Here is a 57,671-nt window from a genome sequence, read left to right as displayed (position 1 = left end):
CACGCTTTACCAATAGAAAGCTCCTCATCATAAAAGGAGCCCGATGACTATCAAAAGGAAACCTACATGAGCATCAATTTTAACCCTCTCGGCACCGACGGATTTGAGTTTGTGGAATATACCGCAGCAGACGACAACGGCATCAACGATCTCAAACGTCTATTTGACTCCTTGGGGTTTGCAGAAATTGCTAAGCATCGTTCCAAGGAAGCTTGGCTATACCGCCAAGGTGACGTTAACTTTATCGTCAATGCACAGCCTCACAGCCAAGCAGAGGCATTCGCTAGAGTGCATGGCCCTTCTGTGTGTGGAATGGCCTTTCGTGTAGAAGATGCAGGTAAAGCCATGGCTCACGCTTTGGAAAATGGTGGTCAACAATACGTGACCGAAATTGGTCCAATGGAACTCAGTATTCCCGCCATCTATGGAATCGGCGAAAGCTTACTATATTTTGTCGATCGTTATGGCAGCAGCAGTATTTACGATGTTGATTTCAAATTCTATCCCGATGCCGACAAGCGATTGGCAGAACAAGACGTGGGTTTATACGAACTTGACCACCTGACCCATAATGTTAAGCAAGGACACATGGATGTGTGGTCAGGATTTTACGAGCGTATTGGTAACTTCAGAGAAATTCGTTACTTCGACATTGAAGGCAAACTGACGGGTCTTGTCAGCCGAGCTATGACCGCGCCTTGCGGAAAAATCCGAATTCCAATTAACGAGTCCTCTGACGATAAATCACAAATTGAAGAGTTCATTCGTGAGTACAACGGTGAAGGGATTCAGCACATCGCTCTGACAACCGATGATATCTACCAAACAGTACAAACGCTTCGCGAGCGTGGGATGGACTTTATGCCAACACCCAATACCTATTACGAGAAGGTTAACGATCGTGTGGTAGGCCATGGCGAAGATGTTGATCGACTCCAAGACTTGAGAATCCTCATCGATGGCGCTCCAATGAAAGATGGCATCTTGTTGCAGATCTTTACGCAAACCGTTATTGGTCCAGTGTTCTTTGAAATCATTCAGCGCAAAGGCAATGAAGGGTTTGGCGAGGGTAACTTTAAAGCGCTGTTTGAGTCCATTGAAGAAGACCAAATTCGTCGCGGGGTACTTAATGATGCGTAAATGGCCAACGTTCCCTCACAGAGAGGGAACTTACTCCAAACAGGCGCACGCCGATTTTCCTGAAGAAGCCATCTACGAGCGAGAGGCGGGTCGCGAGGGGTTCTTTGGTCCCGCAACCCACTTCCATCACCAACATGCTCCTACTGGCTGGACAGAATGGGAAGGCGAGCTCAAACCGCGTGCTTTTAACCTCAACAATATAGAGGGTGCGCAGCAGACATCGCCATGGTCGATACCCACCGTACTGGAAAATAACGAATGTAAAATTCGAGTATGGCGGCTGCAAGAAGCCATGTCCCACCTCGTTCGCAATGCTGATGGGGATGAGCTGTTGTTCATTCATCAAGGCAGCGCTGACCTATATTGCGATTATGGTCATCTAGAGGTCTCTGACGGAGATTACGTCGTGATTCCCCGCTCCACTAATTGGCGCCTAGAACCGCATAGTCCAATGTTCTTATTGATGATCGAAAACACAGGGGCGGCTTATGCGTTACCTGACAAGGGTATCGTCGGTCAACACGCGGTGTTCGATCCTGCGGTTCTTGAGCCACCAGCCATTAACGACAAGTTCAAAGCTCAATACAGCGAAAATCAAACTCAAGTAAAGCTGAAACGTGGTGGAAAAGTGAATGTCATCACCTATCCCTTCAACCCTCTGGATGCAATAGGCTGGCACGGTGATTTGTCAGTGCTAAAACTCAACTGGCGTGATATTAGACCTTTGATGTCGCACCGTTATCACCTTCCTCCTTCAGCACACACCACCTTTGTTGGAAACGGCTTTGTGGTCTGTACTTTTGTCCCTAGACCGATTGAAAGCGACCCCGGAGCTCTGAAAGTACCGTTTTATCACAACAACGATGATTACGATGAAGTGCTGTTCTATCACGCGGGCGATTTCTTTAGCCGTGACAATATTGAAGCGGGGATGATGACGTTCCACCCAGCAGGCTTTACTCACGGACCACACCCGAAAGCCTTCCAAGCCGGAAGAGAAGCCAAGAAAACCTTTACTGATGAGGTGGCAGTGATGATCGATACCCGCAACGCGCTGCATCATAGCCCAGAAGCGGCAAACGTTGAGAATAACCAGTACGTCTATAGCTGGAAAACAGGAAAATAATATGAAGTTAGCCACATTAAAAGATGCCTCTCGCGACGGCCAACTCGTCGTCGTGAGCCGTGACTTATCACAATGTATTGCAGTGCCTGACATCGCACACACACTGCAATCCGCACTCGACAACTGGGAGCAAACTAAGCCTTTATTAGAAGAGGTGTACCTAGGACTCAATCAAGGGATCTTGCTCCAAGCTATGCCATTCGACCAAAACCAGTGCGAATCACCATTGCCAAGGGCCTATCAATGGGCGGATGGGTCAGCCTATGTCAATCATGTCGAACTGGTTCGTAAAGCCCGCGGAGCAGAAATACCAGACAGCTTTTGGACTGATCCGTTGATGTACCAAGGTGGCTCGGACGCATTTCTCGCTCCAAGGGATCCCATCGTCATGGCAAGCGAACAATGGGGCATAGACTTTGAAGGCGAAGTCGCAGTTGTGACCGGCGATGTACCAATGGGTTGCTCGACCGCACAAGCCTCTGACGCTATTCAGTTGCTGATGCTGGTCAATGATGTTTCGCTTCGCGGCCTTATCCCACAAGAACTCGCTAAAGGGTTTGGTTTCTTTCAATCGAAACCATCCTCGGCGTTCTCGCCCGTTGCAGTCACGCCTGATGAATTAGCAGACGGGTGGCAAGATAACAAAGTGCATTTGCCGCTTATTTCTGTCTACAACCGCGAACCTTTCGGTCACCCTAATGCTGGCATCGACATGACATTCGACTTTGCCCAATTGGTTGCCCATGCAGCTAAGACTCGTCCTTTGTCAGCGGGCACTATCGTTGGCTCTGGCACCGTCTCTAACAAGCAAGGGACAGAATATGGCACCTCTATCGAAGAAGGTGGCGTCGGCTATTCATGCATTGCAGAGCGGCGCATGATAGAGACCATAAGAGATGGTAAACCAAGCACATCATTTATGCATTTTGGTGACACGATTAAGTTGGAAATGCTCGATAAAAACGGCCACTCCATCTTCGGTTCCATTGAACAGGTGGTGGAAGCATACAAGGATTAACCATGACTCAATTTGTACTGTATGAGTATTGGCGCTCGTCTGCCTCTTATCGGGTACGGATTGCTTTAAACCTGAAGCAGTTACCTTACCTATCCATGCCTATTCATCTGCTTAAAGATGGCGGAGAGCAACATCACGCCATGTATGCAGAGCTCAATGCCAACGAGTTAGTACCGACGCTGGTCGATAATGATTTTGACGGTGAAAAACTGGTACTGAATCAGTCTCTCACCATTATAGATTACCTAGACGAACGTTTTCCTCGGCCGCGGTTAACGCCCGTTTCAGGCCGCGAACGTTATCTCGTTACTGCATTGGCTCAAGACATCGCTATCGATTTACATCCCATCAATAATCTACGCGTTATCCAAAAGCTCAGTCGAGACTTTGATTTGAGTGCGGCGGGTAAAACCGAATGGATGCAATATTGGATTGAACTTGGTTTTCATGCACTAGAGAAAAAGCTCATCGATGTGCATGGAGAGTATTGTGTCGGTGATAGCATCAGCTTAGTAGATGTTTGTCTGGTCCCTCAGCTCTACAACGCAGAGCGGTTTGGCGTAGACATGAGCCCGTTTCCAATCATTACATCAATTTGTTCGAAACTTTGTGAACATCCAGCTTTTGTTGCCGCAGAGCCAGAAAGGCAACCCGATGCCAGTTAATGAAAAAGACCAGCGTCAAATGCTGGTCTTTTTTTGCTATTCAATAAATTAGGCCAGATTAGATGGCGGCCAAGGTCGATGCTGCTCAGAGTCGACCCATTCCTGTACCCATTGTGGCGTTTCGTTGTCTGCAGGACTTACGCCTGCGGCATCCACTACATCAAGCGGCGCAACGATGCCTTGTTTTGATGTGACACCCGCTCGAATCAAAACCGATGAGCAAGGCTCGCCTTTCACCCACATAGACTGTTCGAGGTAAAACCACTTGTCATCTGTTGCGACGCATTGGGTTTTCATGGTGATTTTATCAAACATGTGGATGCGCTTTCGATAACGAACTGAGCTGCCTGCAACGACTAGTCCCCAACGTTTTTTCTTTAACGTCGACATCAAGCCACATTTTACAGATAACGCCGTACGTCCGAGATCATATAAGGTTAGTATGCGGCCATTGTTGAGCTCAAGAAACAGATCGATATCCCATGGGTGGCAGCGAAATTGGATTTCATCTTGTTGTGTGTAGGAAAGTGTTGGCTGCTTTTTTGATTGAATAATGGTTTTTGCCAACCGGAAAAAAGGGTACATAGGGTTACTCATATTACTGATTGACCTATAAACATAGACCTAATTTGGAGGTTTTACTCTAATATCTCTTGTTTTTGTGAACATAACATTAACTATGGCGATCAATACCTGTAACATTAGGATTTTACCAATCGTGGATTTAACATGTCGATATCGCCAATTGCTGTGCGCCTCACTCGCGGAACTGATTTGAAAAAAGCATTGCATAAGCTGGTTGCTGAACACCAGATCCAAGCAGGCTCCATTGCCTCATGCGTCGGTTGTCTGTCACAAATATCGATGCGTTTAGCAGGAGCAGAGCACACTCTTAAACGCTCTGAGCCGTTTGAAATTGTCTCTTTGATGGGAACTCTGACACCTGAGCATCAACATGTACATATCTCTGTCGCTGACAGCAAAGGCAATGTATTGGGAGGACACCTCTTAGAGGAGAGCATCGTTGATACTACAGCGGAACTCATTGTGCATCGTTATCCAGAGCTAGTGTTCGAACGCGAGCTAGACACAACAACGGGGTATACCGAACTTCACGTGATTTCAAAGGATTAACCGTAAAAGCTACATCCTACGTAATATCCATTGGTGGATTATACTAAGGCAAAGCTTTGCTAAGATTGAGTCAAATATAAGGAACATTCATGATAGCTAAAATCATCATCACGCTACTGGTTGTGCTCGTTGGGTACATGTTTTACAAAAACAGTAATGCGCCCTCTTACCTCGGTGTACACAATGGTAAATTCGCCCCCATGCCTTCTACACCTAATGCAGTTTCATCACAAACTGATGACCCAGAAAAGTCAGTGGAAGCACTGAGCTTCAATGACCTAGACTCAGCCAAACAGAAAGTAGTCTCTGTGCTCAGCACTATGGGTGGCAACAAAATCGTAGAAGACGACGGTGACTATCTGCACGTTGTTTTCACCACACCTACAATGAAGTACAACGACGACGTCGAACTGTATTTCGACACGAATAGTGGTCTTTTACATTACCGTTCTCAATCGCGAACAGGATACAGCGACAAGGGATTGAATCGAGAGCGTTACAATCAGTTTAGTACTCTCTACAACGAGTAGTCCTGCCGTTCGGTAACCTCTAGTAAAAGTTTGCTGCATCGCACAGCCGAGATTCTAAAATATGTTAGGATGCGATTACATTAAGATTTGGGGCATTAACAATTTGAACAATAAAGTAAAAGTCCTATTTGTCGCTCTCGCTTTAGGCGCAGGTTTTTTTATTCCTAACCTGCTAAAACACGAACCTTCTGCTGATGTTGCTCTCACCGATTACTGCATGCTTTCACAGCAAGTGTGCGAACAGCAGGGAGTCAAAATGAAGGTAGACTCACCACGCGTCACACCTCTAACACCTATTACGGTCGAAGTATTTTGGCCAGAGTCTGACGCACCTAATTTGAACATCTCATTGCAGGGAAAAGAGATGAACATGGGAGTGGTAAAGTTTCAGCTAGAAATGATCAAGCCTGATGTGTACCAAGGCGAAATCATCTTGCCCGTCTGTGCTGAAGATTCAATGACATGGTATGGCACGATCTCCAACGGTGATAGCGATATTAAGGCAGCGGTAAGGATGACGGCACGATGAAAAAACTCTGGATTGGCGCACTAGTTGGGGCATTTGCTTTAGGTTTTGGTGCTAAATTACTGGTGGACAAGCATAATGAGTCATTACTGCATCAAGCTGAATTGGATCAGTTGGCGCAAGTGTCTGAGTCCGTACTTTTTGGAGAAGGTGGCAAACCTGTCGCCATCTTTGATCAAGCTGATCCTAGAACTCGCATTGTGTACTTTGGCTTTACTCGTTGTCCCGATGTATGCCCTACCTCACTCGCCATGCTCGCTGGAGCGTTGAATCAAATCGACGATGAAACCAAACAAACACTCAGACCCATGTTTGTTTCCCTTGACCCGGAGCGGGATGCGGCAGAAGCCTCTGCTGAATATGCGCAGTATTTTCATCCTATGATTGAAGGATTATCAGCACCTTTAGAGGTCACTAAACCACTCGCTCACAAATATGGGGTCATCTTTCGCAAAACAGAGCTGGAAGATTCCAAACTAGGCTATACCCTCGATCATAGCTCATATTTCTATTTCCTAAGCCCAGACGGTACGCTTATTGAAAAAGTACCGCATACTTTAACTCCTGCTCCTATCGTTGAAGCCATCAAACGCATCAATGCTCAGGGATAAACTAACGACAACAATGGACTAAACCATGAAGCTCAACAAATTGATACTTCCTCTACTTGCTCTAGCACCGCTATCTATGGCTCACGCTGCTATTGACGTCAACGACGCATATGCACGTGCAACGCCACCAAACGCCACCACCAGCGCCGTGTTTGCTATCATCGAGAATACTGGCGATAAAGATCGCGTTATTGTAGAAGCGGCGTCACAAGCTTCATCTGTCGTGGAACTGCACGATGTTATTATGGACGGCGACGTCATGAAGATGCGTCAAGTGAAGAGTATTACTGTACCTGCAAACGGTCAGACCATCCTTAAGCCAGGCAGCTTACATATAATGCTGCTAGACGTTGAGAAACCAATGAAGGAAGGTGAGACCATTAATGTTGAGCTGACCTTTGCTAATGGTGAAGTTCAAGTATTAACCGTGCCTGTGAAAAAAGTCATGTCAGGCATGAAGAAACACGCCCATCACTAAGAACTAAAAGGCCAACGCCACGAAGGGGTTGGCTTTCTTTCTGATAAACTAATGCCCCTTCTTTGCACTCACTAAACTAGACACCACTACAGCCATATAGAACACACCCGTAATCGCCTGTAAATATACAGCGACCTCTGCAAGTGGACTATTAGGGCTATAGTCGCCGTAACCCAGTGTGGTTAATGTGACAAAGCTAAAGTAAGTCACTACCGAGAAGTTGCTTCCCCATTTATCTGAATGCTCAATCCCATTGATTGCTGTTGGGTTAAAATCAATCAGCAACAAATAGATCGCAGCCCAACCAAGCCCCATGACTAAGAACAAGGCAATGGAACCCACTAACTTATTGTTATCAATCTCGGAAGAAAGCAAAATTTGATGTGCAGTCGACTGAAATACACCATAGAAGAAAGCCAACATCAGCACTAACATCGCCACATTAGCGTGCCCACTGTCATAGAAGGTGTGGGTAACAATTGCAATAAGCATCATGATACTGACACTTACCAAGTAGATATACCAACCCTTTGAAAACTTCATGCTGATCAAGCAAATAACAAAACTGTTGAGCACGACAGGCTTCAACAGAAAGTCGAGGTCATCGCCAGGAAGTTCACGCGATAGAGCGCCTATGATCAGAATAAGAATGAGAGAAAGAGTAAAAAAAATGAAATTGTTCGATTCATTGATTGATCGCATAGCTACTCCAATATGATTGTCCAAATTTTCACTGCCATTATTTAGTGAAAGCTAGGTAAAGTTTTTTGTAAATAACTGAATATTGGTACTAATCTTAAGAGGATCCCTTACCAATTTAGAATAGTAACAAGCAAACGGAGTTGCCAATGCGTCTACCAATTATATTGGTGTTAACAGCGCTTATCGCTGGGTGTAGCAGTAGTCCCCACGACAGCACTATTCGTGTTAATGAATCTAACTATTTACAGGCACAAATCGGCCCAAGAGATGAGACAGTTAGTATTGTCAATGAACCATATCGAATTTGGGGCGACCAAGTACCTAAAAATCTTAAGACACTGAAGGAAGACTATTACGACAAGGGCAACCTCGACCTTTTGAAGAATGCACCGGGCGCACCAAAAGTGATTGGTGATCGTTTCAATGTTCTCGTACTTTCCGGTGGTGGTCCTAGAGGTGCCTATGGTGCTGGTGTAATTAATGGCTTGAAAGATAAAGGTGAGCTACCCGAGTTTTCTCTTATTACTGGGGTTAGTGCTGGCGCCTTGATTGCTCCATTTGTTTTCGTCGGCGGTGACAAATACGACGAGCTCAAAACGGTCATGTTAGGCCTAAATGATGACATGATGCTAGGGGGAACCAGTATCTTTAAGATCCTGTTTGGAGATGCATTCTCTGAAGGGGATAACTTCTACAAAATGGTTCAAAAAACCTTTGATGATGAATTCATAGAAGAAATCGCAAAAGCTCATCGATCAGGTAAACGTATGTTAATTGGTACCAACCACTTTGACTCTGGCAGGCAGATGATATGGAATGTAGGACGCATCGCCACCAGTGACCTGCCCAATAGAAATGATATTATCCATCAAGTTCTTGCTGCCAGCTCATCCATACCGGGTGTATTCCCTCCACAGTTCATTCCCGTTGAGTACAATGGTCAATCTTTAGAAGAAATGCATGTAGATGGTGGATTATCAAGCCAGCTATTTTTCGACCCTGTGGGCTTTGATTTCACCAAAGTAACCAAAGCGCTTGGATATGAAAAACCACCACACATTTACATCATCCGTAACGGACGACTAAGAACAGAATTCAAGTTCATCGAGGACGATACTGTCAGTTTGGCGGCTCGCAGTGTGGATAATTTAATACTCGCCCAAACCAGAGGTGATGTTTTCAGAGAAATGTACATCTCCAAAAAAATAGGTGCGAAGCTGTTCTTAACTTATGTCGATGAGAGCTATACTCAAAAGCCTCAGGACGGTAAATTTTTCGACCCCGATTTTCTCAAAGCCTTGTATGATTATGGTTACAAGAAAGCAACTAACGAAAAAGTTTGGGTCAATGAGATCCCATTGATTCGCCAATCTCCTTAGTCTCTTATCACTTAAACAAAAAAACCGCTCTTATTGAGCGGTTTTTTTGTTATTCCCCGGAATCTTCCGTGTGATTACGCTTATGGCTGTTATGGTGCGCCGTTTTATGATGGTGGTGCGTGGGTTTATGCACATTGTGGCCACCATGAAGATGACGATGCTCATTGCTTTCTTTGTCTTGGAAAGCTAAATGATCTTTGTTGTGTTTGTGCTCGACTTCGTTTCCGTACTCGCGCATCATTTTTTCATGTGTCGCTGATTTTGTATGTTGCATTGACATGGCTAACCTCTTCTAAAAATTATTTATATTCGACAACGCGAGCAACGTAATCTGTGATTTCAATGTCACCGATGCTGTTCTGATATAGGTCTACAGAAAAGAAATCAGGAGCATCTTTAGATACTTGACTCTCTACTTTTTTAATTAGGTTCTCAAAGTTTGCTTCGCTGTATACAGTGAATGTTTTTACTTTTTCTAAGTTGTTGGCTTTCGCTTGATCTGCCGTAATGTAGGTATCACGATACTTTGCAGAAAGTTCATCCACACTGTCAGTAATGGTAAAGCCATTCTGAGTATTACTTACAATATATACATCATCAGAAAGCTTAACTTCTTGGATGCCTTTCATTGCTGTCGCCATTTCTTGTTTGTTATGGTTCACATCAGACATGTGCTGAAGTGATTCTGCGTAGACGCCAGATGAAAAAACGACTAAAACAGGTAGTAGATATTTAAACATAATAAGTTCTCTTGTGGTCATGTTGTGCGATGAGATTAATTTCTCATGCTTTGTTCTCACTTAACAGTGAAGGTTCTTTAAACGTCAATTAAGCCTTGTTTAACTGAGTTTAAAAATAATGTCTCACCCCTAAGGTGAAGGCGATATCTGTAGAGTTATCCATATTAAACAAGTTCTCGGTACCCGATATTTCTAATATGGTATTATCCCAATAATAACGATAACCTAGGGTCGCTTCATTGACGTTTTCTGAAAAAGCCGTCTGGTTTAACGCACCTTGATATAAATGATATTCTGCAATAATTTCATGGTTAGAAAGGAATCGATAACCATAACCAATTGCACCTTCCCAAGTGAATTCTTTGAAATACAGATCATCATCGATATTTTTATCGGCATGATGAACTACTCCTAACGTCGAATAAATAGAGTGTCCACTTTTTGCGTATGACCAATTCAATTGTAAATTTTGTTCAAAGCCACCTGATGAGAATTCGTAATCACTTTTATTGTTGTAATATAGCGACCCACCGATTGCCAATGCCTGATGTTCAGATTCATAAAGTGAATACTGAAGATACAGCGACACGGCGCTTTCCAGCGTATCGCCTTCAAAGTTGTTGTTATGAACACCATAGGTATCACTATCGACGTTGAAGCTATCGTCTTCGACTTCGTCACGCCCATCAAGCTTCAGTCCAGCAGCATTATGGAATGACTTCACCAAACTATCTAAATGGTTATTATGGGCCCACGCAAACTGATAGCGTAGCTCAAGCTGTATCTTATCTGCGGGTGACCATTGCACCCCCGTCGTTATTCTATTTTGGTAGTAATCCATTTGGATATCATCACTGGTGATCCAAACGCTGCCGAAGTTGTACGTTGCAAACAGTTCGGTTTTATCATTAGTAAAACCGCTACGAAGTTGTGTTGCCAGCCCTAATGACTGTACTGGAGCTTGAGCATCTACTTTTAATGGCGATGATTTAATATCTTCTGCCATTGCATAATTGGTACCTAATAATGTCCATATCACTAGGCCTATGAGAATGTTTTTCATCATAACCTCTGATATATATAGTTCTCAGAAAATTAACTGAGAAATTAAAATGATAGTTAATTTATATTTTTTCTAATGGCCTTGAGCTTTCAGAGCATTATATCTATCGCACAGAACGAACCAACGGTAATTGTGTTTCGCAGCTGTTGTCGCCTTATAGTCCATCAAGTTTGAGAATATTTGATTACTTCCCAGGTCGAAGAATTTTTTATCAATTGAGGAAAGAAGAATTTCTCGCTCTTCAGGTTCAAGTTCTTCATGGTTAATGACACTCTGTAGCGCTTTTAGATATAACAGTCTATTAATACTCACTAAATCTGAAATGCTAATTAAGTAAGCATAGGATGCTAGGATCCAGTTACTTACATTCAAAGACTTTCTCTTTTCTATATCGGTCACTTTGAATTTATTAATAAATCGATTCAGTTCTTTCTTGATCACTGTGGCTGTCGTACGTGCAGGGATTAAATAGAACGCCCCCCACAAAATCAGCAATGCAGTGATATTACCGACGATAGAATTAAGAAAGTTCTCAAAATCATAACTTGGGGCACTGGTTAACGGAACAAGGCTCGTCCATGAAAACAACGAAACCATACACACCACTTTCAGTAGTGACTTGCTCTGCCAAAACCAATAAGCCGCCAAATACACGCCAGTAAAGCCGACTACTGCAACTATCCAAGGCGAGCCAATTGGCATGGCCCCAAAGGTCAGAATAAACGCAAAACCACCAGCTAAGAATTGTGCATATATATTTGGACTTTGTGCCTGCTCTGAACCTGGATTTGCAGCGTACACCGAGATGATCATTCCAGCCATGATCATTGCCGACATACCACTGTCCCATTGCAGCTCAATCCACATAAATGAAAGCGTGAACAGCGTGATGGTTGCTCTCACCATATTGTTGAGCACTACGTAACCATCGGTAAAGCGTCCTATATCGTTGGCATAATCTTTATTGGTGTAGTCAAATACACTGTTTTCGCTCTTGTATAAATCCAGTTGTGTGGCAAACAAAGCGACCTGTTCATTAAACACCTCGACCAGATCAATATCTTCAATTCCCCACCTTTCAATCCATGATTCATTGATATCAACGCGAAAATTAGCTTTACACAACTCCTCCCACGCCTCATTAGGAATGGCTATGGCCTCACCAAGCTTTTTTAACTCGATGGCTTTGATACCAATATTGATAGAGTCATAAAAAGCAGTACGACTGTTGAGTTTTTCTTCCTTAGCACTTCGGCTTCCATATATCTCATCATCAACCAACTGCCACTTTTTGCTCACAAATACCAAAAACGCACGTGTCAGTTTGGTAGCATTATCTTCATCAGTAACAAACAGATTGCTTAGGAAGTTCTCTGTATAACTTTTGACAGAAAACAACTCATGCTGGTCATCTTTATAAGGAATGATCATAGCCGCGACCATTGCCATTAAAATACCAAATGAGATACCAACACAACGAAGCTGTACATGGTCAAATAAATTGGTCATGTCAGGGTTCGCTGCCAATGGGAAACCCACTAGAGACAAGGTAATACCCATCACGGCAAACATGTATGACACACGTCCATGAAAATATGATGCGATACCTAAACTTGTTACCACTCCAAATATAATGAATGAGTTAAACAACCAAGAGTCAATAAGCGTAGCGCTGGCCACAAAAAGCACATATGCACCGCCAGTAAATGTCCCGATAAGACGTGCCGCCGCTTTTTTGATACTCGCTCCGCGACTGCCAGTGATTTGAATAATCGCGGCTGTTGCCATAGAAGTACTCGTGGCCGAAGAATCCATTAACAGCGATAAACCCCATGTCATCAATACAGCCAGGCAAAACCGCAAAGCAAATGCCACCGATTCTGGATTTGTCCATTGTCGAGCAATCGTCGCTAACATCACTGAATATCCACTGAAACCGTTGTGCCAGCAATCAGTCTCTCACTTTCAAGGACTTCTTTAGGGATGCTAATACGCACCGGTACGCGTTGCGCGAGACGGACCCAAGGCACTGTTGGGTTAACGTTTGATATTAGTCCGGAATTATCGGCGCTCTGATCAATAATCGCACGACCAATACCTTCAATTTTGCCGACAAATGTTTTATCGGATGAAAATGGACGAATGTTAGCTTTCGCCCCTTCAACCAAGTCTTTTACTTTTGTCTCGGTGAAATAGGCCAAAATGTAATAGGTGTCACTCTCGACTAATGCAACAAAGGTTTCACCTTTATTGATGTAGTTCCCTTGGCGTTGGTTAAGATTCGTTACATAACCATCTTGCGGTGCGACCACTTTAGTGCGACTTAAATCTAATTCTGCTTTAGCCAAGCTACTTTTTGCTTGCTCTAAAGCGGCTTTATTAGCTGCTACGGCGAGCTTCTCCGAGATCACTTGCTCTTCAGAGACTAGTTTTTTACTCAACAATCTTGAATCACGACGGTAAGAGTTCTTCGATTGCTCTAGCTCGGCCTCCGCCTTCAACATTGCATACTTAGCTTGGGAAACACTGTTTTTGTAATCCGCATCATCAATAGCAAAGAGTAAATCACCAGCATTAACAAACTGGTTGTCATGTACAGCTACGGTAACTATCTCTCCCGAAACTTTTGGCGCTACTTCTGCAATTTCAACGTGAACTTTAGCATCGCGAGTCCAAAGAGATTGGGTGTAGGCGACCCAAGACGTATAACAAGTCGCCCCCGCAGCGATCACTAATGCAGTCGGTAATAGAACACGAAATAACTTCATTTAGCTCACCTTTATTAGTAGTAATTGTCCAGTAACAATAATTACTAAACAAAGTTCTGTTAATGAAGGATTCATGATCTTTCCTTTTCTCAATAGTCCACCTAGTGTGTATTTGACTACAATTAGTATTGCAATTGCCGCTGCTACCAACACCATAAAACCGGGTATGTAGAAGTAGTCAAATATAATATGATCATTCATTTTTACACCATTATAGTTTTTAGAATTAACTTAAATAACTTTACTTTCTGATATAGATAAACAATGAAAGCAGCGGTAATAGCTAAGATTAAATCTATAAGCACTTTCATTAATCAACTTGGTGTTCATTTTAATATCCACTGAAGATAAATTAATCCACGGCCAATAAAATTCACATAAAAACAATCTACATATAAATCTCAAACCATTGATTTTCATAAGATTAATCCCAAAAAACCAACCATTTCAGACCATGCGGACCGTATCAAAATTAACTAGTATTAGCCGTAAATCAATGATTGGACTTCACACAGCGGCTCTAGTAAGAGACAAATAAAAAGGATATTTGGCGCAACAATTTATTTATAACACGATGATTATTGTCTTTTTATTTTCTATTGATGGTTTTATTCATTTAATTGGTAATAATTCAATTCGACTTAAGCGAGACAGCTTTTTCAAAAACCAAACGCAGTGATATTACTGTTCTATCCAATTAAATAAATCTGGAGCTATATAATGCCTTTTGAAGAAAAGAATAATGCAGCTATCGATGATGTTTTTGCAAACAAACTATTAGACAAAACCATCGATAAATATACTTTCCCTAATGACGAATCAAATCCTGATGCTGCATACCAGCTAGTATCTGATGAGCTTATTCTTGATGGTAACTCTCGTCAAAACCTAGCAACTTTTTGCCAAACTTGGGTAGACGGTAACATCCACAAAATCATGGACGAGTGCATCGACAAAAACATGATCGACAAAGATGAGTACCCACAAACAGCAGAAATCGAGAACCGTTGCGTTCATATGCTTGCTGATCTTTGGAACTCTCCAGATCCTGAAAACACGATGGGCTGTTCAACAACAGGTTCAAGTGAAGCGGCCATGCTTGGCGGTATGGCAATGAAATGGCGCTGGCGCGAGAAGCGTCGCAAGGAAGGTAAGCCAACTGACAAACCAAACCTAATTTGCGGTCCAGTACAAGTATGCTGGCACAAATTCGCTAAGTACTGGGATATCGAACTACGCGAAATTCCTATGGAAGGCGACCGTCTACTAATGACTCCAGAAGAAGTTCTAGCCCGTGTTGACGAAAACACTATCGGTGTTGTTCCTACTCTTGGCGTAACGTTCACTTGTCAGTATGAACCTGTAAAAGCGATTGCTGATGCACTAGACAAACTGCAAGAAGAAACTGGCCTTGATGTACCAATGCACGTTGATGGCGCAAGTGGCGCATTCATCGCACCGTTCTGCGACCCTGAACTAGAGTGGGATTTCCGTATTCCTCGTGTTAAGTCAATCAACGCATCTGGCCACAAATATGGTCTTGCACCTCTTGGTGTGGGCTGGGTTGTCTTCCGCGAAGCAAGCGATCTTCCTGAAGATCTGATCTTCCGTGTTAACTACCTTGGTGGTGACATGCCAACATTCGCACTGAACTTCTCTCGCCCTGGCGGTCAGATCGTTGCTCAGTACTACAACTTCTTACGTTTGGGTAAAGAAGGTTATAAGCGTATCCACGACGCTTGCTACAACTCAGCTCAATACCTAGCTGATGAAGTAAGCAAAATGGGCTTATTCGACATCATTTACGATGGCCGCGGTGGTATTCCAGCTATGAGCTTTAGCTTAAAAGCGGACGTAGATGCAGGCTTTAACTTGTTTGACCTAAGTGACGCTATCCGCGCTCGTGGTTGGCAAATTGCCGCATATTCCATGCCTTCAAACCGCGAAGATTTGGTCATTATGCGCATCCTAGTTCGTCACGGTGTGAGTCACGACATGGTTGATCTACTCGTTCAAGATCTAAAACGCACAATCGAGAAATTTGAGAAATTCCCAATCGTTAACTCTGTTGACGAAGAGAGCTCAAGCACGTTTAACCACGGTTAATCATCTCAAGCAAAGAGGGGCTAGTAGCCCTAGTCCCTCGCACTCTAATCACAATAATTATTGCGTGCCAAAGCAGTCTGGTTCTTGTTCCGGGCTCTGGAGTTCTTTGGTTTGCATTTAGGAATCTAAGTAATCAGAGGTTAAAATGGCAACTCTAATGAGGCTATCTCCTTCTAAATATATTAAGCATATTTTTCTAAGTATGTTGGCAGTATTTATGCTGGCAGGAAATATCACTACAGATACAAATAGCGGCGTATCTGGCTTTGACATGTTCAATAATGTTCAAGCTCAAGAACAAACTACAGACCATGCTGCTGTTCAACATTCAACTACAAGCATCAAAGCTCCAGCAAAAGCAGAGCCTATGTGGGTAGTAAAAGTGTTCCGTGAACACCAAGCATTGGCAATTTTCATCACCCTGGGCTTGGGATATTGGTTAGGGGCAATCAAATTCGGTCACTTCAGCTTAGGTGCAGTAACAGGTACGCTAATCGCAGGTGTTATCATCGGTCAGCTTGATATCTCGATCTCTTCACAAGTTAAGTCAATGTTCTTCACGATGTTCCTATTCGCTGTAGGTTATGGTGTCGGCCCGCAATTTGTTCGAGGTGTAGCCAAAAATGGTGCTCCACAAGCGATATTCGCAGTAGTCATTTCATTTCTATGTTTCGCAGTAACGTACGCTGGTGCCAAAATTGCTGGTTACGATGTTGGTCTAGCTGCAGGCCTTTGGGCCGGCGCACAAACCATCTCCGCTTCTATCGGTCTAGCGACTGATGCAATCAACTCATCTGGTTTCAGCAATACTAAAGAGCTACTAGACCAAATTCCAGTGGCTTACGCTATCTGTTATCTGTTCGGTACTATTGGTACTGGTATGATCCTAGCTTATGTTGGTCCAACTCTACTCGGAGTTAACCTTGAAGAAGCTTGTAAAGACTACGAAAAAGAGATGTCTGCAGGTACACCAGAAGATGGTATTTCACGTGTTTGGCATCGCTCTGAATCTCGTACCTATGAGATCTCTGACGATATCAACGGTATGACAGTGGCTGAATTCGAATCTCAACACCACGCAGAACGCCTCTTCATTGAGAAGCTGAAACGCAATGGTGAAGTAGTGGATGTCGAGCCAACTATGGCGCTAGCGGCAAAAGACATTATTGCATTAACAGGTCATACCGATGCACTCGTACACGCTCAACAGTATTTAACAGAAGTAGCGGACGAGGAGCTTGATAACCTGCCATTAGAAACCGTAGACCTAGTTGTTACCAACAAAAAGTTCGCTAACCGCACATTGGTCTCACTAGCAGATGAAGATTACGCTCGTGGCGTGTTCCTAAACAAAATCAGTCGTGGTGCAGCAAGTCAAGAAGTACCCTTACTAGCACAAACTGAAATTCATCGTGGTGACGTACTAAGTATTACTGGTACTAAAACACATACATCACGTATGGAAAAAGAAGTAGGCCATGTAGATAGAACGACAACTGAAACGGATATGGTTTGGGTTGGTCTCTTTATCGTAGTATTCGGTTTACTAGGCGCACTAGCTGTTAATATCGATGGCGCACCCGTTACTCTGTCTGTATCTGGCGGTGTTCTAATCGGTGGTTTGGTATTAGGTTGGTTACGTTCAATTCACCCAACATTTGCTCGACTTCCAGAACCAACACAGTGGTTTATGAACTCAGTTGGTCTTAACGTCTTTATTGCTATCGTAGGTATTTCTGCAGGTCCTGGCTTTGTGGCTGGCCTTGAAAACGTAGGTCCAGAACTGTTCTTAATCGGTGCGGCAGCAACGGCTATTCCAATGCTATTAGCTCCACTTATTGGTAAGTATATCTTTAAATTCCACCCAGCTATAAACCTAGGTGTTTGTGGTGGCGCACGTACGAGTACTGCTTCAGTCGCTATGGTAGGTGAGAAAGCGAAAAGCAACATCCCTATGCTTGGTTACACTGTTCCTTATGCGGTATCCAATACCCTATTGACCTTAATGGGTATGTTTATGGTGTTATTCTACTAATAGGTAGCAGTCATTAACTATTACCACCCTCGATGATCAATTAAGCCCCTTACTTTTGTAAGGGGCTTTTTTATGCGAGTTATTCCTCAATAAAACCACTAACAAAAATAGCGGTTTTTTCTTTCTATAACCCTCTGATTTAAAAACCATATCCAACCGTCCTTAAAGATAATGAAAATAAAATATGAAAATATTTCTTATTTTTCTTGAATTCCAATATTGGGCGACCCTACCTATGAATTGTCGATAATTGATTTAGGTATTAAAAGTGAAAAAGACAGCATTAACATTACTTCTTCTTACACCAATGATGAGCTATGCCAATACTGGAAAAAAAGTGGGGATCGGTATGGCATTTGACCAAGGTCTAAGCGTAGTCGTTGACTTTAATCAGCAAATAAAGTTCATCGCAGGCGATGATGGATTAGCTCTAGATTATTCATTTTTAAAGGGAAATCTAGCTGCAGAAGCTCCTTTGAGTTGGTATGTGGCTGGCGGTGCGTACTACGACTGGAATAATGATTTTGGCGTTCGTATTCCTATTGGCATGAATTTGAACTTTGCAAAAGATTGGAAACTTTATGCACAGATCCATCCCGAATTAAATATGAATCATGGCTTAGATTTGGATATTGGCGCTGCATTAGGCGTTACTTATAGCTTCTAATTCTAGTCGCTAAATTTAAACATTAACAAATAGAGAACTTAATAATGAACAAGACATTTCTACGTACTTTGCCTTTGCTATTATTACCACTAGCATCGGTTTCTTCTGCAGAACCTTATATTGGTGCTGGTTACTTATACTCTAGTTACGATGACATTAACGTATCTGGTTCTAATAATGGCTACACTATTTACGGCGGCTACAATTTTGCGAAACTCTTCTCTGCCGAATTAGCATACGCGGATTTTGTTGATACGAACTCCCCAATTGACAACTCGTCTATCTACTCAAATGCATGGCTAGCAAGTGGTAAGGTCACGTTACCAATTGCAATTTTCGATGTGTATGGTCGTCTTGGTATGGGTAGATTCTCTAACAGCATCAATACATCTACAGACGTATTCGGTGGTATTGGTGCAGGCGTTTCTTTAGGCCCAGCTCGAGTTGCTTTGGAGTACACTAAGTATGACACTGCGATTGTCAAAGATAGCGTAAACCTTTTAGTTGAATTCCACTTCTAATCACTCAACACTACCAGAGAAAACCAAAGCCAGTTCGCTTTGGTTTTTTTATACCCGCTGTGAACATCTAATCATAAAAAAACCGACCGCTGGTAATCGCGGTCGGTTTTTTGTGGACTCTATGGCTGAATATGCGTCAACAAATCTTTAAGCTTCTCAAGTGTCATCAATTCAATTTGCCTGACTCTCTCAGCTGAAACCCTATGCCTTTCAGCGAGTTCGTTCAATGTTACTTTTTCTGATAACAGCCAACGACTTACGATAATATCTCGGCTTCGAGCATCTAATTTAGCCAAACCTGCATTCAATTCATCGTTAATGTGCCTATCCCAATCTTGAGTTTCATATTCAATCGCAACATCGAGTTGTGGCTCGGCAAACACTTCACCAGTCGATATGACTTGGTCTTCATCTTCACCTATTTTCGGATCAATATAGGAATCTCTTGCAGATAGTCGCCCATCCATAGACAGCACATCTTTCTTGCTGACTTTCAACTTACTGGCTAAATTTTCAGCCTCACTCTCACTCATCCACTCTTGAGATTGCTTGTATTTTTTCAGATTAAAAAATAGTTTTCGCTGTGACTTCGTTGTGGCGATTTTTACAATGCTCCAGTTTTTTATAATAAAGTCGGTAATTTCTGATTTTATCCAATGAACAGCAAAGGATACCAACCTGAAGCCCAGTTCTGGGTTAAATTTCTTAACTGCCTTAAGTAAACCGATATTACCAGACTGAATCATATCGACTAACGGTAGACCATACCCTGCGAACCCCTTGGCGATGTAAACAACGTATCGCAAATGAGGCAGTACTAATTTTGATATTACATCTTCATTATTGTTGTAGTATAGGTCGTTAGCTAATTGTCGCTCTTCACACTCTTTTAATATTGAGTGCGAATTGACATATTGCATATAGTAAGAAAGGTTTTGGCTATTGTTGAACGAAATAGCAGCATTTGAATGAGACATCATTTCTCCGATATATAGTAGTTTTTATGTAGACTTAAATCGGCGCGAATACTATTGATGTGATAAATCAATATAATAATGAGTTCATAATCTTGAGATAAAGTAAATATAACACATTAAAAACAATGCCTTATGACAGTATTTTGTATCTTTTTAAACTTGACTTTGCAATGAAAATCACTGGCGATTAATTAAAATTCACAAACAGTTATCGTTTCTTTATTGTCATATTATGTATAGCAATTACCCAAAAAGTAACATCTTCCTCGCTCTGTAAGTAGGTTATCAACGCGACACCTTTATATGTTTCATATTTAGATAAGTTACTTACGCAAATCAAACTAACTATTATAGAGAAAGTCATAATGTGTAATCAGAAACCAGCAAATGTAACCATCAATGTAGAAGCAAACCATGATTCTTTGATGTTAAAGCTGAAGCCAACTGGAAAATTAACAAAAGAAGTGGTTACTCAAGTAGCCAATTTGATTGAAACTAGTATTAAGGAAAATGAGGACAAGAAGATTAACCTTCTTGTTGATGCTACTGCTTTCTCTGGTTGGGAATATGAAGCATTTGTGGAAGATATTAAGCTGAGTATTAAGCATCGTAACGACATAAACAAAATCGCATTATTTGGCGATCAAAAATGGCTTGAAATAGCGGCTACATTGGCGTCATTCGCAACCAGTTCAGAGGTGAAGTACTTTACTAACAATCAAGAAGCACAATGTTGGATTAAACACTAATTGCGCAACTACCCTGTACTGAAACGTGTCAGCCAGATTGGCTACCACGTTTCAGTAGTACCAGTAACATTATTGGTAATCTTGTCCCTAATATCAGATAGATCACTATAAAAGAATAGCGTTTCGGACAAGTTTAATACCTGTACCGTCGATGCTTCCAAGATCGCATGATAGTAAAACTCTTCCGCCGCAGATGTATTCCCTGTTGACTCCGCTACCTTGGCACTAATTATGTAAAACATGATACTACGCCTGTCGTAAGGGATGGCTGTAAGATACTGCTTCGCTTTGTAAGGCTCATCTTTACTCATCTCCATCATAGACATCGCTTCCAATAACCTAGGTGTAAGCTGCTGATCCTGAGAAAACTGGTTGATGGACTGCTGCATTTTCTGATTAAGCTGGTCTATTTGATTGATGTTATTGCCATCAGGTTTGATATACATCTTCGATAGAATAAACATATAAGCCGTTGCGATGGTGTATTGATTTTCGGGTGCTTGTTGGGCCGCTAACTCTATCAGTTGTAATGCTTTTTCCTCATGATTCACCTGAAAAGCTGCACCTAATGACTCCAATATAGAAGAAACTGCATTCTCATCATCAGGCAACTCATCTACCAGACTGGCGACCTGAGATTTTCCGACCGAGATATTGAAAGACTCAAGTAGGTCAGTCAGCGATTTTTTTATTGCGGCTTTCACATGCCCTTGTGAAATCTTGTACCGTCGATCTAGGTGTTTATCACCCGATACTCGATTAAAGTACTCAATTTCTAGATATTGATGACCACCTCGTTCAATCGACGAAAAACGCAACTCGTTGGCCGCAACTTTTGCAGCAGGCCCATCATAGATGACCCTATAATCTCGATAAATCTTTAAATAATCCAACAACTTACGAGCCATCCCCACTTTAAGGTGGTCGCTTAGGAATTCCTCGTTAGCTTTCACATAAATATATCGAGGTTCAAAAGACAAATAACTAGGTGCTATCGTTGAAGCTGGATGCGCCTCTTTTTCCACACCATTGATGAATACCAGATATATTATTCCTGGAACTAGGCAAATCAACAGAACAGACACTATGGCCCAGTGCTTTAAATAGTTGGGTTTTTGTGTCCCACTAAGTCGCAGAGGTCTCAATGAACGAGCATTATCAGTATCATTCGTTTTACCTGCTTGTGATGATGTTGTCTTATCTTTGTATAGGGGATTCTCTGACTTACTTAGCGCTCCGGCACCTACCTTCCCGCCATCGACTGGTGCGGGGGTTTCGACTTTTCTTTCAACATCCGCATCTAACTTGTAGCCTCTTTTAGGAACAGTAACAATATACCCAAATGGATGACTACCGTGCTGTTTGAGAATTTTTCTTAACTCAAATATCGCCTGAGTAATGACTTGATCAGTTAAGATCGAGCCATTCCAGACTTCATTTATTAATTCATCTCTAGAAAAGACGGTATAGGGATTATCACACAGAAAATGGAACAATCTAGATAGTCGATGATCGATAATAAACTCTTCGTCATCCAAGATAAATTTGTCTTCACTTGGAATAAAAACCCAATCATCAATAGTAAATTGTATCTTCTGGTTCTTCATAGGTTAGTATTAAGTAACTGTAACTTATAAAGAAGTATTGGATACTATTTAGGATATTTCAAAAAAATCCGCCTTACACGGCACGAAAATGACGCACAAAGCGGACCCCGAAAAATCCTGACGTATCGCTTAGAGAATATCTGTTAGTAGAACCCCGACGCCAATACGCTTGTTGTTGTAATTGTAATCGATCAAACTTTCACCATACCCTTGGTAATATTGAACATAACCACGAACTCTCCCTATAAGAGGGAAGCTCATACCTGCCTCAAAGCCACCATAACCGGTACGGAAGTTATAACGGGCTACTCCACTGAACTCTACCGCTTGGTATTTATAAGCAGCGGTTAGTTCAAAGTGTCCCATGTAGTCTTCTATATCGGGGTTATCGTCATCACTGTCAGGGATGCGGTACCAAGGCTCCAAATAAACCATGAGGTCATCTTCAGCATATCCAATACCACCATAAATTCGATTCCAACTGCGACTCAACTCCTGAGTTCGTCCATTAGATTCATGTTCAAAACCAACTCGTGTAAACCACACACCTTCCGAACTATCTATTGGCAAAGGAGATTCATAGAAAATCTCTGGGCGATAGTTAGTTTCACGGAAAGGAGCTGATATCTCCGAAGAATATGCCTGCCAAAATGACTTTAACGTAAAACCAAAGTAAATCTGATCTTCTTCGTTAAAAATACCATCTTCGACAAGAGGCATTTTAAAACTGATCTGGAACTTGATTTCCTCATCTTTAAGTTCATCAGACTTTCCTTCAAAAATGTCTGATGTGTAAGGCGCCGTATTTACCTGGCTCATTTCCGTAATAGGCAAAATGTAGTTTTGCCTATAGGGAGTAATGACAAACGGGTTATTCTCCGTCTCTTTTTCTAATGAGTGTCGAGTTGGAGAGACATGTTCTGTCGACGCTTGCACTTCACTCAAGCACTGTGCCTTGATCTCATCGAGGTTATCATGTTCAACATCCATGTGAATCTCACGCAACAAACAATTATCAAAGCGTGTGTCGAAACTGGCATCGTTTTCTTGCGCCAAAGCATGCATAGGCCCGAAGGCCACAAGTAGCGCTAGGATTTGAGAATGTCGAACAGATAACTTCATAACTCAACCCTTACATGTACATAGCGTGAAGAATGAAGTCGACGCTTTGCTCAGTAATTCGATTCACGTTCGCATCTAAGATTTTTTGTGTGATCTTCGACTTATCATTCTCAAGTACGCCATTGTTGTTTACGACAAAAATACGACGAGCAAGTAAGTGGCCGTCATCTTTATCTTTAATATCAACATCCACAAGTAATCTTACTGAACGATCACGAGTACCAGCCGCCTCTTTTGCTAAGGCAACGATTGCACCAATTGGGATAATTTCTCGTGCTTTTACATCTTCACCGATGTCTTCAACTTTAATGATGTTGACGTCAACAATAGCTTGGTGTTGGCTCGCCGCATCTGTTGGGAACAGTTTCGAGCTCTTTTCAGACAAAGTGCCTTTAAGTTCTTGCTTAAAGTTCTCTACTGTTTGGTCTGTTAGCAAACGGTCTATCGTTTTACTAACGTGTACATTAACATCGTGAACGATAATATTCTGATATTCGTCTTTTTTAAGGTCGCTCGAGTGCCAAACATATCCATCTTCATGGGAGTTGTATTTTTGTTCTTCGTATGTACGTCCATCATTTAACGTAACCATTTCTTCTTTATCTGGTAGTGAACCTGCACACCCAGATAGAACCGTGATAATAGATAGTAGTAGTATTTTAGCTTTCATTTCTTTCTCCAGACCTTATTAGTCAATCTTGCTTTAAGAACAATAAATATGTTCAAGTGAATTTCGCTAACAATTATGATTAGCAAAATTAAAAAGTGAATAAACTAATTAGCATACTTCTATTAATGTTAAATTCTCTATTATTTATTGATATAAAAAACCTGAATAAAACCAATGATGGCGTATAAAATAAAAATAAAACCCCTAATAAACAATGACCTAAAAACCATTCATCGTAATAACCCTAACCCGAGAACAATTAAAAAACGCAAGTTTAGATATAAAACCACCTTTGAATAGATAAATCTAAAACAAAAATACAGAACTAAGGATATTTATTATTTACCATACAATTAGAGCCTTATTATTTCATCATTTTATGTAGCGGTTAAAATTAACATCGAAATCTGGCCTGATTAAACCATCAGGTATATATAAGCTCAACCAACGCCATTTAGGCGTCAATTAATAAGGTATTTAAAATGTTGAAATATGTACTTCCTCTTTGTGTTCTAGCTTCTGCATCGGTAATGGCAGATGACTTTAATCCATCAATTGTTGCCAGTGACGGCTCTCAAGAGCAGAACCAATTAAGCGTTGATGCAGCAATGAGCTCACTTCAAACTGACACAATTCGCGCTAACGAATTCGACTATGTTTTAGTGACTGACGATAGTATTACTACACAGTTTGATACTTACTTAGATTCTATCTATCGCCAAACATACATCACTCAAGAAGAAGCTAAAGAAATGGACCTTAAGCCGGGTTATTCTTTCCACGTTTACGACTTTGATTCTGTTCAAGATCTAGAGAAGAAAATCGCGGAGCGTATCAACCAAGATAAACCGATTTACTTCACTGTTGACTACTATCAACACCCTGTAAACCAGTCAGAACGTACTGAATACACAGCGAAAGTAACGCTATACTAATTTTTGTCCCCGATATTGATTCAATATCGGGGATTTTTTTATCTTTCCTACCTGTTTCCTCATTTCCGCTTTCTATCCTCCACGAATGAAAAGCTTCGTCAGTAGTTCATCGTTCAATTCATCCATTGCCAACCAGGCAACAAGCAAAGGCCCAACTCGGTTATAGTGGTGAAAAAGCGATATCAATTGTGTCAAAGAGTATTGTCTTGGAGTGTGTTAGCTCGAAGGGTTATTAGCTTGAAGAAGTGATGGAACACTTTGAGAGAATAGGAACTTATTAGTGAGGTGTCAGAAAGAGGCATACAAACGTACCTATATTTGCATGCCTAAATTGAGGTTATTGAGATTTGCTTTCTGATATTGGAGCGTTCTTGTTGTCATACACCATACATCCGCTGTCGGGATTACAGTTGACTAAATACACCACTTTTTTACCACAGCCGGACACTCCAACTTGATACTGAGGTACTTCATAACGATAAAGATCGATCGTTTTTTTGTTTAGTACTGTTGTTTGCACAGTTTGGCAGCTTAGTTCAAACTTCGCACGATTCATTGCCGCTTCCGTTGCCATAGATTGGTTTTCATTTAGAAATTCTTGACTGCTCGTACAGCCCATCATAAAAATAGACGTTAACGTACTGATTAATAATAATTTAGTCTTCTTTTTTTTTCTCTAATTGATTGTGTAATGTATATTTGAGGCGTATTAGAACGCCTCGGTAAAGGTGAGATAAAAACCTTTGTCGTTATTACTTCCTATCCCCAAATCCACGCGAACGTTCATTCGCGGTTGAATTTCATACCGATAGCCGACGCCGTAGCTATAGAGAAAGTTCGAGTACAGCTCATCCAATGAACTATCGACGGAACCTACTCCAGCCCAAAATGTCACACCGTGCTTAGTCAAGTGGTCTTGACCGTCTCTCAGGGTCCATCGATATTCCAATGTGTTTTCGATGGCAATGTTGTCGCGATAGCGACCTTGATAGATGCCTCGCATAGAGTCTTGCCCGCCCAAGGTCGGCATGTCATAAAATGGGACATCACCTTGACTCCATTGGAGCTTATTGAATAACGCTAACACCTTGCCTTTTGACAGAGCGTAGTAGTATCGATAATCCACAGACGCTTTTGAGTAGTCGTTGTCACTGCCAATGAATGAGTTGTAATCGACAAACTCAATTCCAAGGAAGCTCCCTTGCCAGGCATTAACCGTTACATCGCGAGTATCGTATTGCACAGTAAAACCTGCACCGATTGAAAATGGCTTATCACGATAAGTTTGGAAGTTGTCATCGTTTAAGGCACTCGTGGGTAAATCATCATTGCTAGGATCGTAGTAGCGAACGCGAAGAACAGGACCTACGTACCAATGTTGATTTGTTCTAAAGGTCAGATTGGCATCGTAGTTAACAAACTTGTAGTCCAACGACATATCATCACTTGCATCAACTACCTTTCCCTTGTCATAGCCTGTTCCCCAGTAGTACTGGCTTTGATTGCCAAAGCTCAGACTACCTACATAACGAATATCGTTATTCTGGAAAAACAAATTCTGTTTCGAACGTAAACCAAAGCCGATACCAGACTCCATCTCGTTACCAATTGCCACGAGACTGACACTAGAACGTTGTAAGTTGTCACTGTCGCGGTCGGTGCTAAAAGAATAGAGCCCTCCTAACGCGAGCATAAGCCCTGTTTCCGGCATATAGCCAGGGCCTCCTAATATTGAAACCAGAGGTAATCGATTGGTTTCTATAAATGCCTTTTTTTCTTTTTTCAGCCTTGCTTCTTCCCTCTCAAGCACAACACAGTTGTTAACACACTCCTTATTAAGTTGTTGATTAGCATAGATTTCTCTATCAAACTCAGCCAATTGAGCTTCTGCTTTCCTAGTATTTTCAACAAATACTGGTTTAGACAGAGAGACTACTGAACTTTGCTCACCTCGCCCTGTATTGGCGTAGCTCTGACTCAACGGCATTACAAATAAAAAGCAAGAGGCTGCAAAAAAAGAAAGCACCATCCTTGGTGCTTTTTGATTGGTTTTCTTCACTATTGTTGCTCTTCTACAAGCTTAGTGTTGGTATCCTCAGTAGATTCACCTGAGTGGTCATCAGCCAGGAATGTATAAACCGTAGGGACGACAAATAAGGTAAACAGAGTACCTACTGTCATGCCCACAGTAATTACTAGACCGATAGAGAAGCGGCTTTGCGCGCCAGCACCAGCTGCTGTCAGTAGTGGTACGACACCAATTACCATTGCTGCTGTTGTCATCAATACTGGACGTAAACGTTCTGCTGCTGCTTTCTTCACTGCGGCAATCTTATCGCCTGCGAATTCCGGCTGGATTTGGTTCGCAAACTCCACGATCAAAATACCGTGCTTACTGATCAGACCGATAAGTGTTACAAGGCCAACCTCAGTGTAGATATTGAGCGTATCGATACCCAAGTACAAAGGAATCATGGCTCCGAATATCGACAACGGAACACTGGTCAATACGATCAATGGATCTTTGAAACTTTCAAACTGAGCCGCTAGCACCAAATAAATGATAATAAGCGCAAGAGCAAAGGTTGAAACCAAGGAAGCTCCTTCCTGGACGTACTGACGTAATTGACCAGATGAGTCTGTTGCGTACGACGTTGGAAGAATTTGTTTTGCACCTTCCTGCATCACTTCATAAGCTTCACCAATACTAACGCCTGGCATCATCTTCGCTTCGATAGTCGCGCTGTTCAATTGCTGGAACTGATCCACGGCTGATGGCTGCACACTTTGCTTGATATCAATAAGCGCTGATAGCGGAACCATAGTGCCGTTATTTGAGCGCACGTAATATTGGTCGATATCATTCCAAGAACTACGGTCAGAGCGTTCTACTTGAGTGATTACCTGATAGCTGCGCTCATCTAATGCGAAATAGTTAATAAAGCCTTCACTCACGTAGCGAGTTAACACATTACCAATTTCTTGCGCGTTCACATTCATCAATGCTGCTTTGTCACGATTAATGGTAATTTCTACCTGAGGCTTATTGAACTCTAAGTCATTCTGAACATAGATAAACTTGCCACTATTGACCGCATACTCTTTCATTTTTTCTGCGTACTGGTAGAGCTCCTCATAGCTTCCCGTCGGCGTTTTCAATACCATTTGGAACGGCAGACCTTGCGATGTACCAGGTAGATCTGGAGGTGAAATAGTAAACACCTGCAATCCTGGGAAATCGACTATGTCGTTCTGGAATCTTGTCATGATGTCTTTCACTGACGCTTCACGAGAATCCCAATCTTTAAGTACACCTAAACCGAAGAACTTATTGTCTTTTTGGTAACCATTTACCATCATCGACATTTCAGTTTCAGGATAACTGCTGATCGTTTTATCCAACGCTTGAGTGAAATTGCCAAGGTAGTCGGTATTAGCTTGCGATGGACCTTGACCCATCATGATTACAACACCTTGGTCTTCTTGTGGAGCCAATTCACTCGCAGTGTGAGTAAACATGAACACCAACGACACAAGGAAAGTCAGAACTAATGGCCACACCAACAGACGGTTGTTGAGTACGGTCGTTAGGATGTTTTCATAATGATGTGTAACACCAGAAATAACATTATCAATTTTCTTAACCATTGCGCCTTCTAGAATCTGCTTGTTGAGCATTTTAGAAGTCATCATCGGTGTGAGAGTTAGTGCGATAAATCCAGAGATCAATACAGAACCAGCAAGAGTAAACGCAAACTCTGTAAACAGTTTCCCCGTTAGACCACCCATAAAGCCGATCGGAGCATATACGGCAGCCAACGTAATCGTCATAGCGATGACAGGACCAGCGATCTCTCGTGCACTTTCAATCGCCGCTTGTACTGGTGTTGCCCCCTCCTCAAGGTGACGGAAGGTGTTTTCTACAACAACGATGGCATCGTCAACAACTAGGGAGATAGCCAATACCATTGCTAGTAGCGTCAACAGGTTGATACTAAAGCCCATAGACATCATCAAGAACAACGAACCGATGAGTGACAATGGTATAGTAACCAAAGGAATGACCATGGCACGCATTGAGCCCAAGAACGCTAAGATGACGATAATTACGATCACCGCAGCCTCTATAAGAGTCTTGGTTACTTCCTCAATCGAGCTATCAATAAATTTCGTTGAGTCATAAACCACTTCCGCTTTCATACCTAGCGGCAAGCTGTCTTTAATCGCTGGAAGAACGTCGTACAGTCCTTTAACAACCGTTAGCGGGTTTGATGTCGAGGTATTGCTGATTGCTGTTGTGATCGAGCTTGTACCGTTAAACAATACACGCGAGTCGTAAGTGTTCGCACCAAGCTCTACCGTTGCTACGTCTTCTAGGTGAATTAATTGACCATTCGCAGCTTTAAGCACCATGTTTTTAAATTCATCAACAGATGATGCATCGGTGTGTGCATTAATATCAATCTCGATATAGTCCGCTTTCAATTTACCCGCAGCACTCACAGAGTTACTACCCTGGATTGCAGCCTGTACATCGGCAGCCGTTAGACCAAACGCCGCCATTTTGGTTGGGTTCAACCAAATACGCATTGCAAAGTCACTCTGTCCTAGTAGGTCGATCTTTGATACGCCATCTACAGTTGAGAATGTTGGCTTAACCACGCGACTCACATAGTCAGAAATCTGCTGTGTTGCCAGGCGGTCACTTGAAAACGAAACATAAAGGATTGGCGACTGTGATGTCGATTTCAAGATGCTCGGGTCCTGCGTACCTGCTGGTAAGCGATATTTCACCTGTTGAACCAGTGACAAGATTTCGGTTAGTGCTTTATCCGTTGGATAATCCAGTTTCAGATTCACCGTAATTAAAGACTTACCTAAGCTACTTTCTGATGTCATGTAGTCAATTCCCTCAGCTTGCGCGATTTGCGCCTGCAGAGGTTGGGTAACATAACCTTGGACACTGGTCGAACTTGCGCCTGGATAGGTCGTCGTAACCGTAATCACACCCGTCTCAATTTCTGGGTATTGACGAACCTGAAGCTCCGAAAAAGCTTTGAGGCCTAGCACCAATAACACCAAGCTCAACACTGTTGCTAGAACAGGTCTCTTTATAAATATGTCGGTAAAATTCATAATTTTGCCTATTTATTACTTAAATGTTTTAGGAAACGGAGTTGAGTTATTGATCTTAACCACGGTTCCTTTCTTAAGTTGTTGTTGGTTGGAAGTCACAACGATTTCGCCTCGCTCTAAGCCTGACACAATGCCGACTAAGTCATCTTTGCGGGGGCCAATTTCGACTAACTTCTGCTCGACAACTTGTTGACCATTTTCATTTTTCACGACAAAGACGCTGTCGCCATAAAGAGAGTAAGAGATAGCAACTTTTGGTACGGGAACAATCGCAACTTCACTGCCTAACGTTATTTTTGCGTTGATGTACATGCCACTCACAAGTTGGTTTCCATCGCCTTCTACTTCTGCACGCACACTGATGTTGTGTGACTGCTCATCTGATGATGGCTGGATAGCGGAAACAATCGCCGAGAATGTTTTGTCTCCATAGGCATCATTGGTAAAAGTCACCTTTTGTCCTAATGCAAGCTGTGGCTGAAAGTCTTCTGAAACTGAGATATCGATGAAGTTGTCGTTAATACTTTCTAACTCAACAATAAGTGCACCTGGATTGATGTAATCACCAAGATCGATGGTGCGAATACCTAATTTGCCAGCAAACGGGGCTTTGATGCTCATAAAGTCAATTTGCGACTTAATGTAAGCAAGGTCTGCCGACTCTGCGTCATATTGAGCTTGCGCTTTATCTACCGAGTTTTTTGCTGTGCTTTTGGTTTTAAGAAGTTTCACCTGACGTTGAAGTTCGATCTTTGCCAATTTCTGCTTTGCAAGTTGGCTGCGGTATTTTGCTTGTAGTAATGAGTCATCAAGTTGAACGATAACATCACCCTTATTTACCGTTTGACCGGAATTAAAGTTGATTGCTTTAACCTGACCGGAAATTTGACTGGTAACTTCTGTAGATTGTTTAGATGTAATTTGACCTACTGCTTGGATGTTTTGTTCCCAGCTATCTTTTTTAGATGTAATAGCAGTTACAGAAACAGCAGGTGCTTTATACTCGCTGATTTTTTTAGCGATCATATGATTTTTAAAACTATTAAATCCGAAAACAAATAGCAGTATTAATACTACTACAGCTAGGACTATTGATATTGCTTTCTTAGACATAACCTTCACTTAATAATGTTTAACGTTGAGAACACATTTAATCTACCGTGATAGAGAGAGAATTTAATAACTCTTGGATAATCAATGCATAATGTTCAATAAACAAAATATAAACATTAAAAATCAACATCTTACAGAAAACAAAGAAAGGATAAAATATAAAACAATGATGGTAATTTCATGTTTTATCAAAGGAGAAAGATTAAAGTATCCGGGTACTTAATTAGGAGTAAGACTATGTCAGAGAAAATGCAACATACAAAACACACCACCTCAGAGAAGATGAAAAGAATCTATGGTGATGTGGAGCATAAACACAATAAAGACCACTTGGAATTTGAAGATAAAGTTAAAACTCATCCTCACCAAAAACATGGTGGTAAAAACGAAGGCCATAAACATTTAGTTAATCACCACTCAGATGGTCATCATGAAAAACATCACCATGATAAAAAGCACAGCCACAAAACTTCTTCTAGAACTCATCATAAAACAAGTTCTAAGTAAGAGAATTAATATATCCCTAGCGTAATAACTGCGCTTATAAAATAATATTTGGAATCGAAAATGAATCGTAATGACGAAAAACAGCTAGAAACGCTTAGCCCATTTGAAGTAAAAGATACACTGATGAAGCTTGCTGCTGAAAACAAAGATCACGCTATGATAAATGCTGGTCGAGGCAACCCAAACTGGGTAGCGACAGTGCCAAGAGACGCATTTTTCCAGTTAGGTATGTTTGCTCTACAAGAATCTAAAGCAACCTACTCTCAATACCCTGGTTTTGGCGGCATGAGTGAAAAAGACAATATCTCAACGCGCTTTCTGTCATTCTGTGACGACCATGAACAGAATGAAGGCGTTCGTTTTCTTCTAAATGCATTTAGCTTCTTAACAACTGAACACAAACTTGATGCGGATGAGCTCATCTATGAATGGGTAGAAGGCATTCTGGGCGATAACTACCCTGTACCTGATCGCATGCTTAAAAACTGCGAGTTCATTTCTCGTAAATACATTGAACAAGAGATGGGCAGCAAAGCTGGTTTACCAGACTCTCACTTTGATTTGTTTGCTGTCGAAGGCGGCACTGCTGCGATGGTATATATCTTCAACACATTGAAAACCAACCGTCTTCTAAATAAAGGAGATAACATTGCCATTGGTGCACCAGTGTTTACACCTTATCTAGAAATGCCAGAGCTTGAAGACTACAGCTTAAACAAAGTAGAGATAATGGCATCAGAAGAGACACAATGGCAAATCCCAGATAGCGAACTAGAAAAGCTTCGTGACCCTAAAATCAAAGCCTTCTTCCTCGTTAACCCAAGTAACCCAGCTTCAGTGAAACTGAGCGATGAAACACTGCAGAAAATTGCAGATATCGCCAATGAGCGCCCAGAGCTGATCGTGCTGACTGATGATGTGTACGGTACGTTCACCGATAACTTCACCTCATTGGCAATGTTAGCACCCAAAAATACTATTCTGGTGTACTCATACTCGAAATACTTCGGTGCAACTGGTTGGCGTTTGGGCGTAATTGCCCTAAATGAAGACAACAATCTTGATAAGATGATTCAGGATCTACCAGAATCTACACGTCAAGAACTGACTCGACGCTATAGTGGTATCAGTCTTGATCCTGCAAATATCAAGTTCATCGACCGACTTGTTGCTGATAGCCGTGCAGTTGCTCTAAACCACACTGCTGGACTGTCTACTCCACAACAAATCCAAATGGCACTGTTTTCTCTGCTTGCTCTACTAGAAGGTGGTAAAGAATACCAAGATAACGCTAAACGCATCGTACGTGCTCGCTATCACACACTCATGGAAAAATCGCTGACTGAGCCAACCATCGCTGAAGACAACAGTAATGGCGCTTTCTATTACGTTGAGATTAATATCCAAGACCTAGCAACATCTGCGTACAGCAGTGATTTCTTTGCCTGGATGCAAGAAGGCTATGAACCGCTAGACTTCCTAGTTCGCCTAGCCGAAGAAAGTAGTATTGTGGTCATGCCTGGTGGTGGTTTTGATGCTCCAGAATGGTCACTACGTGTCTCTCTCGCTAACTTGCCACAGTCGGCTTATGCGACAATTTCAACAGCAATCAATGCCGTTTTAGAAAGCTACTATCAAACTTATTTGAACAATCGATAGTCAATTCTTAGCGCTGAAAGCCTCGTTACAAAAATGTATCGAGGTTTTTTTTGTATTTTCACCAATACTATCCAATACTTCTTTATTAGATACAGTAAGTTATGAATGGTCTATGAAAAATCAAAAAATACAATTTAAAATAGATGATTGGGTGTTTTATCCATACGAAGACAAGTTCGTTTTGCATGGAGAAGATATCGTCATTGATAACAGGCTATCCAAGCTTTTTCACTTCTTATGTGAAAATCCCGACACCGTGTTCTCAAGAGACGAACTTATTAACGAAGTGTGGAACGGGTCAATCCTAACAGACCAAGTTATCACTCAAGCTATTTTTGAGCTAAGGAAGATACTCAAACAGCACGGCAACCACCCATATGGCTACATTGTCACGGTTCCAAAACGTGGATATAAGCTCGATGCGACTGTTGAAAAAGTCATAGAAACACCTCAACCTGTCATCGAAACCACTGATTCTGTCTCTGAAAAAATTGATGTTTTGCGAGACGAGTCGGCACCTGAAACAACCGATATTGTTCTCCCTGAAGCAGGAGCAAGCACGGAAGTCGAAGCCTCAGCGGCTGAGCCAGTACGTCAACGCCCCGCCATGCAAACTGCAACAAAGAAAACTGGTTTTAGGAAGCGCTGGATTGCAACCGCGGCATTACTCGTTATCGGCATAGGTGTGGGTGCAAGCTATCTGCACGTAAAACAAAATGATCGAGCCGCTGCAAAAGTCATCGAGCCCATTGCCACACCAAGTTACCTATCTCTTGAGCCTCGTTATATTCACGTCATTCTTGAAGATGGAGTCCTACGCGATGATCTGAAAGTAGGGTTTACCAAAAAGCTTTTGGAACTGCTAAAAACCTATAAGTATTATCGTGTCATCTATGACGGTCCAGCATCTAAAGTAGCGGCAAATGAACTTAAATTTGCAGCATCCAAACGCGATAACCAAGACTACATTGAAATTGAATACGTGAATCGCATATCTGGCCATAAACATCTTGATCGCAAATATCGAGTTACAGAAGACATGCTGAAGCCGTCTTTGAAAAAGTCGTTAGACGATTTGTTGGATTCATTTAATATCGAAATTGAAAAGTCACTAATCGCGGATTTGGTCGATGAACTTCCTAACGAAGCTGCATCAATTGAGTCAGCTTTGACGTCAATTGGCGCGTCTTATCATGACTATACTCATACCAGAGCCATTGAGCTCATTGAAGAGGCCAAAAAACTTTCGCCAGACAACCCTTACGTTGTCGCTACCGGCTATATTTTTAACGTGTCCAGAATGTACCTTGATCCGCCACACAACATGGCACAATATCTAGAGCAGTTAAACACAGAGACTTTGCTGAAGTTTGAACAGTTTGCTAGCGCCAATCAAACTACGCCAAGAGTTCTTGAAGCTAGTGCTATGATGGCGTTGACCAACGATGAACCATTGCAAGCGAAGACCATATTACAAACCATTCCTCATGAACGGCGCACTGTGTTTTTCTATATTTTAAATGCGAAAGCCTCAGAACTAACAGGCAATAGAGACGCGGCTGAAGAGTTCTATTACCACGCTGTCCTAGAGTCCTCAACTATTCAAGTTCTAAATCTATCTGAAGTGTTGTTCTTCAATAGCGACCTTTCCGATATCAAGAAAAAGGTAGAAACAAGCTTAAGCGAGAATGACGCAGTATAAGTCAAAAAGGGCAGCGTGGTTAATACCACACTGCCCTTCTATTTACGGAGGATTTGGAACAATCACTACCATCGATAGGTCAACATAGCCATTACGCTTTTTCGACCTTCACCAATATTAGCCTCAGCGGAGACACCATAGCTTCTCGCTAAGTTCCAGTTAAAGCCAACAATGCCTGACCAATCATTCGTATTGTACTGATCAATGCTGTAACTCAAGCCTTGGATATCTAACGCATCTGTTTCACTTGTTGTACCGGTGTTATTCATATACGAAACACCAATGTATGGACTAAATAGACCCCAGTTTTCAATGTGATAAGACCGTCCTACACGAGGGCTCACAGCAATGGTTTGACTCGATGTACGACCATCATCAGTTTGAGACCATGTATAACTGATTGGTAACACACCAAAGTATTCTCCAAAACCAGCAACAAAGTTCGTCGATATTCCATAGTTCCAACCCTTAAATTCTGGAGAAAAAGATAGAGAGGGTAGGTTGTTCAATGCATTCGATAACTTGTCACCACAGTAGTCATTGAAGCGGTTACACGTCACTTTAGAATTCGCTAACTTGTCAGATAACGTACCAGGGAACACCGAGCCAGGTATTGTTACATTAAGATCCGTATTACCATCAAAACGCCCTACATGGGCGCCTACTTGCATGAATGGAAATAACCAAGCGGCTGCTCTTAGTTGCAATGTCGCAGTTTTGACATCAGGATTGCCAAAGTCGATTTGGTTTAAATCAACCACATCACCTAATGACACATTGCCTACATTAACATTTAGATTATTAAAGCCAATATTCTGCTCAGTATAAGTAGGAATAATCGACAATGAAAAAGGCAACGGTAAATCAAAGCCCAGGTCAATTGCATTCTGAGCGTAAAATGGAAGCGCATGTTGCCATTTCCTATCGAGCTTTTTCTGTTCTGTTAGCTCTTTAGTTGCTACAACATCACCAGTTCGTGTTGCATTTCTCGCTTCTCTTCGTGCCTGCTTAATATCCTCTCTCGATTGCAACCAAATATCTTCATTATTTGGCATTGTGCTATCCGCATAACTCGGTGAAGAAATAATGGCGAGAAGAATTGTCGACAATACTGCCTTTTTCATTCTGATTACTCTTATAATGGTTAATATATCGTGATCATGTATTTTATTTAGTACTCACAAATATATTGAAAACTGAGATTAGTTAAGAATTGTGTAACCACGCTCTTTCATACAATTGCGCATAACGGTATCTTTCTCACTTTGATAATTCGCTTCAGCTTGTTGTTTTTCAGCAGAACTGCCTAATACACCTGTTACTAAACCAATTCCTGCGCCAATTCCTGCGCCTTCTGAACCAGAACCACCACCAATTGCGGCTGCACCAGCACCTAAGGCAGCAGCACGTCCCATATGTTTAATCGTAGTGCGTCCTGTACCTTCAACATTTTGCTGTTGTACTTGGTCACTTAATTGTTGACATTGATACATATCTGCACTGTATTTTTCTTGGTCAATACCTTTTGTATCGATGATTAGATTATCGGCAAATACTTGAGGAGAAATAATTAAACCGATAAGGAGAGTTAGCTTTAGACTTTTCATGTTAATTCCAGCTTGTTGGTTGATTTACAACTACTCTAACTGAAAATTCCGCTACAAAAATCAACGTAAAATAAAGGTTAAATAATAGCTTTTTAAACCTCATAAAAATCATAAACCAGCTAGATAAAACCTCATAAAGAGGCGATAAAATCCCAATAAAAACACATAGTAATCCATTGTTTTACATGTAAAAAATAAAATGTAGCAGAGTCTAATTTATCCATGATTACAAGTGGTAACTCATGACATAAACTTCTCGAAAATTCTAATTCAACAAATACATCGGAGAAGAAATGTCAGCTTCATCATATTTCACCAATGCAGAGTCTAAAGATAGTCTCTCGCACTACTTAGGCTCAATTAGCAAGTATCCATTACTTAGTGAAGAAAAAGAAAGGACACTAGCTAATAAAGTAGTTACAGAAAATTGCTCACAATCGTTAAATGAGCTGATACTGCCTCATTTAAGATATGTTGCTTACATTGCCAAAAATTTCGTTGGCTACGGTATGTCTACTTTAGACATTATTCAAGCTGGCAATGTTGGACTAATAAAAGCAATAAAGAAGTTCAACCCTGCTCGAGGAATTCGATTAGTTTCTTTCGCTATTCACTGGATAAAGTCAGAAATTAACGAATACATAATCAAGAATTGGAGCATGGTAAAAGTTGCAACAACGAAAGAACAGAGAAAATTATTTTTTAACTTGAGAAAGCACAAAAATGATTCTGGCTGGGTAAGTGAAGAACAAGCGAAAGATATTGCGAAAAATCTAAAAGTACGAGTGAGGGATGTATTTGTAATGGATGGACGACTATCTAATAAAGATAAACAGTTAGAAAGTCATAATTATGATGAAGAATTTCACTGCCCATATACTGAAGATAATTATTTTCGCGAGCATCGCGACGATTTCGCAGACAATCATGAAGAAGAAAATTGGAGTAACCACCTATCTTCCGAGCTAAAGATTGCAATACAAAAGTTAGATGAGCGCAGCAAAGATATTATTTTTCATCGATGGCTAACCAACGAAAAAGCCACACTCTCAGAGTTAGCAGACAAGCACCAACTATCCGCTGAGCGAATTCGTCAAATTGAAGTCGCCACGTTAGCAAAGCTAAAGAACCTAATGGGTCACATACCGATGGCTAACGCAGCCTAACACTGTCATTACAACAATATTAACTACCTTTACGGCATTAGAATGAAAAACACATTTAAAATTACACCGCTTATTTTATTAGCCATAGCTAGCTCGGTAAAAGCGGATACTTTGACTGAAATCTACGACTTAGCTAAGCAAAACGATCCTCAGTTACTTAAAGCTTCTGCACAAAGAGACTCTGCCTTTGAAGCCATTAACTCTACTCGAAGTGCACTACTACCTCAGATCGACCTAACAGCAGGCTACGCGTATCAAGATAGCGATCGTCACACAACCGACGGAAGCACCACGGATCTGAGCTTAGGATTGTCCCAATCCATTTATGATCGCAGCAGCTGGATAGCCCTCACTATCTCGGAGAAAAGTGCCCGTGAAGCCGATGCACGCTATGCGTCTACACAGCAACAAGTCATCTATAACGTCGCCGAGGCGTATTTTAATGTATTGCGTGCCGAAGATGACCTACGGTTTATTCAAGCCGAGAAACAGGCCGTGGCAAAGCAACTAATGCAAACCGAACAACGTTTTGATGTTGGTATTGCTCCAATCACCGATGTACAAGATGCACGAGCGCAATATGACAGTGTTCTAGCTCAGGAAATCCAAGCCAAAAACAATGTCGAGAACGAATATGAAGAGTTGCGAGCCATTACAGGACAACAAGCGAGTAATTTGGCTGTGTTAGATACTGCTCGATTCTCTACTTCGTTACCAAGTAAAAACGCTGATCAACTCGTCGCACAGGCGACAAATGAGAACTTAGATCTTTTGGCAAACCGCATTCAAAAAGATGTTGCCAAGGAACAGATCTCTCTCGCTCAATCTGGCCATCTACCGACTATTTCACTGACATCGAACTATAGCTATACAAAAAACTATAACGAACCTAATGACCCAGTGACGGGTGCACAAATGGATGACGATGAAAACCTATTTAACCTAGGAATTTCGATCGATTTACCAGTGTACTCTGGTGGACGCATCACATCTGAAGCCAAGCAGGCTGAATATCAATTTGTTTCTGCGAGCCAAGATTTGGAATCGACGTTCAGAGAAGTACAGAAAGATGTTCGAGCCATTAATAATAATATTCGTTCTTCCATCGGTTCTATCCAAGCCTATAAACAGTCAGTTATCTCCGCGGAATCAGCCCTTACCGCCACTCAAGAAGGCTTTAATGTTGGCACCCGCACTATCGTCGATGTTCTAGAGAGCACTCAGAACGTCTATCAAGCAAATAAGAACCTGTCTGACGCACGCTACCAATACATTTTATCGCAAGTGCAGCTCAAGCAAGCGATAGGAACTTTGAGCGAGCAAGATATCGTAGACATCAATGCTGGACTAAAGAAGGTCAACTAAAGCAGTTCCTTCATCAATTACGCCCATCCATTGACTGGCATGGGCATGTTTTCTACAAGGAACATGAACAAAACTTCGGATTAACAATGAAAATAACAAGTAAAAACGTGCAGCTCCCACCTAAAACGACATCACTTATTGCAGATAAATATCAACACTTAGTGGGCCGTAATTTAGACCTACTCTTTAGTCGTTGTGAGGTCGTCTTTCATAATGGTTTTGGCGATTATGAGGTGTCGTTAAAGGTGCACTTAGAAACACAATCTTTCTATGTCCTTCGCACTGATTTGCTACTCGATAATGCTATTGAAGACGCTTTTCTGTCGCTATATTACAAAATCGAAAAATATGAAAACAAGTTAGCCGCTAAACAGTTTTTTCGTTCTAAACTTCAGAAAATTCTACGATTTTTGAGTAGCGGCAAGGCGAGGCGTTCAGCAAAAATTACTTACTAACGTTGGGTTGGATTATGCAAGAAAGATGGATGTAAATGAGCTGGGTGGTTTATGGATAGGAAGAGTCGGCATTATTGGATTGATGTTTCCGATAGCCTCGCATCCTGCGAGGCCGATGATCGACTTAGCTGCCAATTAAGTTGAATAAACTCGCATCATATGCCGCTAACATCTTTTCAAACAGTCCAATCGGGACTGCGTAGTAGACTAACGTATTCTTGGACAATACAGCAATTGCATTACCATCACATTCATTCAATACTTCAGTGGGCTCACTGTTCATTCTTTTAGTAAACGTGCAGTAATCACCTAAGATTATATGTTCATCAACGCCCACTTCGCTCGACATATCTTTACCTCTTTACATTGTATTTAGAGCAATTGTTCTAATAATTTTCTCAATACATTTAACTTCATGATAGTTAATGTTTTTCCACAAATGACTGCCACTTTGAGAACTCAACCAAACCAACGCCGAATGATGTCTCCATAAGCATAAGACAGATGACATGCTGCTTTTCCATATAGCTGAAGTCGACAGAAGCGAGAACAGGCGTTGATCAGTGGCTCACCGCATTTTTATCAATGAGTTAAAACATGCGGCAAATTAAACCTAAGAAACGAGCAACACATCTAAACCTGCTACGCTTCGCATGCTTCTTTCTAACGTTCCTTCCATATTGACCACACTATGATGCTTGCCCAGTATAATCAGATCAGCGTCCACAATTTCTATTACAGCATGCATCTCCCGGCTAACATCACCGTTTTTAATGTAGATATTTTCCTTCGAGATCGGGTAGGCACTCACGATAAATTCCAGCTCCTTTGTATCGTGTTTTTGCTCAAGTTCGGCAACAAACTCTCTATAAATATCTCCCCAGTATGCTAAAGAATATGGGTTGTATTCCACATTTGGGTGAACGTAAACCAGACTGATTGTCGCTCCTAAGCTAAATGCTAGGTCAGTGGCATTTTTGATGAGCTCAGCGTCACTATGCTCGAAGTCTATCGCTAAAAGTATATTTTTGTATTTCATATTACCTCAAGAATTTTCAATCTATTGATTGGTGGATTTTTAATCCAAACATTCTTTAAGTTAATACGAGGAAGAATCTAATAAATAAGATAGCGATAATATCCTGATAGTATTTCCACTGGAAAGAACTGTTTTTTTAATAAAACCTAAAAAACCAAAACAAAAGCTAAACGCCCATCAACAAGACCACATAACCAACTGTTTTAAAATGAATATTTTTAATTTATACAGTGTTTACCTACTAATGATTTAGAGGTAAGCGGTTTGTTTTAATATTTTGCCTCACCTAAAAACACTAATACTCACGTATCTATTTTAATGGGAAATATAAATGCAAATCACATCTATGCACGTTGATATCACTCCATCTATGAAAACACTTATCGAAGAGAAGTTTGCTCATATTCAAGGGCACTTTCATTCTATCGATCAAGAAAAATGCCATATTATCTATCATGAGAGTTATCGTCTGTTCGAAGTTGAGCTTACTGTACATCTCGATCATGAACAGTTCTTCACCAAAAAGTCTAACGCGACATTCGCAATTGCTCTGCAAGAAGCGACCCAAGCAGTTTTACACTCATTAGAAAAACACAAGACTAAGCTGTCTGCTAAACATCAGAACCATCACCACAACGAACCAATGTAACGGTCTGCCAATGATAGAAAAATACCAAACATATCATTGCAACCTGTGTGGCAATGAAGTCGAAGTGACATGTGTTGGCGGTGGTCAATTGACGTGTTGCCAGCAGTCAATGCAAGTGAAAGAGATGGATAGCGTCTCTATCTATCTTAAGAAAGCCTTTGAAGGCGAGGCAGTGGCGTTTACGAAGTATAACTTATACTCGAAGCTCGCGCGAAAGTCAGGCTATCACCATATCGCTGATCAGCTTGCACATATTGCCGCCAATGAACTGGTACACGCCAAACTTCATTTCAAACATATAGAACAACGCACGTTAGGATCTCGCTTAACCGATATTGCCGCTGCGTTAAAAGACAGCATCGATGGCGAAAGTTTTGAATCTGTCGCGTTTTATCCTGAGTTGTCTGAACTCTGCAACTCGCACGGTGATTCAGTAGTCGCGGGTCACTTTCTTAATATAGGGGCGATTGAGAAAACGCATGATGAGCGTTTATCTAATTTACTCTATCGACTTGAGTCAGGTTTTGAATTCGAGAGCCTAATACCAACTGAATGGATTTGTGAAAAGTGTGGTCACACACACATCAGCCCCAAGGCATTCGATGAGTGTCCCGTTTGTCACCATGATAAAACTTATCAAAGACGAATGGCGGAAACTAGCCACCGGATTGCGATTTTATAGCCAGGAGTAATTTTGAGTAAACGTATAAAAAAACTCGTTTTTGAGGGAGTCGTAGGCTTGTTTTCTCTGGTTACGATTTTGGCTTATGCCGCAAACGCTCAGCCAGAAAACACTGGTGAAGTGACACTTTCACAGCCAATTGCTACAGCTAGTTTTGAGTCTACTATGACGTGTTCAGAGTTCCTCGAATTAGACTACGACCTGATGCCTGTAACGTTAGGTTACCTAGTTGCATGGAATCATAAATCCAATAGTGAAGTGCAAGTGTTCGATATCACTCAATTAGATGCTATTGAAATTGATGAAATCGTCGACCAATGCCACAAAGCTCCTGCTGCACGAGTACACAAAGTTGTCGCAAAGCAGCTCGCTGATGCTAAATCGGAACAAATCGAAAAATTACTATAGGTATCAATGATGAATAATTCTAACGTTGTCGCAATTGCACACACACATCTGGATGCAAAACATATTGTAACCACCTTAGTCGACCAGGGATTTCCTATAGAGTGCATATCTATCATTGGGAAGGGCTATGAAACGGAAGAGCACGCTACCGGTTTCTACAACACAGGCGACCGCGTCAAAAACTGGGGGAAAACAGGTGCCTTCTGGGGCGGGATTTGGGGCGCACTTGTGGGCTCTGGCTTATTTTGGTTACCGGGTATCGGGGCGGTTGTTGCCGCTGGCCCCATTGTGGCTGCTGTTGCAGGTGCTGTTGAAGGCGCTGCAATAACAGGCGGAGTAACAGCCATCGGTGGAGCATTAGCCAGTATTGGTATTCCAAAAGACACCATTGTCAAATATGAAACCGCCATCAAAACTGACAAGTACTTAGTCGTATTCGATGGTGAAAGTGAACAACTAAAAAAAGCACGCAACTTTGTCCTAAACCACAAAGGCAGCACACTTTAATCCAATCGGCACATGGATGTGCACTTCCTATATATTAGCTATAGTCCTTTGATATGTTTCATTTTATTTTTTTGTTATTTAAATTATAAATGACTTACCGCCATTTGATGCCTTTGCTCTATGACAAAGTTACACTCTCTCCCGTACTGAAACGGGTTGAGAACCATCATTAGGTAGCCGTGATTTCTACTTAATGATGGTTTGACACCTTTCTAATTTAAGTCACAATTTTACTCCAACCATACCCACTGCATTATCAACTACTAGCCTTTTCTGATGTTAGTGCTATCATCGCTAACGATGACACCTAACCAAACACTATCTGGAGGAATTTGATGATTGTAATGCGTACCCACTTGGTAAAGTTGGTTTAATAAAGCGAATTAATTAGCAAACAACACTCTCATTTCGTTTAGAAATCGATCATACTTTACCCGGTGTTCCTTTACCGGGGTCTTAGTGCACCCGCACACACTTACATCGGTAAGTACCTGACCCTATTTAAAATTGCATATTTTGTGTATTTTTAGGTACTAACAATGAGTTCTATTTTTACCCATCCAATCTCAATTAACGAACTTGGTTGGAAAACATTTTTTCAACAGCAACTGACATTAGAAGAATACGACGGTATCGTCCTAGGGCGCGTCATTGCGCATCATCGCAGCGGATATGTTGTCTGTACGGAACAACAAGAGTTCCATCTAGAACATCACATTCATTATCCTCAGATGACGGTTGGTGACTGGATTTTACTCGATGAACAACATCGATTTCTTCGCCTTCTTGATCGCCGTTCTTTGTTCAGTCGCAAAGCGCCTGGTTCAAAAGTAGATGAGCAATTCATTGCCGCCAACGTAGACACGGTTTTTATTGTTTGTTCGCTCAATTACGACTTCAATCTAAGTCGGATAGAGCGTTACCTCACTCTGGTGAATGAAGCGAGATCCGAAGCGGTTATCGTGCTAACCAAAGCAGATCTCTGTAACGATGTAGATGACAAGCGACAACAAGTACAAGCGCTTGACCCATTCTTGATCATAGAAACTGTGAACGCACTGGATAGCGATACATTACAAGGATTGCGCTCTTGGTGTGGCAAAGGACAAACCGTTGCCTTCATGGGCTCATCTGGCGTAGGTAAATCCACTTTGGTTAACACCCTGATGGACGACCAAGCACAGGCAACAGGGTCAATTCGTGAGGATGATAGCAAAGGTCGTCATACTACGACGTCTCGCTCGATGCACAAGATGCCAGAAGGCGGTTTGTTACTCGATACCCCTGGAATGAGGGAAATTCAGCTAACCTCGAGTGAAGAGGGATTAGCAGAAACGTTTAGTGACGTTGAACTTTTGGTCGAGCAGTGTCGATTTAGTGATTGCCAACACACCAATGAACCCGGCTGCGCTGTGCGTAAAGCACTTGAGAATGGAGATATCGACGCAAGGCGCGTAGATAACTACTTTAAACTCATGCGAGAACAAGCTAGAAACAGCGCTTCATTAGCGGAGAAAAGAAGTAACGACAAACAACTTGGCAAGTTTTATCGTTCTGTTCAAAGCGAGAGTCGACATCGTAAAAAAGGCTATTAGCATTAGTCATTTAACGTTGTAAATATGAATCAAAAGACCGCTTTTACGCGGTCTTTTTTTGATAGAGCTTTACGATACACTTTCTAATTTCATATCAGTAATACACGTATTATCCATAATACTTGTTCCTATCACTTTGGTTGCTTTCTTGCCTTTATAGTTCACTATAATCTCAAGGTGTTCTCGGTCCCTAGGTAACCATAAGTCAATGAATCCGTTAGGATTGGTTTTAGCCATTTTGAATAAGAGCTGCCGATGACTATCCTTATCATAAACGGTGACGCCCATTTTCTCGTTTTGCAACTCACCTGTACACCCCGTCGGTAAGTGCATATCACAAGGGTGCATTTTGTTTAGATAAGGTGCAATTGAGACTAGGAACTCCTTCTCAAGTGGCACTGCCCCAAGGCTGCCATCTTTGAACTGTCCAACAATCTTTGTTGGTTTCACTTGAATAGAAGCTTCACCAGTACGAAACATAGCATTCGCCTCGTCTAGCGCTTCATGAGGTGTCAGTTTGGAAAACTCTGAACCTTGACTCGCAAACACACCAAAACTCGCTAGCATTGAAGCAACTAAGATTAATCTACGCATCGTATTCACCCAAAGAAGTAAGCAAGAGCGAATACAACCACACCAATGATTGCGATGTATTTAAGTGCAGTGCCCATACTTGCTCCGCCGCCTGCTGGCGCTTTATTACAACATCCCATGATGTTCCCCTTCTGTCGTTAGCCTACGAACCAAACTAACCTTTACCCTAGGGGGAGGGTCAACAGAGAATATTGATAAAAATTCATATAAAACAACCCAGTATCTGATAAACGATATTCCATTTATGATCATTTCGAATGGATTGGCTGTAGAACTGGGCAGATGAGACACACAACAGTCCCTCTAGAATTTTCATTATCACGCTGATGTTTTGAATACTGCGTTGTACAAAAACATCAATTTGGTAACATTTATCAAAACAATAAACTATAAATTGCAACAAATACCACAAATTTTATCTAAAAATAAATTATATGTAGACACATTAATTTGCATGGATAATATAAAACGCGCAAACACACTTTTTTACAAAATAAAGCCGACCAATCTTCGTCGAAAACTCTTATCTAAACGAATAGGAGTCGTCAAACGACATTAGGTCCGGCACCACTTATACAGGGATAAAAAATGCAAAGTTCTAGCTTGTTAGCTCGCTATGCCAATGGCAACCTGGTTCTCCAGATCCTAGCGGGTATCGTTTTTGGTGTTATCCTCGCACTCGCTTCTCCTTCAACTGCTCAAAGCTTCGGAATGCTTGGTAGCCTGTTTGTCGGAGCATTGAAAGCTGTTGCCCCAATTTTAGTCTTCATTCTTGTTGCAGCTTCTATTGCTAATCAAAAGAAAAACCAAACCACTCACATGCGCCCAATCGTGGTGTTATATCTAATTGGTACTTTCTCCGCATCATTGACAGCGGTATTACTAAGTTTCCTTTTCCCAACGGAGCTCACCCTCGTTGCTGGTGCAGAAGGTGCAACACCACCTCAAGGTATTGCAGAAGTCCTTCACACGTTGTTGTTTAAGCTTGTAGATAACCCGGTCAGTGCGTTAATGAACGCGAACTATATTGGTATTCTAGCTTGGGCAATTGGTCTAGGTTTAGCACTACACCACGCATCTGATACGACAAAAGCAGTGTTCGAAGACCTGAGTCATGGTGTTTCACAGATCGTGCGCTTTATTATCCGCCTAGCGCCATTTGGTATCTTTGGTCTTGTAGCTAATACATTTGCAACAACGGGCTTTTCGGCACTTGCTGGTTACGCGCAACTACTATTCGTTCTACTTACTGCAATGGCGATCATTGCCCTTGTTGTGAACCCAATCATCGTTTATGTAAAAACCAAAGAGAATCCATATCCACTTGTATTCCAATGCCTTCGTGAAAGTGGTGTAACGGCTTTCTTCACTCGTTCAAGTGCGGCAAACATTCCAGTCAACATGACGCTCTGTGAAAAATTAGACCTAGATGAAGATACCTATTCAGTCTCTATTCCACTAGGTGCAACCATTAACATGGCTGGTGCTGCGATTACAATTACTGTGCTAACACTAGCAGCAGTTCATACTATGGGCATTGAAATTGATATCCTGACAGCATTGCTACTGAGTATTGTTGCTGCAGTATCAGCATGCGGCGCATCAGGCGTGGCAGGTGGTTCTCTACTGCTCATCCCTCTAGCATGTGGTCTATTCGGTATTTCGAACGATGTGGCGATGCAAGTGGTTGCTGTTGGCTTTATTATCGGCGTGATTCAGGATTCAGCAGAAACAGCACTGAACAGCTCAACAGACGTAGTGTTCACTGCGGCGGTTTGTAAAGCAGAGCAGAACAAATTGAGCTAACATTGTACTCAAACAAAAACAAAGGGCTGCGCATCGCGCAGCCCTTTTTCGTTTTATAACGACCCGTCTCTACGGGTCTACCTTAATGATGCTCAAGTGGTCTAGCTGATTCAGTAACTCTGACTGATGATTTCCTTGATCAGTCATTACATTACTATCGGCAATACCCAAGTCATTCCATCCAATACCCTCAAGAGTGATATCCGTTTGCTCACCATTGTTGGTGACACTGATAACTGTTGTCGCTGGATCAGTGTTGTCGTTCGGATCATCATTAACCGTAATGGTAATGTTTCCTAGCAAATCACCTAAATTGTCGTGATCTGGCAACAAGTCAGAGATATCCAACTTATCATCACCAATATGGAAATCCGTTACGGTTTGCTCTGCAGGGTTGGTTGTGGTGCCAGCACCTTCCTCAGTAAACAAGAATAAATCAAAGCCGTCTCCACCGGTAAGAATATCGTTACCGCCACCGCCGTAGATAATGTCACTCTCATCCGTACCAATTAACGTCTCAGATGCTCCTGTACCAATGCGAATTTGGTCGGGTAGCGTGAGCTGCTCAGATTGATGTAGAGCCAGTAGCACCTCAGTTGGCGTCATACTGTCCACTTCCTGTTGAGACACACCTAGAAGCGATGTCAGTGTCACACCTTCCAATACAATAGACTGTAACACTGCCCCACTATCACTGATCTCAATAACCGTATCACCAGACTGCTCTGACACACTCAACTGGTCTGTTAATTGCTGGTCAGCTTTAAAGTCGACTGCAGTTAGGTCAACCACATCATGTTTCACGTTTGGATCAGTGGCTGCAAAGTCACGTACATCAAAGTCTTTAATCGTATCCGTTCCAGCGAGACTCGCTGTTTCCCAACGGAAAGTATCTTGCGAATCAGTGTCCACACTAGTACCACCGCCAATAGGAATAGAGTTACCAAATAGCCACTCATCATCCGAGGTTGCGGTAAGAATGTCGTCAAGCGAACTATCGCCAATCTGACCTTTGTTCCCCGTCACTGTGATGGTAATTGGCTGTACGCTATCACCACCAGGAGCGCCATCTGTAGCTTCAATATAGAACGTCTCTGTAGCAGTTTGGTCTCCAGTGAGTGCATTACTGCTGCCAGTAAGTAATACGTACGCCCACACGCCAGTCGCCACGTTGAATGTAAGCGTCCCATACTGGCCTGTCGCAGTGAATGTATCACCACTCAATGTCCCGTTACGCAACGAACGAGTCACCGAGGCACTATCCACATCGGTGATGTTCACTGTTCCGGACACAGAATCAGTCACACCTTCTTGAACACCTTTGGCAAAATCACCAGTGATGCTTGGCGCATCGTTGGTGCCTTGGATGGTTACTTTGACTGTCGATACGGTGCCATCCACAGATTTCACGTTAAAGGTATCATCGACCGATTGGCCCACATTTAAACTATTGAATGACTCGTCTGCAATATACGTCCAGTTTCCATCAGCATCGATAGAGAACGTACCATGATTACCTGCGACATTGGTCTGTTCCTGGAACTTATTGTCAGGATTATCGATATCTAAAGAGGTTAACGTACCACTTGTACTCAGCACCGCGTCTGTTTCCTGCAAGGTCACATCTGCACTGCTCACTGTAGCGGCATCATTAGTACCCGTGATGACTATCTTCACCTCAGAGGTAGTGCCATCAATAGAAGTCACCGTAAAGCTCTCTTCTGCTTTCTGACCTTCTGCTAGGTTATCGAAATTACTCTTAGCGGTGAATGTCCACACGCCCGCTGCCGTCAGGGTAAACGTACCTAAGTTACCCACTGTCCCATTTTGAGCAACAAATACGTTATTTGCATTATCAGGGTCATCTGCCGTCAGCGTCCCGTTAGCCGTTAGTATGCTGTTACTTTCTGTAAGGTTCTCAGTAGCAGCACTAATGTCTGCAGCATCGTTGGTACCGTTGATTTTCACCGTAACAGTCGATGGCGTGCCATCAACAGAGGTGACATTGAACGTTTCTGAGACGCTTTGACCGACGTTTAAATGGTCAAATGACTCTTTAGCAACAAATGTCCAAACACCATTGGCATCAATACTGAACGTACCGTACGTCCCTACTTTGCTGCTAGGCGTAAAGGTATTATCCGCGTTATCAACATCATTGGACGTTAAGGTATCGGTAATTGTCAATGGAGCATCCGTTTCATCTCGCTCCACAGAGCCAACACTTACCGTAGCGGCATCATTGGTACCCTCGATCTTCACCGTCACACTCGTTGGCGTTCCATCGATAGTAGTAACAGCAAAGGTTTCTTCAACACTTTGACCAACATTCAAAGAATTGAATGCTTGGTTAGCCACAAACGTCCATTCGCCGTTGGCATCGATACTAAACGTACCGTATGTGCCTTGCTTATTGTTTTGAACCGTAAACGTATCGTCAGGGTTATCGACGTCCGTTGAGTTGAGATTGCCTGACATCTGCAGCGGTGCATCGGTCTCGGCATGAGTTTGAGACTCAGGAGCAACTATCGCAGCGTCGTTACGGCCTTCGACCGTGACTTCAATTGTCTGCTTGATTGCATCGCCTTGAGCCACACCACCAACCAAGCTCTCAATAAATAGGTCAAAGTTTTCAGTGACTGGACCATCGTTAAGACTGTTGGCTTTATCTTGGTCTAGTACGTACTCCCACTTGACACTTTCCGGTGTATCTCCTGCAATTAGCTTAAGCGTACCGTACGTACCTTGGATTTCCGTCACCATACCGGAGTTACTCAAGCTATAGCTGTGAGTATCGTTATGGTCAACGTCAGCGATCGTCACCACACCATTAGCCGTGCCAGATTCTGCGCCTGCTGGATCTTCATGTACGGTTCCAGTGGCAACGGTATTTGCAGCAACAATGGTTGGAGCGTCGTTGGTACCTGTCACTTGGAAATTGACAGTAATAGTATCTGAGGCACCGTGTTCATCTGTGACTTTCACTTGATAGCTCAATGGACTAGACAGCGTTTCACCTTCTGATAAATATTCAAAATCACCAGTCAGATTAAAGGTCCAAGCTCCGGTCACCGGATCGACCGTCAATTCGCCTCTTGGATCACCAGAGACTACTTGCCAGTGATGGCTATCCGCCACATTAACAGTATCAACATCACCAGAGTCAAAGTTTCCAGTAAGCTGCGTCGTGGTGTTTTCCGTCGCCATTTGTTCGCCAATATCCACGATTTGCGGTGCATCGTTGGTACCGACAATAGTGATATTAATGACATGTTCGTTGGACTCTTCTGTTGCCGTTACGCCAGAACTGTCTGTCGCGACAACACTCACTTGAATAGTTTTAGTCTGCCCTTTGGCTAGCGCATTAATCTCTGGATTGTTCTCGTCAACCACGAACTTCCAGTTACCGTTGTTATCAACAGTGAACGTACCAAAATTTGAGTCTTGTTTTACAGAGAAGGTATGAGTGTCACCAACGTCAACATCGGAGACCGTGACTTTACCTGCCGCGGTGCTACCCAAAGCATCACTTACTGAGCCTGAAGCCGAGCCTGATACGGTTGGTTGATCGTTAGAACCGACTACCGTCACTTCTACTTTTTGAGTCACTTCAGCACCGAATTGATCGGTTGCGCGTATTGTGAACTCTTCCGTTACCGTGACGCCTTCACCTAATGATTGAACATGAGGCTTGTCGTTGAATAGAACGTATTTCCAAGTATTTGTAGATGGGTCAACGGTAAAGTGGCCGTAAGTACCATCCAAATTAGTAGGGTCTAACGTAACAGTATCGTTAGTATCAAGATCATCTAATACAATAGCCTTAGTTACTGATACGGTTGTTCCATCGCTATCGATGACGTCTTCAGTCACCGTTCCATCAACAGTGGTCATCGTAGGTGCTTGGTTTTCACCCTGAATGTTAATGGTTAGAGTTTGTGTTGCTGTTGCACCTTTCGGGTCAGTAACGACGACTGTCCAAGTCTGCTCAATAGTTTCATTCGCACCCAACGCAATAATGTCTGGGTTATTTGGATCGACTTTATAAGACCATGTACCATCAGCATTAAACACCAACGTACCATAGGCATTATTAACGTTGTTAGGTGTAGCAACCCATGTATGATGCCCTTGATCTTGAGTATCAATATCAGTCACAGCAAGTTTTCCGGATATTGTTTGATCAACATCATCGGCAACTATGGTTTCTTCAACATTAGCCTTGAGCGTTGGCGCATCATTTTGACCATTCACATCAATAACGATCTCGAGTGTTTGTGGCAAACCATTGTCATCAACAATAGTTTTTCCATATTGGTCTACAGCGTAAACCTCAAAAACATCGTGCTTGGTTTCTCCCTCTTGGAGTGATTGCACAGCTCTACTGTCATTATCTAAAGTAAAGACCCAAGAACCATCATCATTAACGACAATACTGCCGTACGTTCCATTGCCATCAACTAAAGTCCAGGTAATCTGACTTCCAAGCTCAATGCTCGGATCTAGCACCAAAGGCCCACCTGCGTTATCCGAGCTAATGACAATCTCAGAAGGACCTGTACCTGTTTCATTACTATCGCTATTGTCTTCATTGGCAGTGATAGTCTTGACGATATATTTTTCATCATTCGGGTTAGGGTTTTCGAAGTTTTCGGCTGACCCTATTACCTTCACTTGCACTTCTCGGCGATCCGATTTAGTACTCGCTCCCTCACCAGCTTCAGTATCAGTCACGGTTACGTAGAATGTATCAAACACCTCTTTTTCGGCAGGAAGCTCTTTTGATGGATCCAGTACGTACGTCCATTTACCAGTATCAGGGTCGATGGTTAACGTACCATATTCACCCTGTATATCTTCTACTGCCCATACGTGAGAATCACCTAGATCAGCATCATCTACACCCAGTACACCCGATATAGAATCTGTCACATCTTCGTGCGCTTCTCCGAGCAATACTGTGTCATCTTGAGGTTTTGTAATGTCCGTGTTGTAAGTAATTTCTGGTTTATCCGCAGAACCATTAATCGTGACATTGACGTCTATGTAGAACGGACCAACAACAATTCGCCATGACTCAGTTGCTGTCTCACCTTCATCAAGGCCTTGAACAAGCACAGAATCGTTGTCCAATTCATATTTCCAACCGCCAGTTGCCGTTCTAACAAGCTGCCCATAAACACCACCGTTTACAGGTATAAAGTTCGCACCTTGTGGGATAGGGAAAATGAAAGAGTCTCTATCAACCAATTGTTGATCTTCCGTGACTTCTAGTTCGGAGACATCAACAGGAATGATACCGCCGCTGCCAGAACCATCACCTGGATCTTGTTGACCTATAACATCAATTACGATTTCTTGACGGTTTGAAACACCGCCGTCGTTATCCGTCGCAACAACATAGAATTTTTCTTGTACCGTTTCACCCGCAATCAATGCTTGCGTCGCAGGTAATGAATTATCAAGAACGTAAGTCCATTTACCGTCATTGCCAAGAGTCAAGGTCCCATACGTGCCAACACCCGAAGGAGCGCTGCCCGATGCACCACTACTCTCTATTGACCAACTTACAATAGAACTGTTGTTGTCTACATCAACGGCAGACAATTGGCCATCAGTTCGCGTAAGATCGATACCAAACTGTGCAGCCGTGCCATCTTCAACTACGGTACCTGTTGATTCACCTGAAATAACTGGTACATCATTTCGGCCTTCAATCGTAATCGTAATATCTTGGGTAACTGTTGCACCATTTCTATCTGTCACCAAAATGGTAAAGACTTCAGTCTCGGTTTCACCCTCGGCAAGCGATTGTAAAACATCATTTTTTGGTACAAATGACCATTTGCCATCTTTATCGATTGAGAGCTCACCACTTAAACCGTTATAGACGTTGTGACTTTGTCCTGAAGAAATAACCACTTCGGCTTTATCGTCATTGTCATAATCAGTAAGAACTAATTGTCCCTCAATTGGTGTAGAGTCATCGCTGGTATCATCTGTTCCATTGTCCTCTACATAAGTAGCGGACACGTCTCCTGTGACAACTGGTGCGTCATTCTGGCCTTCAATTTGAATCGTAACGGTTTCAACAGAAGTAGCGCCTTGACTATCAGTTACTTTCACTTCAAAAACATCGGTAACAATCTGCCCAGGTTTCAATGCTCGGATTTCAGAAAGCTTGCTTTGTTGGTCATAGGTAAACGTCCACTTACCATTCGAGTCCATTGTAAGCGTGCCATATTCACCACGACCGTTGTTCGAATCACTGATTTCCCATTGATGAACATCGTCCGCATCAACATCACCAGAACTTAATTGACCCGATGTTGTATATTGACCCGCTTCTATAGCATCTTCAAAAATAACCTTATTTTGAGCGCCAGTGATGTTCGGTGCGTCATTTTCACCTTCGATAACAATCTTGATTTCTTGAATCGACTCAACACCATACTTATCTCTAACCCGAATCTGAACAGTGTCACCACCAGGTAATATGTCTCCCTTATCAAGCGAGTCCACATCTGGGTGGTTATTGTTCAGCTTATAAGTCCATGTACCTGTGGCTTCATCAATACTGAAAGTACCGTATTGACCACTTTGCAATACACTCCAAGAGACGATTTCACCCTGATCTGGATCACCACCACCGATAACATTGTTATCTAGTTGATCTTGGGTCGGAATACCCGCAATGATCGTTCCACTCAAAGCGGCTCCATCTTCTATCACGGTATATTCAGGTTTAATAACAATTTCTGGCTCACTGTTGGTGCCCGCAACGGATACCGTAACAGTAATCGTGTCTGTTAAACCGCCAGCGTCCGTTACTACAACTTGGAAAGTATCTGTTACCGTCATGCCTGGTGGTATTGAGCGAGTAGCCAATGAGTCACTGTCGAGCTCATAAGTCCACTTACCATTATCATCAACCGACAGCTGACCGTAGGTGCCCGTCGCTTTCCCGTTTACTGGATTTTCACCCTGAACCTGCCAAGAATGAGTATCAGTAGAATCAATATCAGATACTGCAAGGTTACCCGTCGCCACTTCACGTCCTGGAGTGTCTTCGATAACACTACCTGTTGTGGTGCCCGCGAGTTCTGGAGCATCATTCGTTCCAGAAATATTGATAGTAATGGTTTGAGTATCAGAACCATTGGATTGACCTGAGCTGTCTTTAACCGTGACGGTGAAGGTTTCCGTTAGCGGTGTATCTCCCGGTCTTAATGCTTGCACAGACGGGTTGCTATTATTGAGGGTGTAAGTCCATTCACCAGTCACTGGATCGATAGAAATGGCACCGAACTGTCCTTTCCCGGTATTCAAAGACCATGAATGTGTGTCATTGGTATCGACATCTCCTGGATCAAGCTGGCCGACAAATTTGATTGGCTGAGAGGGGTCATTGTTAGGGAAATCATCTTCGGTAACACTACCTACAAAGTCTCCGTTAATGACTGGCTGATCGTTGGTCCCCGTGATATTTAGGGTGATGGTTTTTTCGTTAACGGCACCAAACTCATCGGTCACTTTGATGGTAAATGTTTCCGTGACTACTTCACCATGAGCCAATGCTTGTACTTTGCCACTTTGAGCGCTGGACGCTTCAAGATCGTATCGCCATTTGGTGACACCATTGGCATTCTCAAAAATAGTCAGAGTACCGTACTCACCAACACCACCGTTACTATCAGTAATTTCCCAAGTATGGTCATCGTTAGCATCAGGGTCTCGGTCTCTCAAGTCTCCAGAACGAGATTCAACTCCGTCTTCTACTAGGTTTTTGTTACCTGTGATCTTGATATTTGGCGCATCATTAGTGCCCGTAATATCGATGGTTACAACTTCTGTGCTCACTGCTCCGAACTCGTCTGTCACTTTAACATTGAAAGAGAGCTCTTTAGTTTCACCTTCTCTTAAAGCTTGAGTTGCACTTGCGCGATTATTTAGAGTGAATCGCCACTCACCGTTAGGCTGAACTACCAGGTTACCATATGGTGTTGAACCGTTGTCGACAGAGAAAGTCAACTGTGCATCGGCATCGATATCAGTACCGTGTAATGTACCAGTGGCAATTCGTGTACCAGCTACAGAAGTTCCGTCATCTAAATTTCCGGCCTCGACCACCGAACCACTTAAGTCACTTGCATTGGTGAACGTGGGTTGATCGTTAGTACCTTTTACCGAAATAGTAATGACTTCAGTATTTAGCGCACCCAACTCATCTCTTACCGTAACGGTAAAGTGAATATCCTGAGTTTGTCCCTCTTTGAGCGCCTGAGTTTCGGGAGAGTTATTATCTAATGTAAAGGTCCATTGGCCATCTGGTAAAACAACTAAGTTACCAAAGTCACTACTACCGTCATTGACGTAGTACGTTAGATTACTGCCAGCATCTGCATCAGAGCCAACCAACGTACCTGTCGCTTGAGTGACTCCGGAAACAATCGTACCGTCATCATTATTTCCGGCCTCAATTACAGTGCCGGTCAGATTGCTAGCGCTCGTGATCTGTGGTTGATCATTGGTCCCTGTAATATTGATTTTGACGACTTCGGTATTTACTGCACCAAACTCATCAGTGACCTTAACCGTAAATGAAAGCTCTTTAGTTTCATTTTCTCTCAGTGCTTGTGTATGTACAGAGTTGTTGTCTAATGTAAACTTCCATTGGCCATTTTCCTGAACAACCAATTCACCATAATCATTGCTTCCATTATCCACTGAGAACTTAAGCTGAGCATCCGCATCAACATCTGTCGCAGTCAATGTACCAGCAGCAACGGCGACACCCGCAACAACCGTTCCGTCATCTAAGTGTCCGGCCTCTGTGACAGCCCCATTAAGAACACTAGAACTAGTAAATGTCGGTTGGTCATTCGTGCCCTTAACGGTAATGGTGACGGTTTCAGTGTTAATCGCGCCTAATTCATCCCGTACTTTCACAGTGAAAGTAACATCGTGGCTCTGACCTTCTTTCAAAGACTGCACCTGAGAAGACGTATTATCTAGAGTAAACTTCCAGTCACCATCATCGTCGACAACCAATGTGCCATAGTCACTGCTACCATCGTCAATTGAGAAAGTGAGGCTTGAGCCAGCATCTACGTCAGCACCAATCAGCGTGCCTTCAACCTCTGCAGTACCAGTAACTGGCGTGCCATCATCTTGATGTCCTGCTTCTTTTACATCGCCAGACAGATCACTTGATTGGGTTATCGTTGGTTTATCATTAGTACCTGTGATGGTAATTTTGACGACTTCAGTATCAGTCGCGCCAAATTCATCTGTGACTTTTACGGTAAAAGACAACTCTTTGGTTTCATTTTCTCTTAGCGCCTGAGTTAGCGAGGAGTTATTATCTAGTGCAAATGTCCATTGGCCATTTGGTTGAACCACTAAATTGCCATAACCCGTTGCTCCATTTTCAACAGAGAAGGTTAACTTAGCATCTGCATCAATATCTTCTGCATGCAACTGACCAGACGCAGATGGAGCTCCTGGAACAGCCGTTCCATTGTCCAAATGCCCTGATTCAATAACATTGCCCGATAGCTCACTCGAGTCAACAAAGGTTGGTTTGTCATTGGTACCTTTGATAGAAATGGTCACCACTTCATTATTAATAGCACCGTGCTCATCGCGAACTGTCACTGTAAAGTTGACGTCTTTTGTCTGCCCTTCTTTCAGAGCTTGAGTTTGCTCTGAATTATTGTTCAGCGTAAAGGTCCATCGACCATCCGGCAACACAACCATGTTTCCATAATCGCTATTACCATTCTCGATGTAATATGTCAGCGTGCTATCTGCGTCAACATCAGTACCAACTAACGTCCCAGTTGCGACATCCGTTCCAGGCACCGTAACACCAGAATCCGTATGCCCAGCTTCAGTAACGGTAGCTGCGAGAGTACTGCTTGAAGTAAAGGTTGGTTGATCATTGGTACCCGTTATAGTGATGGTCACCGTTTCGGTGCTCACCGCACCAAACTCATCGGTCACTTTCACCGTAAAGCTGACGTCTTTGGTTTCGCCTTCTTTGAGTGCTTGTGTCTCGGTTGTAGTGTTGTCTAGCGTAAAGGTCCATTGACCGTTCTCTTGCACGACCAATTCACCGTAGTCACTGTTGCCATTGTCCACTGAGAATTTGTGGGTTGCACCGGCATCGACATCATCCGCAACTAATGTACCGGTAGCGGTAGATGTGCCTGCTTGAGGGTTACCCGCATCATCGTGACCCGCTTCAGTCACAGCACCAACAAGCTTACTGCTGGCATTAAACGTTGGCTGGTCGTTGGTACCCGTAATGGTGATGGTCACCGCTTGCTCAGTCACCGCCCCTTTATCGTCGGTCACTTTCACCGTGAAAATGACGTCTTCCGATTGACCTTCTTTGAGAGATTGAGTCT

At 42.4% G+C, this 57,671-nt stretch carries 49 protein-coding genes; 28 read left to right on the top strand and 21 right to left on the bottom strand.

Features of this window, described 5'->3' with window-relative positions:
• Nucleotides 1-66 precede the first annotated feature (66 nt).
• From hppD to maiA, 4 genes are read left to right on the top strand one after another with little or no spacing between them, the layout of a single operon-like run.
• Nucleotides 67-1,140 (top strand): 4-hydroxyphenylpyruvate dioxygenase, encoded by a 1,074-nt coding sequence (gene hppD, locus VME0621_RS23470; protein WP_062461873.1) that lies wholly within the window; start codon nucleotides 67-69, stop codon nucleotides 1,138-1,140.
• Entirely contained in the window at nucleotides 1,133-2,266 is a 1,134-nt protein-coding gene (locus tag VME0621_RS23465; protein ID WP_062462013.1) for a homogentisate 1,2-dioxygenase, read from the top strand. Before hppD ends, VME0621_RS23465 begins: the two co-directional genes overlap by 8 nt.
• Before the next feature lies 1 nt (nucleotide 2,267).
• The gene (locus tag VME0621_RS23460) at nucleotides 2,268-3,284 is read left to right on the top strand and encodes a fumarylacetoacetate hydrolase family protein (RefSeq protein WP_062461870.1); all 1,017 of its coding nucleotides are present in this window, start codon (nucleotides 2,268-2,270) and stop codon (nucleotides 3,282-3,284) included.
• A gap of 2 nt (nucleotides 3,285-3,286) precedes the next feature.
• Nucleotides 3,287-3,949 (top strand): maleylacetoacetate isomerase, encoded by a 663-nt coding sequence (gene maiA / locus VME0621_RS23455; protein ID WP_062461868.1) that lies wholly within the window; start codon nucleotides 3,287-3,289, stop codon nucleotides 3,947-3,949.
• Between the two features lie 48 nt (nucleotides 3,950-3,997).
• On the opposite strand, the gene VME0621_RS23450 is transcribed toward maiA, so the two are convergent.
• Complete coding sequence (locus VME0621_RS23450) at nucleotides 3,998-4,546, bottom strand: acyl-CoA thioesterase (RefSeq protein WP_231892995.1); 549 nt, start codon at nucleotides 4,544-4,546, stop codon at nucleotides 3,998-4,000.
• 132 nt (nucleotides 4,547-4,678) lie between these two features.
• Between VME0621_RS23450 and VME0621_RS23445 the strand changes: the two genes are divergently transcribed.
• The 5 genes from VME0621_RS23445 to VME0621_RS23425 all read left to right on the top strand — a co-directional run bounded on the left by VME0621_RS23445 (nucleotide 4,679) and on the right by VME0621_RS23425 (nucleotide 7,228).
• Entirely contained in the window at nucleotides 4,679-5,083 is a 405-nt protein-coding gene (locus VME0621_RS23445; protein WP_038230841.1) for a PPC domain-containing DNA-binding protein, read from the top strand.
• Nucleotides 5,084-5,172: 89 nt separating this feature from the next.
• Complete coding sequence (locus tag VME0621_RS23440) at nucleotides 5,173-5,613, top strand: DUF1499 domain-containing protein (RefSeq protein ID WP_082795556.1); 441 nt, start codon at nucleotides 5,173-5,175, stop codon at nucleotides 5,611-5,613.
• A gap of 61 nt (nucleotides 5,614-5,674) precedes the next feature.
• Nucleotides 5,675-6,142 carry a hypothetical protein gene (locus VME0621_RS23435; protein WP_062461865.1) on the top strand — a complete coding sequence of 156 codons (468 nt, stop codon included), beginning with the start codon at nucleotides 5,675-5,677 and terminating at the stop codon, nucleotides 6,140-6,142.
• A complete protein-coding gene (locus VME0621_RS23430) occupies nucleotides 6,139-6,750 on the top strand; it encodes an SCO family protein (protein WP_006070200.1) in 612 nt (203 codons plus the stop codon). Before VME0621_RS23435 ends, VME0621_RS23430 begins: the two co-directional genes overlap by 4 nt.
• 25 nt (nucleotides 6,751-6,775) lie before the next feature.
• Entirely contained in the window at nucleotides 6,776-7,228 is a 453-nt protein-coding gene (locus VME0621_RS23425) for a copper chaperone PCu(A)C (RefSeq protein ID WP_062461862.1), read from the top strand.
• 48 nt (nucleotides 7,229-7,276) lie between these two features.
• On the opposite strand, the gene VME0621_RS23420 is transcribed toward VME0621_RS23425, so the two are convergent.
• Nucleotides 7,277-7,930: a potassium channel family protein gene (locus tag VME0621_RS23420; RefSeq protein WP_062461860.1), complete on the bottom strand. Its 654-nt coding sequence runs from the start codon at nucleotides 7,928-7,930 to the stop codon at nucleotides 7,277-7,279.
• 146 nt (nucleotides 7,931-8,076) lie between these two features.
• Here VME0621_RS23420 and VME0621_RS23415 point away from each other — a divergent pair, with 146 nt between their 5' ends.
• On the top strand, nucleotides 8,077-9,309 hold the full coding sequence (locus VME0621_RS23415; protein WP_062461856.1) for a patatin family protein: 1,233 nt from the start codon (nucleotides 8,077-8,079) through the stop codon (nucleotides 9,307-9,309).
• 49 nt (nucleotides 9,310-9,358) lie between these two features.
• On the opposite strand, the gene VME0621_RS23410 is transcribed toward VME0621_RS23415, so the two are convergent.
• The 5 genes from VME0621_RS23410 to VME0621_RS23390 all read right to left on the bottom strand — a co-directional run bounded on the left by VME0621_RS23410 (nucleotide 9,359) and on the right by VME0621_RS23390 (nucleotide 13,880).
• Complete coding sequence (locus VME0621_RS23410) at nucleotides 9,359-9,589, bottom strand: hypothetical protein (RefSeq protein ID WP_062461853.1); 231 nt, start codon at nucleotides 9,587-9,589, stop codon at nucleotides 9,359-9,361.
• Nucleotides 9,590-9,608: 19 nt separating this feature from the next.
• Complete coding sequence (locus VME0621_RS23405; RefSeq protein ID WP_051868401.1) at nucleotides 9,609-10,049, bottom strand: hypothetical protein; 441 nt, start codon at nucleotides 10,047-10,049, stop codon at nucleotides 9,609-9,611.
• Nucleotides 10,050-10,158: 109 nt separating this feature from the next.
• A complete protein-coding gene (locus VME0621_RS23400) occupies nucleotides 10,159-11,115 on the bottom strand; it encodes a DUF3187 family protein (protein ID WP_081411530.1) in 957 nt (318 codons plus the stop codon).
• A gap of 69 nt (nucleotides 11,116-11,184) precedes the next feature.
• A complete protein-coding gene (locus VME0621_RS23395; protein ID WP_062461850.1) occupies nucleotides 11,185-13,029 on the bottom strand; it encodes an FUSC family protein in 1,845 nt (614 codons plus the stop codon).
• Nucleotides 13,029-13,880: an efflux RND transporter periplasmic adaptor subunit gene (locus tag VME0621_RS23390; RefSeq protein ID WP_062461847.1), complete on the bottom strand. Its 852-nt coding sequence runs from the start codon at nucleotides 13,878-13,880 to the stop codon at nucleotides 13,029-13,031. Before VME0621_RS23390 ends, VME0621_RS23395 begins: the two co-directional genes overlap by 1 nt.
• 720 nt (nucleotides 13,881-14,600) lie before the next feature.
• On the opposite strand from VME0621_RS23390, the gene gad reads away from it, so the two are divergent.
• From gad to VME0621_RS23365, 4 genes are all read left to right on the top strand, one after another.
• Complete coding sequence (gad, locus tag VME0621_RS23380; protein WP_006070210.1) at nucleotides 14,601-15,986, top strand: glutamate decarboxylase; 1,386 nt, start codon at nucleotides 14,601-14,603, stop codon at nucleotides 15,984-15,986.
• 145 nt (nucleotides 15,987-16,131) lie between these two features.
• Nucleotides 16,132-18,021, top strand: a complete 1,890-nt coding sequence (gene aspT / locus VME0621_RS23375; protein WP_082795555.1) for an aspartate-alanine antiporter — start codon at nucleotides 16,132-16,134, stop codon at nucleotides 18,019-18,021.
• Nucleotides 18,022-18,289: 268 nt separating this feature from the next.
• Nucleotides 18,290-18,688, top strand: a complete 399-nt coding sequence (locus tag VME0621_RS23370; RefSeq protein ID WP_006070212.1) for a hypothetical protein — start codon at nucleotides 18,290-18,292, stop codon at nucleotides 18,686-18,688.
• A gap of 44 nt (nucleotides 18,689-18,732) precedes the next feature.
• Nucleotides 18,733-19,209: an outer membrane beta-barrel protein gene (locus tag VME0621_RS23365; RefSeq protein WP_006070213.1), complete on the top strand. Its 477-nt coding sequence runs from the start codon at nucleotides 18,733-18,735 to the stop codon at nucleotides 19,207-19,209.
• A gap of 119 nt (nucleotides 19,210-19,328) precedes the next feature.
• Here VME0621_RS23365 and rpoH read toward each other — a convergent pair whose 3' ends face one another.
• On the bottom strand, nucleotides 19,329-20,186 hold the full coding sequence (gene rpoH, locus VME0621_RS23360) for an RNA polymerase sigma factor RpoH (protein WP_006070214.1): 858 nt from the start codon (nucleotides 20,184-20,186) through the stop codon (nucleotides 19,329-19,331).
• Nucleotides 20,187-20,551: 365 nt separating this feature from the next.
• Between rpoH and VME0621_RS23355 the strand changes: the two genes are divergently transcribed.
• Nucleotides 20,552-20,935, top strand: coding sequence for a SpoIIAA family protein (locus tag VME0621_RS23355; protein ID WP_062461843.1), 384 nt, complete (start codon nucleotides 20,552-20,554; stop codon nucleotides 20,933-20,935).
• A gap of 41 nt (nucleotides 20,936-20,976) precedes the next feature.
• Here the strand turns inward: VME0621_RS23355 and VME0621_RS23350 are convergent, their stop codons facing one another.
• The 3 genes from VME0621_RS23350 to VME0621_RS23340 all read right to left on the bottom strand — a co-directional run bounded on the left by VME0621_RS23350 (nucleotide 20,977) and on the right by VME0621_RS23340 (nucleotide 24,334).
• Nucleotides 20,977-22,542, bottom strand: a complete 1,566-nt coding sequence (locus VME0621_RS23350) for a winged helix-turn-helix domain-containing protein (RefSeq protein ID WP_062461840.1) — start codon at nucleotides 22,540-22,542, stop codon at nucleotides 20,977-20,979.
• 129 nt (nucleotides 22,543-22,671) lie between these two features.
• Nucleotides 22,672-23,664 carry a phospholipase A gene (locus tag VME0621_RS23345; protein WP_062461837.1) on the bottom strand — a complete coding sequence of 331 codons (993 nt, stop codon included), beginning with the start codon at nucleotides 23,662-23,664 and terminating at the stop codon, nucleotides 22,672-22,674.
• A gap of 10 nt (nucleotides 23,665-23,674) precedes the next feature.
• Nucleotides 23,675-24,334 carry a DUF3313 family protein gene (locus tag VME0621_RS23340; protein ID WP_006070218.1) on the bottom strand — a complete coding sequence of 220 codons (660 nt, stop codon included), beginning with the start codon at nucleotides 24,332-24,334 and terminating at the stop codon, nucleotides 23,675-23,677.
• 482 nt (nucleotides 24,335-24,816) lie between these two features.
• Here VME0621_RS23340 and VME0621_RS23335 point away from each other — a divergent pair, with 482 nt between their 5' ends.
• The gene (locus VME0621_RS23335) at nucleotides 24,817-25,269 is read left to right on the top strand and encodes a DUF2536 family protein (protein WP_062461834.1); all 453 of its coding nucleotides are present in this window, start codon (nucleotides 24,817-24,819) and stop codon (nucleotides 25,267-25,269) included.
• Nucleotides 25,270-25,606: 337 nt separating this feature from the next.
• Here the strand turns inward: VME0621_RS23335 and VME0621_RS23330 are convergent, their stop codons facing one another.
• The 4 genes from VME0621_RS23330 to VME0621_RS23315 form a co-directional block, all read right to left on the bottom strand.
• Nucleotides 25,607-25,843, bottom strand: coding sequence for a hypothetical protein (locus VME0621_RS23330; RefSeq protein WP_062461831.1), 237 nt, complete (start codon nucleotides 25,841-25,843; stop codon nucleotides 25,607-25,609).
• 135 nt (nucleotides 25,844-25,978) lie between these two features.
• Complete coding sequence (locus tag VME0621_RS23325) at nucleotides 25,979-27,328, bottom strand: BamA/TamA family outer membrane protein (protein ID WP_172427906.1); 1,350 nt, start codon at nucleotides 27,326-27,328, stop codon at nucleotides 25,979-25,981.
• Entirely contained in the window at nucleotides 27,328-30,405 is a 3,078-nt protein-coding gene (locus VME0621_RS23320) for an efflux RND transporter permease subunit (RefSeq protein WP_062461828.1), read from the bottom strand. The genes VME0621_RS23325 and VME0621_RS23320 overlap by 1 nt, the downstream gene beginning before the upstream one ends.
• Nucleotides 30,406-30,420: 15 nt before the next feature.
• Nucleotides 30,421-31,431, bottom strand: coding sequence for an efflux RND transporter periplasmic adaptor subunit (locus tag VME0621_RS23315; RefSeq protein WP_006070223.1), 1,011 nt, complete (start codon nucleotides 31,429-31,431; stop codon nucleotides 30,421-30,423).
• Between the two features lie 324 nt (nucleotides 31,432-31,755).
• On the opposite strand from VME0621_RS23315, the gene VME0621_RS23310 reads away from it, so the two are divergent.
• The 3 genes from VME0621_RS23310 (at nucleotide 31,756) to VME0621_RS23300 (ending at nucleotide 35,386) form a co-directional block, all read left to right on the top strand.
• Nucleotides 31,756-32,025 carry a hypothetical protein gene (locus VME0621_RS23310; RefSeq protein ID WP_062461825.1) on the top strand — a complete coding sequence of 90 codons (270 nt, stop codon included), beginning with the start codon at nucleotides 31,756-31,758 and terminating at the stop codon, nucleotides 32,023-32,025.
• A gap of 60 nt (nucleotides 32,026-32,085) precedes the next feature.
• Nucleotides 32,086-33,684, top strand: coding sequence for a bifunctional aspartate transaminase/aspartate 4-decarboxylase (locus tag VME0621_RS23305; RefSeq protein ID WP_062461822.1), 1,599 nt, complete (start codon nucleotides 32,086-32,088; stop codon nucleotides 33,682-33,684).
• A 112-nt stretch (nucleotides 33,685-33,796) separates the two neighbouring features.
• On the top strand, nucleotides 33,797-35,386 hold the full coding sequence (locus VME0621_RS23300; protein ID WP_062461819.1) for a winged helix-turn-helix domain-containing protein: 1,590 nt from the start codon (nucleotides 33,797-33,799) through the stop codon (nucleotides 35,384-35,386).
• Between the two features lie 65 nt (nucleotides 35,387-35,451).
• On the opposite strand, the gene VME0621_RS23295 is transcribed toward VME0621_RS23300, so the two are convergent.
• Both VME0621_RS23295 and VME0621_RS23290 read right to left on the bottom strand, forming a co-directional pair.
• Nucleotides 35,452-36,510 (bottom strand): hypothetical protein, encoded by a 1,059-nt coding sequence (locus VME0621_RS23295; RefSeq protein ID WP_062461816.1) that lies wholly within the window; start codon nucleotides 36,508-36,510, stop codon nucleotides 35,452-35,454.
• Between the two features lie 78 nt (nucleotides 36,511-36,588).
• The gene (locus VME0621_RS23290) at nucleotides 36,589-36,993 is read right to left on the bottom strand and encodes a hypothetical protein (protein WP_006070228.1); all 405 of its coding nucleotides are present in this window, start codon (nucleotides 36,991-36,993) and stop codon (nucleotides 36,589-36,591) included.
• 293 nt (nucleotides 36,994-37,286) lie between these two features.
• Here VME0621_RS23290 and VME0621_RS23285 point away from each other — a divergent pair, with 293 nt between their 5' ends.
• From VME0621_RS23285 to VME0621_RS23275, 3 genes are all read left to right on the top strand, one after another.
• Entirely contained in the window at nucleotides 37,287-38,159 is an 873-nt protein-coding gene (locus VME0621_RS23285) for an RNA polymerase factor sigma-32 (protein WP_006070229.1), read from the top strand.
• 42 nt (nucleotides 38,160-38,201) lie between these two features.
• A complete protein-coding gene (gene tolC / locus VME0621_RS23280) occupies nucleotides 38,202-39,524 on the top strand; it encodes an outer membrane channel protein TolC (RefSeq protein WP_006070230.1) in 1,323 nt (440 codons plus the stop codon).
• A gap of 86 nt (nucleotides 39,525-39,610) precedes the next feature.
• Nucleotides 39,611-39,979 (top strand): hypothetical protein, encoded by a 369-nt coding sequence (locus tag VME0621_RS23275; RefSeq protein ID WP_062461813.1) that lies wholly within the window; start codon nucleotides 39,611-39,613, stop codon nucleotides 39,977-39,979.
• A 124-nt stretch (nucleotides 39,980-40,103) separates the two neighbouring features.
• On the opposite strand, the gene VME0621_RS23270 is transcribed toward VME0621_RS23275, so the two are convergent.
• Nucleotides 40,104-40,328 carry a hypothetical protein gene (locus VME0621_RS23270; RefSeq protein WP_062461810.1) on the bottom strand — a complete coding sequence of 75 codons (225 nt, stop codon included), beginning with the start codon at nucleotides 40,326-40,328 and terminating at the stop codon, nucleotides 40,104-40,106.
• Nucleotides 40,329-40,592: 264 nt separating this feature from the next.
• Nucleotides 40,593-41,018, bottom strand: a complete 426-nt coding sequence (locus VME0621_RS23265; RefSeq protein WP_006070233.1) for a universal stress protein — start codon at nucleotides 41,016-41,018, stop codon at nucleotides 40,593-40,595.
• 331 nt (nucleotides 41,019-41,349) lie between these two features.
• Here VME0621_RS23265 and VME0621_RS23260 point away from each other — a divergent pair, with 331 nt between their 5' ends.
• From VME0621_RS23260 to rsgA, 5 genes are all read left to right on the top strand, one after another.
• Nucleotides 41,350-41,667, top strand: coding sequence for an HPF/RaiA family ribosome-associated protein (locus tag VME0621_RS23260; protein WP_038230859.1), 318 nt, complete (start codon nucleotides 41,350-41,352; stop codon nucleotides 41,665-41,667).
• A gap of 10 nt (nucleotides 41,668-41,677) precedes the next feature.
• On the top strand, nucleotides 41,678-42,349 hold the full coding sequence (locus VME0621_RS23255; protein WP_062461808.1) for a ferritin family protein: 672 nt from the start codon (nucleotides 41,678-41,680) through the stop codon (nucleotides 42,347-42,349).
• Nucleotides 42,350-42,361: 12 nt separating this feature from the next.
• Nucleotides 42,362-42,757 carry an HdeA/HdeB family chaperone gene (locus VME0621_RS23250; RefSeq protein WP_038221944.1) on the top strand — a complete coding sequence of 132 codons (396 nt, stop codon included), beginning with the start codon at nucleotides 42,362-42,364 and terminating at the stop codon, nucleotides 42,755-42,757.
• Nucleotides 42,758-42,766: 9 nt separating this feature from the next.
• On the top strand, nucleotides 42,767-43,264 hold the full coding sequence (locus VME0621_RS23245) for a DUF1269 domain-containing protein (RefSeq protein ID WP_006070237.1): 498 nt from the start codon (nucleotides 42,767-42,769) through the stop codon (nucleotides 43,262-43,264).
• A gap of 539 nt (nucleotides 43,265-43,803) precedes the next feature.
• Nucleotides 43,804-44,859 carry a ribosome small subunit-dependent GTPase A gene (gene rsgA, locus VME0621_RS23240; RefSeq protein WP_062461805.1) on the top strand — a complete coding sequence of 352 codons (1,056 nt, stop codon included), beginning with the start codon at nucleotides 43,804-43,806 and terminating at the stop codon, nucleotides 44,857-44,859.
• Nucleotides 44,860-44,928: 69 nt separating this feature from the next.
• Here rsgA and VME0621_RS23235 read toward each other — a convergent pair whose 3' ends face one another.
• Nucleotides 44,929-45,453 carry a CueP family metal-binding protein gene (locus VME0621_RS23235; RefSeq protein ID WP_006070239.1) on the bottom strand — a complete coding sequence of 175 codons (525 nt, stop codon included), beginning with the start codon at nucleotides 45,451-45,453 and terminating at the stop codon, nucleotides 44,929-44,931.
• A gap of 588 nt (nucleotides 45,454-46,041) precedes the next feature.
• Here VME0621_RS23235 and sstT point away from each other — a divergent pair.
• Nucleotides 46,042-47,259, top strand: coding sequence for a serine/threonine transporter SstT (gene sstT / locus VME0621_RS23230; RefSeq protein ID WP_006070241.1), 1,218 nt, complete (start codon nucleotides 46,042-46,044; stop codon nucleotides 47,257-47,259).
• Nucleotides 47,260-47,328: 69 nt separating this feature from the next.
• On the opposite strand, the gene VME0621_RS26725 is transcribed toward sstT, so the two are convergent.
• Nucleotides 47,329-57,671 (bottom strand): VCBS domain-containing protein (locus VME0621_RS26725; RefSeq protein ID WP_065311746.1); only part of this gene is annotated, 10,343 nt, incomplete at its 5' end.

Source organism: Vibrio mediterranei (genome assembly GCF_900088415.1).
Classification (GTDB): Bacteria; Pseudomonadota; Gammaproteobacteria; order Enterobacterales; family Vibrionaceae; genus Vibrio; species Vibrio mediterranei.
Note: the sequence above shows the minus strand (reverse complement) of the source record. Positions and strands in the feature narration are given on the sequence as shown.

What these genes read in the sequence shown, in the direction of transcription:
- VME0621_RS23355 (WP_062461843.1), top strand. Translation starts at nt 20,552, where the DNA reads ATGTGTAATCAGAAACCAGCAAATGTAACCATCAATGTAGAAGCAAAC.
- hppD (WP_062461873.1), top strand. Translation starts at nt 67, where the DNA reads ATGAGCATCAATTTTAACCCTCTCGGCACCGACGGATTTGAGTTTGTG.
- VME0621_RS23440 (WP_082795556.1), top strand. Translation starts at nt 5,173, where the DNA reads ATGATAGCTAAAATCATCATCACGCTACTGGTTGTGCTCGTTGGGTAC.
- VME0621_RS23400 (WP_081411530.1), bottom strand. Translation starts at nt 11,115, where the DNA reads ATGATGAAAAACATTCTCATAGGCCTAGTGATATGGACATTATTAGGT.
- VME0621_RS23270 (WP_062461810.1), bottom strand. Translation starts at nt 40,328, where the DNA reads ATGTCGAGCGAAGTGGGCGTTGATGAACATATAATCTTAGGTGATTAC.
- VME0621_RS23320 (WP_062461828.1), bottom strand. Translation starts at nt 30,405, where the DNA reads ATGAATTTTACCGACATATTTATAAAGAGACCTGTTCTAGCAACAGTG.
- VME0621_RS23310 (WP_062461825.1), top strand. Translation starts at nt 31,756, where the DNA reads ATGTCAGAGAAAATGCAACATACAAAACACACCACCTCAGAGAAGATG.
- VME0621_RS23410 (WP_062461853.1), bottom strand. Translation starts at nt 9,589, where the DNA reads ATGTCAATGCAACATACAAAATCAGCGACACATGAAAAAATGATGCGC.
- VME0621_RS23285 (WP_006070229.1), top strand. Translation starts at nt 37,287, where the DNA reads ATGTCAGCTTCATCATATTTCACCAATGCAGAGTCTAAAGATAGTCTC.
- aspT (WP_082795555.1), top strand. Translation starts at nt 16,132, where the DNA reads ATGGCAACTCTAATGAGGCTATCTCCTTCTAAATATATTAAGCATATT.
- VME0621_RS23340 (WP_006070218.1), bottom strand. Translation starts at nt 24,334, where the DNA reads ATGAAAGCTAAAATACTACTACTATCTATTATCACGGTTCTATCTGGG.
- VME0621_RS23255 (WP_062461808.1), top strand. Translation starts at nt 41,678, where the DNA reads ATGATAGAAAAATACCAAACATATCATTGCAACCTGTGTGGCAATGAA.
- VME0621_RS23465 (WP_062462013.1), top strand. Translation starts at nt 1,133, where the DNA reads ATGCGTAAATGGCCAACGTTCCCTCACAGAGAGGGAACTTACTCCAAA.
- VME0621_RS23445 (WP_038230841.1), top strand. Translation starts at nt 4,679, where the DNA reads ATGTCGATATCGCCAATTGCTGTGCGCCTCACTCGCGGAACTGATTTG.
- VME0621_RS23335 (WP_062461834.1), top strand. Translation starts at nt 24,817, where the DNA reads ATGTTGAAATATGTACTTCCTCTTTGTGTTCTAGCTTCTGCATCGGTA.
- VME0621_RS23315 (WP_006070223.1), bottom strand. Translation starts at nt 31,431, where the DNA reads ATGATCGCTAAAAAAATCAGCGAGTATAAAGCACCTGCTGTTTCTGTA.
- VME0621_RS23435 (WP_062461865.1), top strand. Translation starts at nt 5,675, where the DNA reads ATGTTAGGATGCGATTACATTAAGATTTGGGGCATTAACAATTTGAAC.
- rpoH (WP_006070214.1), bottom strand. Translation starts at nt 20,186, where the DNA reads ATGTCTCATTCAAATGCTGCTATTTCGTTCAACAATAGCCAAAACCTT.
- VME0621_RS23450 (WP_231892995.1), bottom strand. Translation starts at nt 4,546, where the DNA reads ATGAGTAACCCTATGTACCCTTTTTTCCGGTTGGCAAAAACCATTATT.
- VME0621_RS23350 (WP_062461840.1), bottom strand. Translation starts at nt 22,542, where the DNA reads ATGAAGAACCAGAAGATACAATTTACTATTGATGATTGGGTTTTTATT.
- tolC (WP_006070230.1), top strand. Translation starts at nt 38,202, where the DNA reads ATGAAAAACACATTTAAAATTACACCGCTTATTTTATTAGCCATAGCT.
- maiA (WP_062461868.1), top strand. Translation starts at nt 3,287, where the DNA reads ATGACTCAATTTGTACTGTATGAGTATTGGCGCTCGTCTGCCTCTTAT.
- VME0621_RS23425 (WP_062461862.1), top strand. Translation starts at nt 6,776, where the DNA reads ATGAAGCTCAACAAATTGATACTTCCTCTACTTGCTCTAGCACCGCTA.
- VME0621_RS23290 (WP_006070228.1), bottom strand. Translation starts at nt 36,993, where the DNA reads ATGAAAAGTCTAAAGCTAACTCTCCTTATCGGTTTAATTATTTCTCCT.
- rsgA (WP_062461805.1), top strand. Translation starts at nt 43,804, where the DNA reads ATGAGTTCTATTTTTACCCATCCAATCTCAATTAACGAACTTGGTTGG.
- sstT (WP_006070241.1), top strand. Translation starts at nt 46,042, where the DNA reads ATGCAAAGTTCTAGCTTGTTAGCTCGCTATGCCAATGGCAACCTGGTT.
- VME0621_RS23275 (WP_062461813.1), top strand. Translation starts at nt 39,611, where the DNA reads ATGAAAATAACAAGTAAAAACGTGCAGCTCCCACCTAAAACGACATCA.
- VME0621_RS23460 (WP_062461870.1), top strand. Translation starts at nt 2,268, where the DNA reads ATGAAGTTAGCCACATTAAAAGATGCCTCTCGCGACGGCCAACTCGTC.
- VME0621_RS23430 (WP_006070200.1), top strand. Translation starts at nt 6,139, where the DNA reads ATGAAAAAACTCTGGATTGGCGCACTAGTTGGGGCATTTGCTTTAGGT.
- VME0621_RS23365 (WP_006070213.1), top strand. Translation starts at nt 18,733, where the DNA reads ATGAACAAGACATTTCTACGTACTTTGCCTTTGCTATTATTACCACTA.
- VME0621_RS23395 (WP_062461850.1), bottom strand. Translation starts at nt 13,029, where the DNA reads ATGTTAGCGACGATTGCTCGACAATGGACAAATCCAGAATCGGTGGCA.
- VME0621_RS23245 (WP_006070237.1), top strand. Translation starts at nt 42,767, where the DNA reads ATGAATAATTCTAACGTTGTCGCAATTGCACACACACATCTGGATGCA.
- VME0621_RS23305 (WP_062461822.1), top strand. Translation starts at nt 32,086, where the DNA reads ATGAATCGTAATGACGAAAAACAGCTAGAAACGCTTAGCCCATTTGAA.
- VME0621_RS23330 (WP_062461831.1), bottom strand. Translation starts at nt 25,843, where the DNA reads ATGGCAACGGAAGCGGCAATGAATCGTGCGAAGTTTGAACTAAGCTGC.
- VME0621_RS23265 (WP_006070233.1), bottom strand. Translation starts at nt 41,018, where the DNA reads ATGAAATACAAAAATATACTTTTAGCGATAGACTTCGAGCATAGTGAC.
- VME0621_RS23390 (WP_062461847.1), bottom strand. Translation starts at nt 13,880, where the DNA reads ATGAAGTTATTTCGTGTTCTATTACCGACTGCATTAGTGATCGCTGCG.
- VME0621_RS23420 (WP_062461860.1), bottom strand. Translation starts at nt 7,930, where the DNA reads ATGCGATCAATCAATGAATCGAACAATTTCATTTTTTTTACTCTTTCT.
- VME0621_RS23260 (WP_038230859.1), top strand. Translation starts at nt 41,350, where the DNA reads ATGCAAATCACATCTATGCACGTTGATATCACTCCATCTATGAAAACA.
- VME0621_RS23300 (WP_062461819.1), top strand. Translation starts at nt 33,797, where the DNA reads ATGAAAAATCAAAAAATACAATTTAAAATAGATGATTGGGTGTTTTAT.
- VME0621_RS23415 (WP_062461856.1), top strand. Translation starts at nt 8,077, where the DNA reads ATGCGTCTACCAATTATATTGGTGTTAACAGCGCTTATCGCTGGGTGT.
- VME0621_RS23235 (WP_006070239.1), bottom strand. Translation starts at nt 45,453, where the DNA reads ATGCGTAGATTAATCTTAGTTGCTTCAATGCTAGCGAGTTTTGGTGTG.
- gad (WP_006070210.1), top strand. Translation starts at nt 14,601, where the DNA reads ATGCCTTTTGAAGAAAAGAATAATGCAGCTATCGATGATGTTTTTGCA.
- VME0621_RS23405 (WP_051868401.1), bottom strand. Translation starts at nt 10,049, where the DNA reads ATGTTTAAATATCTACTACCTGTTTTAGTCGTTTTTTCATCTGGCGTC.
- VME0621_RS23295 (WP_062461816.1), bottom strand. Translation starts at nt 36,510, where the DNA reads ATGAAAAAGGCAGTATTGTCGACAATTCTTCTCGCCATTATTTCTTCA.
- VME0621_RS23345 (WP_062461837.1), bottom strand. Translation starts at nt 23,664, where the DNA reads ATGAAGTTATCTGTTCGACATTCTCAAATCCTAGCGCTACTTGTGGCC.